Raw genomic sequence first — 57,298 nt, 5'->3', positions numbered from 1 at the left:
AACGTCTTTCTTCCATCCATGGCTTTGAAACAATGTTTTTTGTTTCATAGAAATGATAAGCATGTTCAGAAATCCCAAATTCCTCGATTCCTTTTTCTTTTGCTGTCTCCACAAATTTCGTTAGGTAATCAATTGTTAAAGTGCCTTTTTCAAGATGAGCATGGTAATCCGTCAGCATATTGGTCTCCTTTTACAAATGTTTTACCATATGTAAACACGAATTCCACTTTCAATCAAGTATTTAAGCTCCAAGTTTACCGCCGATAAAAAGCACACTTATACATAGGGTTAAAAATAACACCGCAAAAATACGATTCAGATAGTCTCTCATTTTGTCCTCCTCATGTTAAGAATCAACTTTACTATCCTATTCAAAGAATCATATTTTTGAACTCCATTTTCAAAAATTCTCTTGTATCGAATTACTGCAGATTCCATAGACGTTATTAGCGCAAAAAAAAACCGCCTTTAATAGGCGGCGTTTTTGTCGATATTGTTGTTGATCTGCTTCTCCATGATATATAAGAGCGGTTTGTATAACACGACAAAGAATACGAAATTTCCAACCGCATGGTTTAAATCAAACGGAAGACTTGCCAGGTAATATGGCCAGAACTTTTGAGTAAGAACCCCTCCCATTAATACCGACATAATGAAACCGAACAGAAAACCGCAGAAGCTTGCATATACACTCATGATCCACCAAGGAATCCTGTGACGATATTTTCCGAGGAGCCCGCTCATTACGGCAATGATTCCCCAAGCGATCATCTGACCGAACGTCCATATACCATGACCTAAAAAAAAGTTGGTAGTTAATGTGCTCAATATCGCTAGAATAACCCCTTGAACAGGTCCGAGTACAAACGATGCTAGTATGAGGATCGTAGTGTTAGGCTGAACGTTTGGTATCATCGTAAATGTGATGCGTCCTACTGTTAAGAGGGCTGCAAGCATTGCAAGTATCGTAATTCTTCTGATCGTAAGCTTACTCATACTTGTGGAAGTCAAATTCAACAGTATCACCAGGTTTCAATGTGATTTCTTTCGCACCCTTCATAGCCTCTTCACCATTAACAGAAAAGAACCATGATGTCTTATCCTGTTCATTTCCAGCAATCCCTTCAATACTGCTGATAAAGGAATCATCAAATTGTGTTTCTACCTTGAAATTTCCCTTCATAACATCCATTACATTTGTTTCTTCTGTAATGTCTACTTCCTTTTCTGCAACCTTCTCTTTGCCATTATCTTTTGTGATTTGAACGGTTATTTGTTCTTTTTTATTTTCTTCCGTTTTTGGCTGATCAGAAACTTTCTTTGTCTCTGTTGTTCCACAGCCAGCCATTAACATCATCAGTGCAATAAATACTAAAATAAGTTTTTTCATCCTAATACCTCTTTCTTGTCTAACGATCTTTTTTTACTTTTGTGTTTTGAACCAAAAAAAATCCCCTTCTACTACGAAGGAGATTGATAAATGGTATATAGGCAGAAAACAGCGGCCAATTGGCACTGCTTTAACACCCCCCTATCCTCGTAGGTCATGTCATGTACAAAACAGGCAGGTCTCCTGGCTCTTGATCATCGTCCCCTAACGCCTTCCCGTTTTCACAGTGGCAGATCAATTAGGTTTCTCACAATTACAGTGGCGGGACCGCAACGGAATTTAACCGTTTTCCCTATTATGCATGTCCAATATGGACAGCACCTGTTTAAACACTTATGAAATTTTCTTTCCCACTTCATTATAACCGACTGGAGAAAATTGTGAAATTATTTTTTCAAGTGGTCCTTGTTCCTTATGAAACAAGATTAATCGGGAAAGAATGATAATTTATTTCACCGTTCGAGGTATTAGGAAAGAGAATGTTGTACCTTCATTATTTTTACTATGAACATTAATTTGGCCACCATGAGCTTCTACAATGTTTCTGGCGATCGCAAGTCCAAGACCCGTACCTCCAGATTTTCCTCTTGTTCTTGCTTTATCACCTTTATAAAAACGTTCAAAAACAAATGGAAGATCCTCTTCTTTAATTCCTGTTCCGTTGTCTTTTACGAAAAACTTAACAGCACTATCCGTTGATTCAATGGACAGATGAACCATTCCTCCATGTGAAGTATGACGAATGGCATTATCTATTAAGTTCGTTAAGACTTGTTCGATTCGATCAGGATCGATATCCATCTCGTCTTGGTTACCGGAAATATGAAGTGTTAGCTTTATGTCTCTGTCTTTCGCAGGACCTTGGAATTTTCTTACGATACGTTCAGCGAATGGATGGATGGTTAAATGTGAATAATGGAGCTTCATATGTCCTGCTTCCAACCTGGCAAGATCGAGCAATTCATTTACAAGTCTTCCCATCCTTTTTGACTCATCTAAAATAATCCCTGCTAATTCCTTCTTCTCTTCTTCTGATTCTGCAACATCATCGACAATCGCCTCGCTGTATCCTTGAAGCATTGCTATAGGTGTTTTTAGTTCATGAGAGACATTTGCTACAAAATCTTCACGTAATTTATCCATTCTTCGCTCTTCTGTCATATCACGCAAGACCGCAACAGCACCGCGGATTACGGAATGGTCATATAAAGGGGTCATAACGATCACCCATGACCGTCCCTGCAGGTTGATTTCGGCCATCTGCTCGCTTTCTAGTGAAACCACCTGTTGAAACAGCTGCGTTACGGCAATTGGTACATTTCCCCCGACTTCATCCTTCATGCCAGATTCATAATAAAAAGCTTGTAAAAAACGGTCAGCAGGGGGATTCGTTACTAGGATATTCATCTTTCTATCAAATGTAATAACACCATCAGCCATTGAACTTAAGATACTTGTAAGCTGTTCTTTTTCCTGATTCAACGCGGTAATATTGTTTTTCAGCTGACGGCCCATCCTATTAAAGGTCATACCTAGTTCACCGATCTCGTCATGTGTTAAGATGGGTACTTTCATATCGAATTCACCTTTTGCTATAGAAGTAGCAGCTTCTCTCATTTTCCTTAAAGGAGCTGTTATTCTAGTAGATAAAAAGAAAGCAAAAATGATTGTAAGTACAATAGCTATACCCGCTGCTAGAAAGATAAGGTATTTTGTATGGTTTGTTGTTTTTGTTATATTCTCGATCGATTGGTAAACATATACGCCGCCTTTGCCGTTTTCTGTTTCGTAGGGTTCACCATAAAGAATCATTGTATGCGAAGATTCTTTATCTTTCGTGATAACAGGGAACTCGTCCCTTAAATAGATCTTTTTTTCTTTATCCACCACGGAAGATAACTTTTCGTTATCACTAAAAACTGAAACAGGTATATAAGGGGCATCGCTGAATGAATGATTGGCGATAAATGATTCCTGATTTTCGTCAATAATCATAATGGACATGGAATAGGCTTCTGCCATTTCACTTGTAATCCTGATCGCTTCTTCTTTATTTTTATCCTTCTCCATAATCAAAACAAGCCTGTCAGCCATTTTCGTTAACTGTTCTCTTGCCTGATTATCATAAAAATTCTCAAAAAACTGTGTAAGCAATATAGTCAGTACAGTCAATACGACTAATACCAACAATAAAATAGTTACTGAGAGTTTACCTACAACACTCCTCCAGATCATTCATTTCCCGCCTCAAATTTATATCCAACACCCCATACTGTTGCAATCATTGAGGCTGCATCTGGAGAGACTTTGTTTAATTTCTCACGCAGTCTTTTTACATGTGTATCGACCGTTCTTAAATCACCAAAAAATTCATAGTTCCAAACATCCTTTAATAACTGCTCACGAGCGTAAACTTTATCAGGTGTTTTAGCTAAGTAGTATAATAACTCATATTCTTTTGGAGTTAAGTTGACTTCTTTTCCACCTGCTGTAACACGATGAGCGTCATGGTCGATCGTAAGGTGCTTAAATACCACTACATTTTTTGCGACGGTTTCCGTTTGGAGGAATTTCGTTGGTGAAGATCTTCTTAAGAGTGCTTTAACTCTTAAGATCACTTCCCTTGGACTGAATGGTTTGGCGATATAATCATCCGTACCTGCTTCGAACCCTTGGATCCTATTCAGCTCTTCGCCTTTAGCAGTTAGCATAATAACTGGAGTGGCTTTCTTTTCTCTAAGCTTTTCGCACACTTCTATTCCATCCATACCCGGAAGCATCAAATCTAGCAGAATAAGATCAAAGTTAATTGACACAGCCATTTGAAGGGCTTCTTCTCCATTTTCTGCTTCATGTACTTCATAGTTTTCTCTTTCTAAATACATCGTTAATAATTTTCTAATCCGTTCCTCATCATCGACGACTAAAATTTTTGCTTCTGTATTCATTTTCAAGCCTCCACATGAATTCATTGAGAAATTTTCTTATCGTATCTGTCTTGTCTCTATCATACATGAATTTTCACTCTTGGAACAAACAGGATACACTTCTTCTTACTTATAAAAAAGTCCCTCTTATATCAAGAGAGACCTTTAAGAATGTTTTTATTATGCATAGGAGTGTAATCCTACTAAGACGAGATTAACGGCAATCAGATTAAAGGTAATGATCCAGAATCCTAACACGCAGAGCCATGCAGATTTTTCACCATGCCAACCTCTTGAAAGCCTAAAGTGGAGATATGCTGCATAGAACAAGAAAGTAATCAGTGCCCATACTTCTTTAGGATCCCAGCCCCAAAACCTTGACCAAGCCTCCTGTGCCCAGATCATCGCAAAAATCAATGCACCTAATGTAAATATTGGAAAACCTATCGCTACTGCTCGATAGCTGATTTCATCGAGAAGTTCAGATTTTATCTTCACCTTCGGCTGAAGTGCAGCTCCGATTCTTTTTCTTAAAATAACTCTTAAGAGCCCATACAAAACGGCCCCTGAGAGGAGTGACCAGATAAACGTGTTCAATTTAATGGATGCATCTACACCATTCATCCATGATGGTGTTGAAAAAACAGGACCGAAAGAATCATCCAATGGTTCTCCGTTTGCTGGTCCTGCAATTACCGGCATCTCATAAACAATTTTTTCCGGCTGGTTCTGATCGTTCATGATTTCAAAGCTTGCTTCATAACCCAACCCTTTGAAAGCTGCGGAAATTACGATGAAACCTACTACACTTACCAAAGTGTATAAAACGATCTCAATCCACATCGTTTTCTTGGATGAAATAGATTGATCCACTGTACGAATTAAATAAATTAATCCTGAAACGAATGAAATCGCAAGTATTCCTTCACCTAAAGCCGCTGTCGTAACATGGATCTTCAGCCAGTCACTTTGAAGGGCTGGAATAAGAGGTGAGATATCCTTTGGAAACATACTTGCATAAGCAATAACAAGCAGAGCCACTGGCATCGCAAAAACACCCAATCCATTCGTACGGTAAATGGCATAAAGAATAATAAATGCAAGAACCATCATCATTCCAAAGAACGTTGTAAATTCAAATAGATTACTTACTGGAGCATGTCCACTAGCAATCCAGCGTGTAATGAAATACCCTAATTGCGCTGCAAAACCAACACACGAAGTGATGAATCCAATTTTACCCCATTTTTGTGTATGAGCTGCTTTTTCATGTTTTTTATCTGAAAGTGACATTGCAAAAAACAGGGTAGCAAATAAATAAATGATGAATGCACCATATAAAAGTGTACTGCTTATTTCAGCCATCCTAAACCCCTCCTGCTCGAACGGTACATCTATTTCGGATCGGTTTCCTTCTCAACTAATGGCGTTATGCCTGTTTTGTCAACAAGGAAATCTAGATCTTTCTTCAAGCCATACCAGTTCTTATTCGTGTGAGCTGCTGCCCACACTCCATCTTGATTCTGTTTAATCCAAATTCTTCTGTAGTTCCAATATAAGCCTTGCGTAACACCGATCATAAAAATGATTCCGCCCAGAGCAATGATCCACAGCGTATGATCTTTCTTAACTGTTAATGCCGTTAAATCCTTAGTCTCAATGCCTGCAAATGACATTTTGAACTGATTCTCACCAGCTTCAATGTTCTTTTGAATACCTACGAAAGCTTTTTCGCCTTTTGGCGTTTTGGGAGAATACATTGAGAATACAAAAGCAGGGTTATCCGGCAAGTTGTTTATGGTAGATGGCTGATTTTGTTCGTTAAGAATAAAGTTCGGAAAATACTCCTCGATCTCAACTTTATAGCCATTACTTAAATCATACTTCTTCTTAGGATCATGCAGGTCAACAGTCAGTTTTCCAAACTTCTTGCCAGTTGCTTTCTCCTCTAACTCAAAACTCATCTTAGAGAATTCATTAAGCTTAAAATCAGTCTGATAAAGGGCAAATGAATCGAATTTAAGCGGTTCATTTACTCGAATTTCACCGTCTTGTACTTTGACTAATTCAGGATCCTCTCCAATCGTATGATTGGGCTTTGTTTTGTACAATGTGACATTACTTTGATAGTTTTTCGCTACTTCGCCATTTACAGAACTAAGTGCACCATTAAACTTCTTATCTTTCTTATCATACATTTCGAGAATAAATTCTTTGTTTTCTAAGTAATATTGTCCTTCATCACTCTTCGTACCTGGTATGGATGCTTTTTCACCTTCCCTGACCCACAAAATTTCATCCACATACATGCCCGGAAAGAATCTGAGCATTGCACCCAGTAAGAAAATGATTAATCCCACATGGTTTACATACGCACCCCATCTGGAAAAGCGGCCTTTCTCAGCAAACAGATTGCCATTTTCTTCTCGTACTTTATAGCGCAATGATTCAAGTGTATATTTGATCTCATCTAGTTCCGCTTCTTTACTAATCGAGAACAAGCGCTGTTTCTTCATAAATTGATCATGTCTTGTCACTCTTTGCGTTTTAAGTGCTTTATAAAGGGGTATACCTCGGTCAAGGCTGGCAATAATAAGAGAAACCCCCAACATACCAAGCAGTATGATAAACCACCATGATCCATAAAGGTTATGAAAACCTAATAAATAATAAATTAATCCTAATGTTCCGTATTCGCTTTCATAATGAGTCGCAGGATCAACATTCGGAGGGATAAACGTTTCCTGTGGAAATATTGTCCCGATAGCAGCAGCGACCAATATGAGTATAATCAACCAAACTCCAACTCTTACAGACGAAAAGAAGTTCCAAATATGATCTACAAACGTCTTATTATAAGTTTGAGATCGTCGGGCACTTCCTTCATAACGCATGCTCGATAGTACTTCAACGTCATTATCCAATGGTTTCCCACAGGCTTGGCAAAGACTTGTACCGTATGGATTGGAGTGGCCGCATTCACATGTTATTGATTGCATATTTTCACCCCGTTACGGCTTGATTTTTTCCATAAAGGAAATAATTTTCTTTTCAGAAAGTGATTCGCTTGTTCGTCCCACCACTTTTCCGTTCTTATCTATTAGAATCGTAGTTGGGATCGGCCCAATACCATATGCCTTCGTTACTTCTCTTTGTCTATCCATCGGTATTGGAAAAGTTAAACGATAACGATCTGCAAAATTGTTTACGGATACATTCGTTTCACTAACATTCACAGCTAGGATTTCTACACCTTGTTTTTTATAGGTTTCGTATTGTCTTTGCATATAGGGCATCTCCCGTTCACAAGGCTTGCACCATGTTCCCCAAAAGTTCAAGAAGACTCCCTTACCACGATAATCTTCCAGTTCAACCCGATTGCCATTAAGATCAGTAAGTACAAAATTAGGAGCGATGTCTCCCTTTTTTATGTAAGTACCACTTTCTTCAAAGATACTGTTATAGATTGTATAACCGATCGCGATAACTAATATGGCAAGCAAAGCAGAGCGAAACCAAAATCTTTTCTTCTTCAACTTCATCCGCTCCTTTTAGCCGCTTCCATTTTACTATAACTTGAAAAAAAAGCCTATCTACGGCTTTTTTTTGACGTTTGTGTGACAGCCATATTTCTTAGCTGTTTTATTTCATGTGGAGTTAATTCTCTAAATTCGCCTGGATTGAGTCCTTTGAGATCAAGAAATCCATATCTTTCACGCTTTAGCTTCATTACTGGACATCCGATCGCTTCAAGCATTCGTTTAACTTGCCGATTCTTTCCTTCATGAATCGTTAGCTCTACAATAGCTGTTCCTTTCTTCTTATCGATCGAAGTTACCTTCGCTCTAGCAGGCGCAGTCATTCCATCTTCTAGGCGGATTCCTCGTTCAAGCTGCTTAATCTTCTCTCTTGGAGGAATACCTTTCACTTTAGCGATATAGACTTTGTCCAACTTGTAACGGGGATGCATCAGTACGTTTGCAAATTCTCCGTCATTCGTCATAATAAGGACACCCGTAGTGTCATAATCCAATCTTCCAACCGGGAAAACACGCTGTTCGATGATATCTTTGAAATAATCTGCAACCGTTTTACGTCCCTTATCATCGGATACGGCTGTTATAACTCCAGAAGGTTTGTACATCAAAAAATAAACGGGCTGCTCCCGTTGGATTTGAATTTCGTTCACTTCAATCTTATCTTTTGTTCCGACTTTTGTTCCCAGTTCGGTCACTACGTTTCCGTTTACTTTCACTTTGCCTTCACGGATTAATTCCTCTGCTTTTCTTCGAGAAGTTATACCGCTCTGAGCAATCACTTTTTGCAATCGTTCCATCATTTCACCTCATGTCTCATCATACCTTCATTATTCGTAATACTCAACCACGATAAACGTAAAAAAGAGCCAAAATGGCTCTTTTTGTTCGGTTCAACTATAAAAAAGGAGTGAAATCGCTGCGATTGATGCTAAAAATCCGATTAAATCTGCTAATAGCCCGACCTTTACTGCGTATTTCATTTTTTTAATACCGACTGCTCCAAAATAGACGGTAAGTACATAAAAGGTCGTATCTGTACTTCCTTGTATCGTTGAAGCAAGTCTGCCAATAAAAGAGTCGGGTCCGTGAGTGGCGATAAGATCAGATGTCATCCCAAGTGCCCCTGTCCCAGAAATGGTTCTCATTAACCCAAGCGGAACAACTTCTGCTGGTATATGAAACAATGAAAATATGGGACGCATAGCAAGCATGATATAATCTAATGCTCCTGATGCTCTAAAAACAGATATAGCTACCAGCATCCCCACTAAAAATGGAATAATATTAATCGCGATCGAGAACCCTTCTTTTCCTCCTTCTACAAACGTTTCATAAGTCGGAACTTTTTTATAGGTTCCATAGAGCAAAATAAAACCGATTAGTAGAGGAATAAACCAAACAGAAAAGGATTGAACAAAATCCATCTATTTACCTCCCTTTTGCAGAGAGCGGTAATAATAATATCTGTCGATCAGGATAGCTCCAATTGTTGCAACCGCGGTAGCTAAAAGTGTTGGTGCGACGATATCAGTTGGAGACTGAGAGTTATAACTCATTCGTATTGCGATGATTGTAGTAGGAATTAATGTGATGCTTGATGTATTAATCGCGAGCAATGTAATCATAGAGCGGCTCGCTTCGTTCTTTCCACCATTTAAGATCTTAAGCTGCTCCATCGCTTTTATCCCCATCGGTGTAGCCGCGTTCCCAAGTCCAAGCAAGTTCGCCGCCATGTTAGATAAAATATATCCTTGTGCTGGATGATCTTTCGGAATATCCGGAAAAAGCCATTTAACAATGGGACGAAAAAGTTGTGCGAGGACTTCTAACAATCCTCCTTTTTCTGCTATTTTCATTATACCAAGCCAAAAAACTAAAATACTTATCATGCCAAAACTCAAAGTTACCGCTTCTTTAGCACTTGTAAAAATAGCTTCATTCACCTTATCCATGCTGCCATTTATAGCTGCCACCACAAATCCGACTACCATCATTCCCATCCAAATATAATTCACCATAAGCCCTTATGCTCCCTTGCAATAAAGAAAAGCTGGTCCAGCATCTCTTTAAATGTTGTCCAGATACTATCTTTGTAAGGTTTGATTAAGGCTTTTCCATCATAATAAAGCGGCAAATCTGCTATTCTTAAATCATTTAAATCTATATAATACCTACCTATTGGTTTAGGAATATCTTCTTCCTTCCATTCACCTGATTTAGGGAGTTTATATAATTGGATGGAAGAAGAGATCTGTTTCATCTCTTCTTTCATCAATGGATATGAAAAAGTGCGGTTCGCTTCTACTTTTCCTTTATAACCCTTATCTTTAATGCTGGAGACTTTACCTTCTTTAATCAGCTCCGTCATTTTAAAAGAGTGAAATCCCCACTCGAACATATTTCTATGATCAACCCAATCATCTGGATCATTTAAAGTAACGGCGATAAGCTCCATTCCATCCTTCTCGGCTGTCGAGACCAACGTTCTTTTTGCACGTTTTGTATAGCCTGTCTTTCCGCCAGTAGAATTCTCATACAGCTTTAACATTTTATTTTTGTTACGCCACACTCTGTCCCACTTTTCCCCTGTTTGCTCGGAACGGTATACCTTTGTTGCCGAAATATCTTTGAAGGTCTCATTGTTCATGGCATATCTAGTCAGAAGTGCCATGTCATAAGCAGTCGAATAATGATCTTCATGTGTATCTAATCCATGGGGGTTTCTAAAGCGAGTATGTTTCATCCCTATTTCTTCAGCTTTCTGGTTCATTAGATAGGCGAAACCATCTAAACTTCCACCCACATGTTCTGCGATGGCAACAGCCGAATCATTACCTGAACGCAGCATCAAACCGTACACCAAATCAGTTAAGGGGATCTTCTCACCAGGTTTTAAATAGAGAGAAGATCCCTCTGTTTTCGCAGCATGTTCGGTTATAGTCACAGTATCCTGCATTTTTCCAGATTCAATTGCAAGGATCGCTGTCATTATTTTGGTTATACTTGCGATTCTCATAGGACGGTGTTCATTCCGGCCAAATAAGACCCTTCCCGATGATTGTTCCATCAGTACAGCTGCCTTGGCTGATACTCCAGGTTCAGCTTTTGCTTCTTGCGGGAAAACTGCAAGGATAAGCGAGCATATTACGAGGTAAATAAGAGGTGAAATGATATATTTCATTCAAAATCCCGCCCTTTAGGTGTTTTGTAAAAGTTTATGCAAACCGGGACAGGTTATGAATGGGATTTACTTCCGCTAAATTATTGACTAGGAAAAAAACGCTGCTTTTGACCGTGTCTATTTTCGTAATCCGTAAGCTCCATTAGTGCTTTTTCTTCTGTTGGTATTCGTACCCGAAGCATCAAAATGTTTAAGACCGTAAATATTATTGCGGAAACAAAAGCCCCAAAAATGAGAGGGATGACTAAAAGTTCTAAAGAAACAACTAAGTAATTAGGGTGTCTTATAAAACGATAAGGTCCTTTAGCTACAACTTCAGCACCGGGAAGCAGGACAATCTTTGTATTCCAATAAATGCCTAATGAGGTGATCGCCCAAATACGGACAACTTGGGCTATCAAAAACAAGACAAATGGAACTAACCACCATGAAGGAGGAGTTGAACCAAAAAACATGACTTCCAAAAATAAAAAGACGAAGAAAGAGACATGCATCATGACCATCCATTTATAATGGCTGCTCCCTGCCTCAACTGCTCCCATGGATAAAAGCGTTTCTTCGTTCTTTTTAGCTATTTTCACTTCAGTAAGTCTCTGAATGATTAAAAAGATCCAAAATACGAGAAACCAATTCACCGTTGTTTCCTCCATTCAACCAGCAAGAGCTCTGATGAGAAGCCAGGACCGAGTGCTGCCATAATGCCTAAATCGCCTTTACTTTGTTCGATCTCCAAAAACTGCTTTAATACATAAAAGACAGTTGCAGAAGACATATTACCGTTTGATTTTAGAACATCCCGTGAAATATCTGTTTTAGAAAGAGGCAAGCCAAGAGCATCAACATATGCCTGAAGAACTTTCTTACCTCCTGGATGTGCGATAAAATTTTTAATCTGCTCGCCTGTAAGTTGATTTCGATTTAAGAATTCATCAACGTTTGGTTTTAGCCACGTCCGGATGACGTTAGGGATATCACGTGAAAATACAACATAAAGACCAGTATCTTTTATCTCCCATCCCATCACATCTTCTGAATGAGGTTTTAACGTGGACATTGTATCTAAAATATAAGGCTGTAGTTCTTCGGTTCGTAAAGTGTCTGATTCATCTCCACATATGAGCGCACAAGCAACGCCATCAGCAAATAAAGAAGTCCCTACAAGATTACTTTTCGATAAATCCTCATGCTGAAACGTCAGACTGCATAATTCAACACTTAATACGAGCACGTTAGCTTTCGGATATGCCTTACAGTAGTCAAAAGCTCTTGAAAAGCCGGATGCACCACCTGCACATCCTAATCCCCAAATCGGTATTCGTTTCGTATGTGAGGAAAACGGAAGCATATTCATGATTCTAGCTTCGATACTTGGTGTTGATAATCCAGAACTTGAGATATAAAAGATGGCATCAATTTCTTCATACGGAACGATAGGATTATCTGTCGGCCCTAAACATTTTTGAATGCATTCTGCTCCGAGATTGGTAGCAAAGTCTATGTATAAATCATTCTTTTCCTGAAAAGTTCTCTTCTGCTTAAACCATTCAATGGGCATTACAAAATATCTAGATGAAATCTCCCCATTCTGAAAAACTTTTAATAATCGTTCAATATCTGAAAAAGCATCTTGAAATAAATTCCTTGCAAATTCCATGGTTTCTGTTTGCGATAGTTTGTGCGGTGGATTAACGGTTTCAACTGCTGCTATTCTGGGCAAAAGATTTCTCTCCTTTGACTCGTTATACTTATTTTTTAATTTACCCTTAACCCGCCATTTAAAACAAAACCCAAACGCAAATAAAAAACAGCCATGATTGGCTGCTGAATTTTAATTCAAAGAGTTTAGAGAATTGGTTATTGTCTTTTCGTCAGGATTCATAAAAAGACGCTTAAACTCTTCATAATCATTCAAATAAACTCGTTTTCTTTTCAAATATGAATCATGTTTACTGAGTGCTGCTAATGCTGCTAATTCACGGATTTTATATTTTTGAAGAAGCGGCTTCCAAAAATCGTGCTCTTTTAACTCATCTTCAAGTTTTTCTTCAAAATAACGAACATAAAGGAGATGAAAAGTATGTTTTACACCTTTTATTTCATACGTTGCTTCTGAGCGGTTAAAAAAATCCTCTGATGTATTCGGCTTCTCTTTTTCTAATTCAATTCCATCAATATGATGAATCAGCAAAACAGGTACCCCCTTATTTAGTTATCTTCAAAAGACATAGATTCTTGAAACTTTGAAAAGAATAAATCTGCCTCCTGTTCCACACTTTCCTCTTGAATATTTTCAGGGAGAGGAGGCAATTCTTTGATTGACTGCAGGCCGAAATGATCCAAAAACGCTTTGGTCGTTCCGTACAAGATCGCTCTTCCGGTTCCCTCAGCTCTTCCGACTTCCTTAACTAGCCCTTTTGCAGACAAAGTTTGAAGAGGCTTTTCTGTTTTCACCCCTCTAACTTCTTCGATCTCTGATCTGGTAATCGGTTGCTTATAAGCTATAATCGCTAAAGTCTCAAGAGCCGCTTGTGATAGAGTGGAATGACTAGGGGTTTCGACAAGACGCTCATAATAAACAGCATGATCTGGTTTCGTCACGAACTGAAGAGAACCTGCGTATTCTACGATCGTCATCCCTCTGTCGGATGAAAGATAGCTCTCTTTCAATTCATTAATAATCTCATCGGTCTCCTTGGTTTCTTTCTCGAGCACTTGTGCAATTTGTTTGCGGTCGATCCCTTCATCACCGCTGACAAAGAGTAAACCTTCAATCACTGCTTTTATTTCATTTCGTTCCAAATCCTTTTACTCCTCCATCATGGTAATATATATTTCACTAAAATGGTCTTGCTGCTCACAGTTAATACTTTTCACTTTCATCAATTCCAAAATCGCCAGAAATGTAACAACTACATGTTCTTTTGAACCTTTTTCAAATAGATCTGTAAAACGCCTTTTACCACCAACTGATTGGAGTGACTGTTTGATCTGATCCATCCTTGTCTCAATGGGTATTTCTTGGCGTTCAATCGTGGTCTGTTTTGGTGCACGAGTCACTTTTTCCTGAAAGATTTTCTGCATAGCCTGCAGCATGTCATAGAGCGTTACGTTTGTAACCTGCTGAGCAGTCTCTTCTTTTTCAAACTGACTTAAATCCATCGGTTCTCTCGTATAAACTAAGCTTCTTGCAGCTTCTCTTTCCTTTAGTTCATCAGCTGCATACTTATATTTCCTGTACTCGATCAATCTTCTTACCAATTCATCTCTTGGATCTTCTTCAACGCCCAACTCCATCTGCTGATCGAAAAAATCATCTTCATGTTTTGGTAACAGCATCTTGCTTTTTATCGCAAGCAATGTTGCAGCCATGACTAAATATTCACTGGCAACATCCAGCTTAAGCTCTTTCATCGTGTGTATATATTGCATGTATTGCTCTGTAATGATGGCTACAGGAATATCATAAATATCTACTTCGTAGGTTTGAATTAAATGAAGCAGCAAATCAAGCGGACCTTCAAATCCATCAAGCTTCACACTATATTGCATAACATTTCCCCAGTTTTAAACGTTTTTTGTATTATAAAATTATATCATATTTTCACGCTTCAGAAGTTTGATTTTTATTGATGAACAGCCTGTGATAAACTAAAGCGTAAAAACGCAAAAGGGGATGAGCACAAGTTGGATTATCCGGAAGCATGGATAGACTATTTAATTTATTTTCATGTTGATCAAGACTTTTTTGAATGTCATGAAGTACTCGAGGAGCATTGGAAGAACGAAGGTATGAAGGGAAACCTTTGGCCTGGCCTCATCCAGATCGCTGTCGCACTCTACCATCAAAGACGCGGAAATATGAACGGTGCAAAAAGAATGATAACAAGCGGTATCCAAAAGCTTTATACTGAAAAAAAAGCCTTACTAAATTTAGGAATCGAACTCGATCCATTTTTTCATATCATTGAGGAACGGAAACTTGATATACAACAACAAAAAGAGTTTCAACCCATCTCACTTCCAATAACATCAGAATTATTAGAAGTATGTCTCTTAAAGACAGCAAAAACGGAAGAAGACTGGGGCAACCATGGCAATCCAGACGAGAACATCATCCACAAACATAGACTAAGAGACAGAACTTCTGTCATCGAAGAAAGAGAAAAGCAAAAGCTTCATAAAAAACGATTCACTTAACATAGAGCGGAAGGTTGCCAACTCTTCGAAAATGACAAATCACATTTTCATCGTACGATGATTCGCTGCCACAGCCTTCCTTGTCCTACGGGACGAGCGGTCAGGGGGAGACTCCTAATGGAACGAAGTGGCAGGAGGCTCACCGCACGCCCCGTGGAAAACGAACAACCTGGAGCGGAAAGTAACACTTTCAAAAACGACATTGAATACGAAAAAAGAGCCCCGGTTTCCCGGGGCTCTTCCTTTTACTCTTCCCAAACTTTAACTTCTTTCATTACATCGCCTTGTTTAATGCGTAAAACTGTGTCCATTCCTTCAGTAACTTGTCCGAAAACAGTGTGTACGCCATCTAAATGCGGTTGAGGCTCATGTACGATAAAGAACTGGCTTCCACCTGTATCACGGCCAGCGTGAGCCATAGATAGAGAACCTGCTACATGTTTGTGAGGATTTCCTTCTGTTTCACAAGGAATGGAGTAACCAGGGCCACCAGCGCCTGTTCCAGTCGGATCTCCACCTTGTGCTACGAAACCAGGGATTACACGATGGAAAGTAACACCATTATAAAATCCTTCGTTCGCAAGTTTCTCGAAGTTTTCTACTGTACCAGGTGCGTCCTCTTGATATAGATCAAATAAAATCTTTTCACCATTTTCAAATTCGATTGAACCTTTTTTCATTTAAAATAGGCCTCCTTAAGTCTCATTCACCTACCATTGTACGGTGAAATGACAGCCCCGTAAACTAATTTAAACAAAAACCTTCGATTTAAGCGGCATATCTTGTCTGATTAAATCTGCATACGTTTCACGTTTAACAACAAGCTGATCCTCCCCATTTTCTGCAAAAACAACTGCAGGCCGCTGAATTCGGTTATAATTATTAGCCATACTGTAGCCATAGGCTCCCGTACAAGATACAGCTAGATAATCTTGATCCGTTACTTCTGGCAGTTCCAGATCCCAAATGAGCATATCTCCACTCTCACAGCACTTCCCTGCAATGGAAACGGTTTGTGAAGGCTTTTCGTTCATATTATTCGCTACATAAGCGTCATATTTAGCCTGATACAGGGCTGGGCGTATGTTATCTGTCATACCTCCATCTACTGATACATAATGCCTTACTCCTTCAATCTCTTTTTGGGAGCCGATTGAGTAAATGGTTGTGCCAGCATCTCCAACGAGTGATCTTCCTGGTTCGATCCAAAGTTCTGGCATTGATTTCCCATCGAAATCAGCCATTTTGCGTTGTACTTCATCGATCATGGCCAAAACATACTGCTCTGGTTCAAGCGGTGTGTCTTCAGAAGTGTATTGGATCCCAAAACCACCACCTAGATTTACAACGCTAGGAAAATAGTTAAATCTTTCTTCCCAAATCTTAAAGTGACTAAAAAGCTTATCGATCGCTAAAGTGAAACCTTCTGTTTCAAAGATCTGAGAGCCGATATGACAGTGAATACCAAGGACCTCAAAATATTCAGATCCCAGGACTTCATCTAAAGCTTTATCTGCTTGCCCGCTCCCTAAATCAAAGCCGAATTTCGAATCTTCCTGGCCAGTTATGATGTAATCATGTGTATGAGCTTCAATACCAGGAGTCAGACGCAATAAAACTTTCACTGTTTTATTTAATTTTCTGCAAAGCGTCTTTAACAGGTTAATTTCATAAAAATTATCTACTACAATGCACCCTACTCCTGCCGTAAGTGCGAATTCTAATTCTTCAGGGCATTTGTTATTGCCATGGAAATGGATACGTTCTGCCGGAAATTCTGCCTGGAGGGCTGTATAAAGTTCTCCGCCTGAAACTACATCCAAACTTAAACCTTCTTGATCCATAAGCTGAATGATTGCAATGGAAGAAAACGCCTTGCTGGCATATGCTACCTGATACCCAACACCTTTTTCTTCAAATGCTTTCTTGAATCCTCTTGCTCTTGTTCGTATTAATTCAACATCATATAGATATAGCGGTGTGCCATATTTTTTTGCTAGCTCGACGGTATCTGTTCCGCCTATCCACAGATGATTGTTTTTTCCGATTTTAGCTGTACCGTGTAAGTTCACAATTAATCCCCTCTCCATGATATGGAGCATTCAATCCCGACAATTAAAAAGACAGCCGCAATTAAGGCAGGCTGTCATGACCGTGCCCTCATGTCGGAATAGCTCTCCACTACTGTTGTAGTGACAGTCCGCTGCTTATTCAACAACGGCCCAGCATAAAAAGAAATGGAAATCTTTTTACACTTCGGCAAATTGACCTTTCGACATATTTCATCGCTTTCCATGAACTCCATATGCTACTTATTCGTTTTGCGCCTCTACCTCATATGAGGCATATATTGAATTAGTTATGAATTTTAGCACAATTTACTTTAATTCACAAGAGACAGTTTAATTAGTCGGCTGTTTTCTTGGATTTTGCGGATGAACAATACTTGGCCGCACTTTGGAAGATGGTACCGAGATTCGAACAACAATCTGAAAAAACGCTTTAGGATTAAAAGGTAAGAACGGCCAGAGATAAGGTGTGTTTAAATTTTTTATATTACTCATATAAATGATGATCAAAGTTACGCCGATCATGAATCCAGGAACATTGAAGAGCACTACGAGAAAGATCAAAAGAAGTCTCAGAACTTTATTGGCCACACTCAATTCATAACTAGGTGTTGAGTACGATCCAATTGCTGCAATCGCTACATATAAAATAACCTCTGGGACAAAAAGACCTACATCAATAGCGATCTGTCCGATCAATACAGCAGCGATCAACCCCATGGCAGTGGAGAGTGCACTTGGGGTATGGATAGCCGCTAGTCTAAGTATATCGATACCGATTTCAGCCAGTATGATCTGCAGAAATAATGGAATGTTCGTTGTTTTGTTTGGTCCTATGAAATCAATAAACGGTGGAAGTAGTTCTTTATTTAGTGAAAAAAGCAGCCACATCGGCACGATGAAAATAGATGCTAGTATACCCATGAATCTAATCCATCGTAAAAATGCACCGACAAAAGGAGTTTGTCTGTATTCCTCTGCATGCTGAACGTGATGGAAGAGGGTAGTTGGCGTAATAATAACACTCGGGGAAGTATCTGTGATTATGAGGACGTGTCCTTCCATCAAATGCTGTGCAGCCACATCAGGACGTTCTGTATAACGCACAAGCGGGAACGGATTCCAGCCTTGTCTCACAATAAATTCTTCTATGGTTTTGTCCGCCATAGGTATCCCGTCAATCTGAATCTTTCCTAATTCATTTCGAATTAGGTCGACTAACCCGGGATCTGCTACATCTTGAATATAGGAAAGGCAGATATCCGTTTTCGAACGTTCCCCGACTTGAAGGATCTCATGCCTGAGCCTTTCATCCCTTATTCTTCTTCTAGTAAGAGCAGTGTTAATAATAATGTTTTCTGTATATCCGTCTCGCGAACCTCTTACAACTTTTTCAATATCTGGCTCTTCAGGAGATCTTCCTGGATAACTTCTCACGTCAACGATGAATGCTTCTTCTTCACCATCAACGAAAATTGCAATAAGACCAGATAGCATCCGGTCAACCGCTTCATCTAATGATTTTGTAAGTTCGACCTGTTGATGAGCAAGATGATTATGTACAAGATCTTTTACTTTTCCAGGAGAACGGTGACCATGGTCCATGTCCATAAGCTCACGATACAGCATAATTATAAATTCACTGTCACAAAGACCCGTACAGTAATAAAGCTGAAGTTCTTTTTTTAATACAAATATTTTCCTTACTCCTACATCAAAACTTACCCCGATACCAAGGCGGTCTTTTAGGAACTTTTCATTAACTTCTATGTTTTTACTTATCGGTGCTTTGTTCTTTGTGTCTGCCAAGAGATTCGCTCCTTTCTAGAATAAGATTGATTGCTTTTAAGGTAATGGGTGCCCCCTTCTCAACAGAGTCGTACCCTGCCATTTTCCCGATATCGCCGATCCCTATAACAAGGGGAAGATTTAACTCATCTAATATATAAACGGTGTCTCCGTTGATCCTCCCTGTTTCTAAATCAGGTAATCCGCTTTTATCAATGCCATATTCAGTTAGTTCGCCATATCTGTCTATCGAACAATGAACCTTTGTCCATTCCGCAAAATGTGTTTTAGAAGCAACAGCAACCGCCCCAATGACTTCAAAATCCTCTTGTTTATGAATGATCCTCATCGCCTGTTCACCGGGGCCTTCACCTTTAAAACCACAGTCATCAAACATAACTAATACTGGATCATGAGGGGTGTTACGGATCATTTCAACAAGTTCTTCACCGGTTTTTTTGGTTGGATTTCCCCAGGACTGTGAAATACATCGTCCGCCAATAATCTTGGCAACATGTTCAACAACCCGGAGCGCGTAGAGATCCCCATCCGTTATGAAAATAATCCGTTTCTTCACCCTCAATCACCCCTTTGGTTCGAAGATCACTGCAACTAAAAATCCGAAAAGTATCGCAGAAGATATCCCTGCAGAAGTTAACTCAAAAATCCCCATGGCTATACCGATGAATCCATGATCATCAGCTGCCGCCATTGCTCCGTGCAGCAAGGAGTGTCCAAAGCTGGTAATAGGAACAGTGGCCCCTGCACCTGCAAATCTAATAAGGTTATCATATATGCCGAACGCATCTAAAAAAGCTCCAATAACAACAAATGAAGTAGTTACGTGAGCAGGTGTCAGCTTGAAAATATCCATCAATAATTGACCCACTACACAGATTGCCCCTCCAACAAGAAAAGCCCAAACATATTCCATCTTACATACCTCCTTCAGCGCGCTCTAAAACTACGGCATGAGCGATAGTTGGAATGGTTTCTTTTTGCTGGACCATCACAGGACTTAACAATGCTCCTGTAGCACACATCATTACCTTTTTTAAGTTCCCTTTTCGCATCTCATCCAAGATATAGCCATAAGTGACAACAGCTGAACATGCACAACCGCTTCCTCCTGCAAATACTTCTTGATCAGGGCGATAGATCATTAAACCACAGTCACGGTGATTATTTGAAATGTCAAAACCTTGTTCTTTAAGAAGCATTTTTACGATCGGAGCTCCGACACCAGACAGGTCTCCTGTAGCGATTAAATCGTATTCATCAGGAGATACATTCATCTCATTAAAATGTGCAGCAATGGTGTCAGCTGCTGCTGGAGCCATAGCTGATCCCATATCAAAAGGATCTGTAATACCTAAATCCACAACCTTTCCAACAGTGGCTGAAGTAATTTTAATATCCGATACCTCTTTACTTACTAACGCTGCCCCTGCACCACTTACTGTAAATGTAGCTGTATCTGGTTTCTGTCCACCATATTCAGTCGGATATCTAAATTGTCTCTCAGCGGTTGCGTTATGTGAACTGACTGCAGCTATAACCCGGTTAGCATAGCCCCCATCTACTAACGCAGCTCCTAAAGCAAGGGATTCCATTGATGTCGAACAAGCTCCAAACACTCCTAAGTACGGGATACCATTTCCTCTGGCTGTATAGTTCGCGGACACAATCTGATTCAAAAGATCTCCTGCAAGCAAAAAGTTAATATCTTCTGGATTTAGATTTGATTTCTTTAAGCAAAAATCAATGGCATCTTCCATCAGCTGTCTTTCAGCAAGCTCCCAATTTTTTTGACCGCAATGCAGATTGTTGTAGGTCTTATCAAAATAACTACCAAGCGGACCTTCACTCTCCATAGGACCAACCGCAGTACCCGTTGAATTCAAGTAAATGTTGTTAGCAAATTTCCATGTTTGTCTGCCTAATAAATTCATAAGCTCACTCCTCACATCACGTGCTGAAATATATATCTGACCATTCCAAAAATGTAAGCAGCTACCGCTCCAAAAACAATGACAGCTCCGGCTAATTTAAAGAGATTTGTTGCGACTCCTAATACTAACCCTTCGCTTTTATGTTCCAAAGCAGCACTCGTTACAGCGTTGGCGAATCCGGTTACTGGTACAATCGATCCCGCTCCGGCAAACTGACCGATCTTATCATAAACACCGATTCCTGTGAGCAAGGCGGCAATTAAGATCAACGTTGCTACCGTTGGATTACCTGCTGTCTCCTCAGAAAAGTTAAAGAATGTCATATAAAAATGTTGTATTCCTTGGCCGATCAAACAGATTAAACCACCGATGATGAACGCTTTTAAACAATTAATGATATAAGGTGGTTTAGGCTGTATCGGTTTAATTTTTTCAGCATACGCTTGTTGTTCTTCTTTAGTTGCCATATTGTTCACTCCGTTTCTTAATGATTGATATAATAGATCCAATGAAACAAGGATCCGACGATCTTTCCGAAGACGATGGCCATTAAGATAATGATGATCTTCTCACCATAGCCAACTCGTTTTGCTAAGATCGGCAAAACATTTAATACCTCTGTTAATGCTGCAGCAAGCATCCCTACAAAAATCCCAGCCAATAAACCAATCGGTGCAAGAAAAATCGGAGAAAATGAGAATGAGGTATTTCTCAAGTTCATCCATCCCCCTAAAACAGCCCCTAGTATAATGCTCATCTCATAACTTCTTATGAATCGATACGTTTTTGAGAGCTGCATGAGCCTTGGAACAATTCCCAAGACTGTGATTAATGCAACAAGACCAGAACCTACCGTTATTCCTCCGCCAAATCCAACAAAAGCGATAATCAGGACTTTAATTACCATTGATTTTCTTCTCTGTTTCCTTATTTTCATGAACGATGACATATTGATCGAGGTCTTGCTGGTAATTAAACATCTCTACTTCTAGCGGACTTGGTTCTTCATTAAGTCTCTTTCGAAACAAGTGGTTAAAAAATAGGATCATTCCAAGCCCCAGACCAAATGAATAAGGTACCTGTAACAGGAGCGGCTGTTCTTTATAATGCCCTGTAATCATGTAATAAATTTTCTGATGAACGAGCTGCATACTGACATCTTCATGGAAATTCATGATGGCAAGAGCTGAACCGGTAAAAAGAAGAAGCCATACGAGCACAAAATAGACTGGAGCTAATGACTTTTGTTTCATCTGAATTTCTAAGATCGATTGTGCAGGTCCGATCGTCTGAACATCTAGGCCCAGTTTCTTCTTTTGAATCGTGCCTATAACCTTCATTACATCGATCACGACCAAGTGTTTATCTTCTGGGGTAACCTCATGGATTATGAACTTTTTAATCTGCTTTTCGTTTTCGTCTGTTGCGACGATTTGCGCGACATCTCCAATCGTTACTTTCTGATGCTGAAGGACTTGAACGCGTTGCCGCATACGAAGGTATATGACTTTATCCAACTTGCTTCGCCTCTTTTCATCAGCACATTTGTGTTTAGTATGCGATTTAGATTTCTAATCATGCTTAACAAGATAAAACATCCAATAACTACCAAAACACAAAAAACCAGATAAGACGTTTAAGTCTCCATCTGGTTTTTCATAAATGACAATATCTTCTTTTCTAGCCTTGATACTTGTACTTGTGAGATCGCAAGCCTTTCTGCTACTTCTGATTGAGTCTGGTCTTTAAAATAACGCAGGTATACGATTAAGCGCTCCCGCTCATCTAATTTGTCCATGATATCTTTTAAAGCAATTTTATCAAACCATTTATTTTCACTATGATCTGAAATTTGATCTAATAAGGTAATCGGGTCACCATCATTCTCGTAAACAGTCTCATGTATCGATTGAGGAGCCCTTACCGCATCCTGCGCCATGATGACATCTTCTACCGCTACCTCTAAATATTGCGCAACTTCATTAATGGTCGGTGTACGTCCAAGAGATTTAGATAACTCGTCCTTCGCTTTTCGGACTTTGTTGCCAGTCTCTTTAAGTGAGCGGCTAACTTTTACAGTGCCGTCATCACGTATAAAACGTTGGATCTCACCTATAATCATAGGAACCGCATAGGTCGAAAACCTTACATCATATGATAGATCAAATTTATCCACTGATTTTAACAAACCAATACTGCCGATTTGGAAAAGGTCATCTGCTTCATAACCTCTGTTTAAAAAGCGCTGAACCACTGACCAGACAAGCCGCATGTTTTTTTCAACGATTGTATCACGGGCTTGCTGATCTCCCTCCTGACTTCGCTTAATTAATAACTTTATCTCTTCATCCTTAAGAAACGGTTCGCTTTTGCTGCCTTTCACCTCGACATCCATAGGCATACTCCCTTAATTACACATAGCTTTATTTTTGGTTAAGTATTTTGTCAAATGAATCGTAGTTCCGTAAGAGGGTTCTGAGATGACTTCTACTTCGTCCATAAAATTCTCCATGATTGTAAAGCCCATTCCTGAGCGTTCGAGCTCTGGCTTAGAAGTATATAAAGGCTGTTTAGCTTGATCTAGATCAGGTATCCCCATACCTTCATCCCGAATCGTTAAGTGAATCGTATCCTCTTCAATGGCTGCTTCGATATAAACCATTCCTGTTGCTTTATTTTCATAGCCATGAATAATTGCATTTGTAACAGCCTCGGATACCACTGTTTTGATTTCAGTTAATTCGTCCACTGTCGGATCTACTTGTGCAATGAACGCTGCAACTGTAACCCTTGCAAAAGATTCATTCTGACTTAATGCTGAAAACTGAATCTTCATTTCATTTCTCATATTAAGCCACCCCCAAAGCCTGCAGTGCAAGCTCTTCATCTTCTTCCAGCCTTATGATTTTAAATAAGCCTGACATTTCAAAAAGTCTTTTTACAGCAGGGGAAATTGCACATACCACCATTTCTCCATTCAGATTCTTTATCTGTTTATAACGGCCTAAGATAACACCGAGGCCCGAACTATCCATAAAACTTAATCCTTCTAAATTAAGAACAATGTGATTTACCGTATGCTTTTTTAAATAATCTTCAACTTGTGTTCTAAGTTCATCTGCTGTATGGTGATCTAGTTCTCCGTCTAAACGGATACACAATACAGTATGTTTAAGTTCCAGATTGACAGCTAATCCCACGCTATCCTCTCCTTCTTTTTTGGATAACCGTGATTTCTATAAAAATAGACGAATTCCTTCACTGATGACAAAACTAGTGGGAATTCGCCTATAAATGTCAAGAATAACAAGGATTTATGAGGATTTTGACATTTGTCCTGCTGTACGTTTAAACAATTTCCACCAAGATGCTTTCTTTATCGTTTCAGAAGCCAATACAGGGCTTTCTGTAATGAGCTCTTTTCCGTTCCAAATCTTGAGAGAACCAATCTGCTGGCCCTTTTTAACTGGCATTTTTAGATCTTTATCAACAGTGACCTCCGTTTTTATCTTTTTAGCAGTCTCTCCTTTTTTCAATAGAAGGGATATATTCTCAGAAGTCACAACAGGAAGTTTAGGTTTATCTGATTTTTGTACTTTTACTTCTTTCACGATTTCATGACGATCAAATAATTTTTTCGTAGAAAATTGAGTAAAAGCATAATCAAGCATGGAGGTAATCTGAGCGTTTCTTTCTTTAGGTGTCGGTGCCCCCATTACAACAGCTATAACACGCATTCCATTTTTATTCGCTGTAGCTGTTAAACAATACTTCGCCTCATTCGTAAATCCTGTTTTTAACCCATCCACACCAGGATAGAACTTAACAAGACGGTTTGTATTTACTAGCCAGAACTTCTTGTCTGTATCTTCACGTAAATAATCCTCATATAGTCCAGTAAATTTAGTAACCTCTTCATGTTTAAGGAGCTCTTTCCCCATAATCGCCATGTCATGTGCAGATGTATAATGTCCTGCTGCTGGAAGACCTGTAGCATTCTTAAAGAAAGTGTCCTTTAATCCTAACTTTTTTGCTTTATCGTTCATCATACTGACAAATGAATCCGCAGATCCGGCAATATGTTCGGCCATAGCTACCGACGCATCGTTAGCACTTCCGATCGCAATTCCTTTTACCATATCTTCAACTCTCATCTGTTCTCCAGGCTCTAGGAATATTTGCGATCCGCCCATGCTTGCCGCGTACTCACTTACACGAATCTTATCGTCCCAGTTGATCTTTCCTTTATCGATGGCTTCCATTATTAAAATTAAAGTCATAATTTTAGTCATACTAGCTGGCGGAAGCTTCTCATGGCTGTTCTTTTCATATAATACGGTTCCACTGTCTTGTTCCATTAAAATAGCAGAATGACTTTTTTCTGCTAACTTTGCTTTTTCTTTTTCTGCAGCATCCACTTTTGGAACGGAAAATGACGCTAACAAACACAAACTTAATACACCTGATATCAAGGCTTTCATACTTTTCCCTCCATTCATATAGCTTTATTTTTTCCATAATTTTTCACTTTATACCGTATTTGCCAACTGTTATAGAGAAGAAAATTTGAATGTTTGGAAGTGTATGAAAAGCTATTTTTAATAATATGAACGGCAGGAGGCTCAACGCAAGCCCCATGGAAAGCGAGCACCTGGAGCGAAAATCAACCCCTTGCTAAAACAACCAAAATAAAAAAGAGGCTTGAACTTATTGATTTTCACAAATAAGCCAGCCTCTTTTTCTATTATTTTTTAATTTCCTTATAAATTAAAGGTGGTGCATCTACATTATTTTTCGAAATCGTATAAGCACTGCGGATTCTATTTTTAACATCTTCAACATTTTCAGTGTTGCTGTAGATAGTTACAAGAGAATCGCCCTTAGATACTTGATCTCCTACTTTTTTGTTCAACATCAATCCTACTGCTAGATCAATTACCGATTCTTTCGTAGCTCTACCAGCACCTAATATCATCGCTGCTGTTCCAATTTCATCGGCAATGATTTCAGACACATAGCCATCTTTATCTGCTGTTAACTCAAAAGTATAGGAAGGCTGAGGAAGGTTTTCAGGATGATCAACAACTGAATCATCTCCTCCTTGAGCTTTTAAGAATACTTTTAATGTTTCAAGGGCTTTTCCAGAAGAGATTGCTTCTTTTAACATTTCTCTTGCTTCTTCTAGTGAGCTTGCTTTGTTAGCCAGGTAGACCATATGAGAACCTAATGTTAAACAAAGCTCTTCAAGGTCTTTAGGGCCTTTCCCATTTAGTGTATCAATCGCTTCTTTAATTTCAAGTGCGTTACCGATTGCATAGCCAAGCGGTTGACTCATGTCAGAAATAACAGCCATTGTATTTCTGCCTACTGCATTTCCAATCTGAACCATGGCATTTGCAAGCTCTTCTGCTTCTTCAGGTGTTTTCATAAACGCACCTGCACCTGTTTTAACATCAAGTACAATCGCATCCGCTCCTGCTGCAATCTTCTTACTCATGATTGAGCTCGCAATTAGCGGAATTGAATTTACAGTTGCTGTTACATCTCGTAAACCATATAGCTTTTTATCCGCTGGTGTTAGGTTACCACTTTGTCCGATAACAGCCAGTTTATTTTTATTTACTAATTCGATAAACTGCTCATTATCAATCTCTACGTGGAAGCCAGGAACCGCTTCGAGCTTATCGATCGTTCCACCAGTATGACCTAGCCCACGGCCTGACATCTTCGCTACTGGAACATCAAGAGCTGCAACGAGTGGCGCTAGTACCAATGTCGTTGTATCGCCAACACCGCCAGTTGAATGTTTATCTACTTTAATACCTTCGATTGCAGAAAGGTCAATCTGGTCCCCAGACTCTACCATTGCCATCGTGAAGTTGGCACGTTCTTCCGTTGTCATATCTTTAAAATAGACCGCCATCGCAAATGCTGACATTTGATAATCAGGAATCTCGCCTTTTGTATAGTTCTGAATAATAAAGTCGATTTCAGCTTTTGTTAGTTCTTTACCATCACGTTTTTTTTGAATTAAATCAACCATTCTCATGTAAATACACCACTTTCTTATACGATAACATCAAAAATCAAAAATGAATCGTTATCCCCGTTTTATGAAATTTGTTTTGTTAAGATATCTTAAATCTCTTTTACCATTCCTTTAACTAATGAAAGGAAATTAGCTTTTACTAACTCTGTTGTTTCCATTACTTCATCGTGTGTAAGTGGCTGATCTAAAATTCCAGCAGCCATATTTGAGATACATGAGATTCCAAGCACCTTCATTCCTGAATGACGCGCGATGATTACTTCAGGTACCGTAGACATTCCCACAGCATCAGCGCCCATTACACGAAGCATTCTCACCTCAGCTGGTGTTTCATAGGAAGGACCCGTATTCCCTACATAAACTCCTTCCTTTAATTGGATGCCAAGTTCTTTCGATACTTTTCGAGCAACGTCCTGTAAAGAAGGCGTGTAAGCTTCACTCATATCAGGAAAACGAACACCGAATGAAGAGTCGTTTGCCCCAATCAGCGGATTATCTCCCATATTATTGATATGATCTGTAATCAGCATTAAGTCACCGGCTTCAAAATCTTTGTTTACTCCACCTGCAGCATTCGTAACGACGATTGTTTCTACACCAATCAGTTTCATTACACGTACTGGAAACGTAACTTTTTCCATTGAATAGCCTTCATAGTAATGAAAACGTCCCTGCATGGCTACAACTTGTTTTCCTGCAAGCTCACCAATCACAAGCTGACCTGCATGTCCTTCAACTGTTGAAACTGGAAACTCAGGAATCTCTGAGTAAGGAATCACTACAGGATTTTCGATTTCCTCTGCAAGAATGCCTAGACCAGAACCTAGGATTAGTCCAATTTTTGGTGAAGCATTTAATTTGGATTGAATAAAATTCGCTGATGTTTGTAATTTAGTTGACATATTTTTTCCCCCTTTAAAGCTGACTCAAAAAGCTCTTGCCGATCTGTGGCTTTTTTACATGATAGTTTTCTGCGATTGTTGCACCGATGTCTGCGAAAGTATTGCTTACATCTAGTTGTTTTCCTTTTTCAATCCCTTTGTGATAGACCAATACAGGCACATATTCACGCGTATGATCCGTTCCGTGGTGAACAGGATCGTTTCCATGGTCCGCTGTGATAATGAGCAAATCATCATCTTTCAAATTATCCAGGACTTCTGGAAGCCGAAGGTCGAATTCCTGAATTGCTTCACCATATCCCTTAGGATCTCTTCTATGACCAAAGAGTGCATCAAAGTCTACTAAGTTTAAGAAATTAAGACCTTTGAAATCTTCTTTCATCGATTCAACCAGCTTATCCATGCCATCCATATTTGATTTCGTACGGATTGCTTTTGTTACGCCTTCACCGTCAAAGATATCACTGATCTTACCTAAAGCGATGCTGTCATATCCACTGTCTTGGAGTTCGTTCATTACTGTTCTTCCGAAAGGTTTTAAAGCATAATCATGACGGTTTGCTGTTCTTTCAAAAGCACCTGGTTTCCCTACAAACGGACGAGCAATGATCCGACCAAGCATATACTTTCCTTCACGTGTCATCTCTCTTGCTGTTTCACAAATTTCATATAGCTCATCAATGCGTACAACATCTTCGTGAGCTGCAATCTGCAGAACTGAATCAGCGGATGTATACACGATCAGTTTGCCAGTGTTCATATGCTCTTCTCCAAGCTCGGAAATGATTTCTGTTCCAGAAGCTGCTTTGTTTCCAAGAATGCCTCTTCCCCACTTTTCAGTCAGCTGGTCGATCAATTCATCCGGGAAACCCTCAGGAAATGTTTGAAAAGGTTCTTTAATATGAAGACCCATGATCTCCCAGTGTCCCGTCATTGTATCTTTTCCGTTCGAAAGCTCCGGAAGCTTTGCAAAATGTGCAAGCGGGTTTTCTGCTTGTTTAATACCTTTTATTGTTGGATCGATATTTCCAAGGCCCAGCTTTTCTAAGTTAGGAGCCTGAAGTCCATTCATATGCTCTGCGATGTGACCAAGGGTATGAGCCCCTTTATCGCCAAACTTGTCAGCATCCGGTGCTTCTCCGATTCCGACAGAATCCATAACGATTAAAAATGTGCGTTTAAAGCGTGATTGTTCCATACTTTCCTCCTGAAAATTCTTGCTTACATTTTATTTACTATTTCCTTTTAAGGCACCTAGCAAACAAACACTTCATGATGTCAGAAGTCTGACAACTAAAAACAAAAAAGATGCTCATGCCCTTGGATGAAAGGCGGAGTAAACATCTTTTAATCTTGTTTTGGTAACATGTGTATAAATCTGAGTTGTTGAAATGTCAGCATGTCCGAGCATTTCTTGTACGGCACGCAGGTCTGCACCATTCTCTAATAGGTGTGTTGCGAAAGAATGACGAAGAGTGTGCGGTGTTAAATCCTTTTCTATTCTAGCCTTTTTCGCTAACTGTTTCAATATTTTCCAAAAACCTTGTCTAGATAATCGGTTGCCATGATGGTTCAAAAAAAGAGCTTCTGTTTTCCTACCTTTTAACATTTCTGATCGTCCATTATTCACATAAAACTCGATAGCGGATTGAGCCATTTTTCCGAGTGGAATGATTCTCTCTTTGCTGCCTTTACCCATACAGCGTATGAACCCCATATTCAAGTGGACATCACTGATGTTTAATTGAACCAGTTCCGATACCCGAATACCTGTAGCGTATAAAAGCTCTAGCATGGCTTTATCTCTTTGTGAGAATGGGTCGTTCGAAGATGGCGTCTCCAGTAAAGCCTCAACTTCTTGAGGAGACAGCACCTTTGGTAGTTTTCTTTCTGTTTTTGGTGTCTCAATATGTACAGAAGGATCTTGAAGCGTGACCTTCTCTCTGAATAAGAACTGATGAAATGAACGGATAGACGCAATATTGCGTGCTAACGTTGTGGAAGCCTTACCATTTTCTTTTAAAAATAATAGATATCCTATTATATTATTACGTTCGATCTGATTAACTGTCTTTATTGCTTCAACGTTTTCTAAAAAAAGAACATACTGAGTTAAATCTCTTCTATAAGAGTCTATTGTATTTTTTGAAAGGGCTCGTTCAACAATAAGATATTGAAGAAAATCCTGAACATGATCGTTCACTATACCCCTCCTTATTCACCCGTCTGATAGAAATAAAAAAGCCGCTTTAATATATTCGAATCTTTTTCCGTACTTAAATTGAAAACTTTGACCGCTTTCCCTTTAGGTTCGTCATATTTATGATAATTTTCGTATTCTTGGTTTATCCAAAGCAAGCCAAAATAGAAAACCAGCGTGCACAAAGAAAAAGCTAAAAAGACTTTGGCTGTATTCCATACGACTTTTAACCAGGAAACCATAGTGTCACCCCTGTCCCTCTAATAGTACAGGTTATGCCCACATGCTCCCTAATTATACGTAAAAGTTAAAACTACACTTCATACGTTACCTGATTCCTAAACTTTTGTAAATATTTCTTTTATTAGAAATGTCAGGAATCATGATAAAAAGGAAGCGTTACTCACCGCTTCCTTTATCTTCATTCCCATCATCTGAATGGCATCTGTGACATATTCCATGAAATGTCAGCCTATGATCTTTAATTTTAAAATTCCAGCCTTCTTCAACAACCTTTTCCACATCTCCAAGGAGGTCTTCTTGTATTTCATCAACCGCTCCGCACTCAATACACACTAAATGGTGATGAAAGTGATCGGCACCTTCTGTTCTAAGATCATAACGGGATACACCGTCACCAAAGTTTATTTTATCTACTACTTTAAGTTCTGTTAAAAGTTCCAGTGTACGGTAGACTGTCGCGAGGCCAATTTCTGGCGCTTTCTCTTTGACAAGTAAATAAACGTCTTCCGCACTTAAATGATCTTCTTCATTTTCGAGGAGGACTCTCACGGTCGCCTCACGCTGTGGAGTCAGCTTATAACTTTGTGAATGCAGCTGTTTCTTGATACGGTCGATTCTGCTTTCCATACCCGTTTCCTCCTTATGTATACACAACATAATTATAAGCATGGAAAAAAAAGTTGTCAATTTAAAGTCATTTTAAATAACGATTTAAACTTATTATTAAAAAAGAATCATTATCCTATTCTATATGGACCACTTTATAACCTGTTCCATAAGGGCTGGCGTAAAAAAGGCTTCTAATGTTGATGCCAAAACGACCATAATGCCTACTCCTGCTACAAGCAGGGAATAACGTAACAACTGCGGCAAAAAAGGTGCATGATGCCTTTTGAACGTCAGCTGACGGATCATTTTAATAGAAAAAGAGATTGCAGCCACCGAAACGATAATAAATGCAGGGATTAAAAGAACATTTTGAGGCAGCACAGATACAAATGATAATAAAAAACCGTACCATCCCATCTGATTAACAAGGAATCCTACCGTGAAACCGATAACGACACCTTTTAAAAATAACATGATCAAAATAACAGGCAACCCGATAACTGATAAACCCAGAAGCCACATAAGTCCCATATACTTTAAATAATGGCCAAAGCTCTGAAAGAACATATCCGACTTACTCGTAAAGCCTCCTTCAGACGCTTGGATAAAAAAACGTGATAAATACGTATAAAGATCTTGCTTTTGATTAAGACTTAAGGAATTTACGATGATTGCTCCAAAAATAACGCCCATTAAAAATAAAACGCCAACAAACGCATACAGCGTTTTATTTTCCTGTAAGTGCTGATGCATATAGTAACGAAGATTATCCATGTTGCCTGCCTCCTCTACCAAAACTCTTAATTCTATTCTATGAATCACTAGAGGAGGTATGTCTCTTTTTTATGAAAGGATTTAAAGGTAGGCGATTGTATACTCCATTTTTCGTAAGTAGTTGTTTTCCGCTTCAGGCGCTCGCTTTCCATGTGGCGTGCGGTGAGCCTTCTGCCGCTATGCGCCATTAGGAGTCTCGCGCCTTACACTCCAAACAACTTGCATTAGAAGAAAAATATAAATACAGTCTAAACACTTTTCAAGACCTGCAAGCATTGCATTTCAAAAACTCTATTAATTAATAGGTTTGTCTGTTACGATCTTTCCGTACGTTCCGCCTCCGCCTATTTGGATGGAAATTTCTCCAGAGCGGGCTGAAAGGATGTATGCAGCTATAGAAGGTTTTACGATTTTTTGTAGCTGATCTGCCGGGGCAGCGTGAATAATATCCATATCCGTACCGAACGCTTCCCGTAATTTTAAGAGTGTTTTTGGACCAATGCCTGGTATGAATTCTAGTGGAATCTGATGTATATATGGCGGACGGTCGATTGAAATTTGTTCTGAATTCCCTTTTAGCTCTTGGATTCTATCATGAACGCCTTTAATAAACTTTTTGCCTCCGCAGTTCAGACAAGTGCTGATGTTTTTATAATTAAAAGGATGGGAACATTCTTCACAGACAGAGTTATAATACTTACCCAGATAAGGATTCAACCCGTAGTTAGCAATAATACCCCTGCCTTCTTTTCCTTCTAATGCCCTTTTAAATTCCTTGAAGGTCGGTTGAGCTAGTTGTATCATTTGATACTCACGTGCTATTTTTTCTAAAGAATGGGCATCTGAGTTCGATAGGAAGGGATAGGATGCTAGTTCATCTAGCCATGATGCCATTTCAGTGTTTGAGCTTAATCCTAGTTCAACAGCATCTATTAAATTCGGATCAAGAACTTCATTAATAGAAGATTTAACTCCTTTTCCATACAAGCTTTTAAATGGTGTAAAAATGTGAGCAGGAATAAATAATCCGCCTAACTGACGAACGACGTTTTGAAGCTCTTTTGCATCCCCATATATCCGCTGCGAGCTCAAATTAATATTTTTCATCCGAGCACTCAGCCAGGAACTTAATGCCTCCATTTTGTTTAAATTCGGCATATACGCTAAGACATGTAGTGGACCTTGACAGTTATCATCATTGATCTCAATTTCTGTTCCGGGAATGAGGGTGAGGCCGTCTACTTCTAATCCACCTTCTTCATATTCAATCAACTGGCCTGTTTCCTTCATTTCTTTCAATTCCTCTAAAACTTCCGGTGCATGACAATCTATAATTCCGATGATATCCATGCCTTTTTTATTTTTTGCTTCATATAAAATATTCGATAGTGTTAATGTACGCGAACCTGTAATCTTTACTGGCCTTCCTGTTCGAGACGCACCGATATGAATATGCATATCGGCAAAAAATGGACGAAGGTTATCTGCTTGTTGCATGGGCAAGCTCCATATACATCACACCATAGGCAGTTTTTGCATCATGAATTCTTTCGTCTCTTACCAATTGTTTCGCTTCATCAACACTAACTTCCATAACATTTAAAAATTCATCTTCATCTGTCATCTGGTCACCTATTTTTATTAACGAGTCTGTGAAAAATAAATGAATCAACTCATCAGCAAATCCTGGTGAAGTATAAAAAGAACCGATCGACTCCATCTTTTCACAACTGTATCCTGTCTCTTCAAGCAGTTCCCTTTTCGCACACTCAAGCGGGTTTTCTCCCTTTTCTAATTTACCTGCCGGAATCTCAATGATAGTCTTTTCGAGAGGTTTGCGAAATTGTTCCACCATGAGAATGTTCCCTTCATCTGTAACGGCAAGCACTGCTACTGCACCTGGATGCTTAACAATTTCACGTTTGCCGACCTTTTTGTTAGGCAACTCCACTTCTTCTACATATAAATCTATAATCTTTCCATTATATATCTGTTCTTTCGATATCGTTTTTTCTGTTAAATTTCCCATTTTTACACACTCCACTGGTCTATTTATTTCTTTTCCTACATAAAGTCTATCATACTTTGGAATACTTCCATTACGAACTGGTAAAAGGAGGATAAGAATGAAGATCTATTTGCAGCCAAAAGGAATTACTTTAGTAGGGAAAGCTTGGCAGATCAACTATATGCTAAAAAATTATATGCGCCAGCATGAACTTGTTCAGGACTGGATTGATGCGACAGCACCTAAAAAGTAACTTCCCAAAGATCGGGAAGTTATTATTTTTTTCTTCGATTGAAACAGAAAGAAAGCACCTTCAAGAAAAAAATGATACGTTTAATACACAATGATTCAGGTAAAATACTTTTTGGAGGTGGTAAAAGATGATGAATAAAAGACAGATAGGAAAATCTGATCTTTATGCAAGTGAACTTGGATTCGGCTGTATGTCCCTTTCCCCTGGCCTTGGAAAGGAAAACGAGAGCATTGTGAAGACAGCACTTGAGCATGGTATCAATTACTTTGACACTGCCGACTTATATCAGTTCGGCTGGAATGAAGAATTAATAGGAAAGCTTTTAAAGGATGTTAGACAAGATATCATCCTTGCAACGAAAGGCGGTAACGAGTGGACAGAATCGCAGGACAGCTGGAATTGGAACCCGTCTAAGAAGTACATAAAATCCGCTTTTAAAGAAAGCCTTCGCCGTTTGAAGACCGATTATATCGATCTTTATCAATTGCATGGCGGAACGATTGAGGATCCGATGGATGAGACGATCGAAGCTTTTGATGAACTAGTCTCTGAAGGATTGGTTCGATATTACGGAATATCATCCATCCGTCCGAACACGATCTCCTATTATGCAGAGCACTCAAACATTCAAAGCGTGATGATGCAGTACAGTCTGCTTGACAGAAGGCCCGAAGAACTATTCCCTTACTTAGAAAAAAAAGGCATTAGTGTTATAGCAAGAGGTCCTGTCGCAAAAGGCTGGCTTAGTGAGAAGGCGTTTGAAAAGAATCCAGAGGACAAGTTCTTATCTTATTCTGGATTAGATATTCAATCAAAGTTAGAAAGAGTTAAGAAGCTCATCCCTCAAGACGAAAAACTTACACAGACCGCTTTAAAATTTATTCTGAGCCACTCAGTTATCTCAACTGCAGTAGCTGGAGCGAGTTCGGTCGAACAGCTTTTAGAAAATATACATACGTTCCGATCTCCTGAGATGACTGAGGACGTAAGAAAAGAACTTGAGGATTTATTTCCAGCTGAGTTTTATGAATCTCATCGGGTACAAAATAGATAAGTGGATACAAAAAAAGAAGGCTGACGTTAGTCAGCCTTCTTTTTTTGATCAATCGATTGAATGGAGGTTATGTTTTACGGTACGTGTTTTTTTTTCTGTTACACGTTCGCTCAAGATGACCCATTCTTCGCTCAAAATACTCGAGTATCGCTCAAAATCAACGAGCTGGGCTCAAAACATTTGATCTTCGCTCAGAATGGTCAGTTTTTCGCTCAATCTTGCTATATTTTGATCTTATTTAGGACTAAAAAACCGTTTGATTCATCAAAACGTTCTTTTTTCTCTTATTTGACTTGAAAAAGGGACTATCACTCAAAAGTTACATACTTTTGAGTTAGCCCCCTATCCCCTATTTCTATCTACGACAATTTCAATATCATAGCGATTCCTTGACCGCCGCCAATACAGAGACTCGCAACGCCATAACGTTCATTTCTTTTCTTCATTTCATAAGCAAGGGTTAATAAGAGTCTTGCACCGCTTGCTCCTACTGGATGCCCTAAAGCGATGGCTCCTCCGTTTACGTTTGTACGGTTGCGGTCAAGCTTCAGCTCTTTTTCTACAGCTAGATATTGAGAACTGAATGCCTCGTTGATTTCAAACAATCCAATATCATCTATAGACAAATCTGCCCTTTGTAAAGCCGTCTTGATTGCAGGAACAGGTCCAATTCCCATGACATTAGGATCTACACCTGTTACAGCCCAAGAAACAATCTCTGCAAGCGGCTTTAATTTCTTTTCATGTACATCGTTCTCATGAGCAAGTATTAAAGAAACAGCTCCGTCATTAATAGAAGAAGAGTTTCCTGCAGTCACCGTTCCATCTTTTTGGAAGGAAGGACGCAACTGCCCGAGCTTTGAAGATGAAGTTTGTGGTTTAATTCCTTCATCCTCCATAAATAGGTCACCATTTTTTAATGTTACTGGCACGATTTCATCTTTGAACCGACAGCTTCCATGTGCTTCGGCAGCTCTATGATGACTTTGGACAGCATATTCATCTTGTTCTTCTCTAGATATGTTATACTGTTTTGCTAAGTTTTCTGCAGTTATTCCCATTCCGCATCCGATATACTCATCACTTAGGGTTTGCAGAAGCATATCTTCAAATGAGATCGCACCAAACTTTTGATTATGGAAGCGGTGTGTAAAGGAAGCATGTGGAGACTGAGACATGTTTTCAATCCCACCGCATAAAGCTACGCCCCCTTCCTGGTCTCGAAGGTTCTGCATGGCAGAGACAACAGATTGCAGCCCAGATCCGCATAGCCGATTGACAAGCATAGCAGGAACACTTGCTGGAACACCAGCCTTTAACGCTGTATGACGTGCTACATAGGCTGCATTTTTACTTGAGTGAATAACATTTCCGTATACCACATCAGTAACATCCGAAGGACTAAGGTTAGCACGCTTCATCGCCTCAACAGCCGTTGTTTCTCCTAACTGTGTGGGAGAAACATCTGTTAAAGACTTACCAAAGGAACCAAATGCCGTTCTAGCACCATCAATTAAATAGATCGTCATATCAAATTTGCTCCTCTTTAAAAGATTAAGAACCCTGCAGAAATGATGATTCCGCTTACCAAAAGAGCGATTAAACAAAAGCCCATGATATCTTTTGCTTTTAAACCTGCGATCGCCAGTGCAGGAAGGGCCCAGAATGGCTGGATTAAGTTCGTCCAAGCATCTCCCCATGCAACAGCCATAGCCGCCTTGGCATGTGATACACCAAGTGCATCTGCCGCATCAAGGACCACATGTGCTTGAACTGCCCATTGTCCTCCGCCTGATGGAACGAAAATGTTTACGATACCAGCACTCAAAAACGTAAACAAAGGAAGTGTATATTCATTTGAGATCGCAACAAACCATTCAGACATCTCCGTTACGAGGCCCGAGCCGACCATCATACCCATGATCCCCGCGTAAAAAGGAAACTGTATGATGATTCCGCTTGCTCCTTTAACTGCATCTGCAACACTATTAATATAGTTTCTTGGTGTTTTATGAAGGAGTATACCTAAAAATAAGAAGAGGAAATTAACAAAATTGATATTTAAATTGAAGCCGTTCGTTACAAAGAAGTAAACCATGTATGCAATTCCTAACAATCCAATGATCATCGAAAGCCATACGCTGTTTTCTAGCTTGTCAGCTGGTGTATCTGCCTCTACTAGAGCTGCAGCTTCAACACGATCTTCCAAAACAGAAGGATCGATTTGATAAGCCTGGTCTTTATTCATCATAAGTCTGTTTGTAATCGGTAGTATAAAAAATATTGCAATTACAATAAACACATTAAAAGGGGCGAATAATGTTTCACTTGTTGGAATGATACCCATGGTTTCTTCCATAAAGTGCCCGGGTGTAGCAATCGTAAGCGGGATCGATCCAGATAAACCTGCATGCCATACAACGAACCCACTGTATGCACTAGCAATAAGCAGTCGGTAATCAACTTGTTTTACCTGGCGTGCAAGCTCTTTAGAAAAAATAGCACCTATTACTAAGCCGAAACCCCAATTGATCCAGCTTGCTAATAAAGCTACAAGTGTAACGCTTATAATCGCCTGTCCTGGTGTGCTCGCGAATGAAGCTAGTTTTCTTAACATCTTTTTAAAAAATGGTGAACTCGCCATAACATATCCGGTAACTAGAATAAGCACCATCTGCATGGAGAATTCAAGAAGCTTCCAAAACCCGTCTCCCCAGAAAGAAACCATTTTTACCGGAGACTGACCGGTAATGATCAGTCCCAGTAAAAATACAACTCCTGTCAGTAAGACAACAAATATAAAAGGGTCGGGTAAGTACCTCTGCATCAATTTATTTGAAGCACGGGTCAATACCTGTAACATGGAATACCCTCCTATTAATAAGCGTTTAGTTTAATATCATCTGCGACTGTAAGTTTTGCTTCTGTTGAATTTAATACATCATCAACGGAATATCCTTCTGCAACCTCTTTTAAAACAAGGCCATTCTCGGATACATCCATTACAGCTCGGTCAGTAATGATTCTTTCAACTACCCCTTTTCCTGTTAAAGGGAGCTTGCAGCTTTTTAAAATCTTGCTTTCTCCTGCTTTGTTTACATGTTCCATGATGACGATTATTTTTTTCGCCCCGTGAACAAGGTCCATCGCTCCGCCCATTCCTTTGATCATCTTTCCAGGAATCATCCAGTTGGCTAGGTCCCCATTCTCTGAAACTTCCATTCCGCCTAATATCGCAATATCAATATGACCGCCGCGAATCATAGCAAAGGACTCAGAGCTATCAAAATAAGAAGCACCCTTAATAGCCGTAACTGTCTCTTTACCGGCATTGATCAGGTCTGGATCAACTTCACTTTCAAGTGGATACGGCCCGATACCGAGGAGCCCGTTCTCCGATTGAAGTACAACCTGTTTATTATCTGAAATAAAGTTAGCTACCATGGTCGGCATTCCGATTCCTAAGTTCACATAAAATCCATTTTCAATCTCTCTTTCTGCTCGTTTTGCAATTCTTTCTCTAATATTCATTACGGTTCCCTCCCCTAACCTTGTTTTACCGTTAATCGTTCAATACGTTTCTCTTGTGTACCTACGATTAACTTTTGTACATATACTCCCGGTGTATGTATGCAATCGGGATCAAGATCTCCGATTTCTACGAGTGCTTCTACCTCTGCAATCGTGACTTTACCTGCAGCGGCAATCATCGGGTTAAAATTGCGAGCGGTCTTGTTATAGATTAGATTTCCAGCTTTGTCTCCTTTTGCAGCACGAACTAGACTGAAATCTGCAACGATTCCCTCTTCAAGCAAGTATTCTTTACCGTTAAACGTACGTGTCTCTTTTCCTTCTGCGATTGGTGTCCCCACTCCAGCCGGTGTATAGAATGCCGGAATCCCAGCACCGCCTGCACGAATTCTTTCAGCAAGCGTCCCCTGCGGGATGAGTTCTACTTCTATCTCACCTGATAACACTTGTCTTTCAAACTCTTTATTCTCACCAACGTATGAGCCTACCATTTTCTTAATCTGCTTATTTTTAAGGAGCAGACCTAACCCCCAGTCATCTACTCCACAGTTGTTTGAGATAACTGTTAGATCCTTTGTTCCTTTTTCTACTAGAGCAAGAATTAAATTTTCAGGAATACCTACTAACCCAAAACCACCAACCAAAAGCGTTGATCCATCTTTAATGTCCGCTACAGCTTCTAGAGCTGAATCTAATATTGGTTTCATGACTATCTCTCCCTTTTTATTTCTTACAAGTGGTTTGATCTCTTCAATCGTTCAAAACTTTTAATTTTCTTCATTCTCAAAAATAGAGGCTACTCCCTGCCCTCCACCGATACAGAGTGTTGCTAAACCGCTTTTAGACTTTCTTCTCTTCATCTCATGAAGCAAGGTAACAACAATTCTCGCTCCACTTGCTCCGATTGGATGGCCGAGGGCAATCGCTCCGCCATTCACGTTTAGTTTCTCTTTATCAAAACCAAGATCTTTGCCTACAGCAAGTGACTGACTCGCAAAAGCTTCGTTTGCCTCAACAAGATCAATATCATTCATATTCATGTTTGTTTTCTTCAGTACTTTTTGCACAGCTTCTACCGGCCCGATGCCCATTATTTCTGGGGCTACACCTGCACTAGCGTTCGCTTTCACAACGGCAAGCGGTTTTAACCCGAGTTCTTCTGCCTTTTTCCTGCTCATTACGACAAGTGCAGCTGCACCATCATTAATGCCGGAAGCGTTCCCTGCTGTTACCATTCCGTCTTTCTTAAAAGCAGGTCTTAATTTCGCCAGCTTCTCTGCCGTAGATCCTGCTTTCGGATATTCATCCTTATCTATGACCAATGGATCTCCTTTTCTTTGAGGGATCTCCACTGCTGTTATTTCATCATCAAACTTCCCTTGTTCCTGCGCTTCAGCACATTTCCTTTGGCTTTCAGCGGCAAATTCATCAAGTTCCTCACGAGAAAGCGAATGCGTTTCACATAGGTTTTCAGCTGTAATACCCATGTGGTAGTCACCGAACGCGCACCATAAACCGTCATGAATCATAGAGTCGACCATAGGAGCATTACCCATACGCAGTCCATCTCTAGCTCCCGGCAACAAATAAGGAGCCTGACTCATATTTTCCATACCTCCGCAGACAATAACGTCTGCTTCATCCAGCCAAATGGCCTGACAAGCGAGGTGAAGCGCTTTCAATCCTGACCCGCATACTTTGTTGATCGTCATACTCGATACACCGATTGGTAATCCTGCTTTAATCGCTGCTTGACGAGCAGGATTTTGTCCCAATCCCGCTTGCAGAACATTGCCCATAATGACTTCATCTACTGCATCATGCGGTATACCTGCTTTTTTTAAAGAGTCTTTGATTGCAATTGCTCCTAATTCTGTCGCTGCAACGGATTTTAAACTTCCCATGAAACTTCCGATCGGTGTTCTGACAGCGCTTACAACGACTGCTTCTCTCTCTCTTGAAACCATGTGTAGTATCCTCCTCTTTAATACGAAAAAATTTCTGAAAATTCCTTTATATCATAACATAACCTTTCAAAAGTGTTGCAACCTGAGATTTTTTACAGTTAAAATAAGAAAAAGAAAACGGTTTCAAGGAGGAATTTATTAAAAGATGGAACTACCCGAGAGAGTCACTCTGATCGAAGTCGGCCCGCGGGACGGACTTCAGAACGAAAAAAACTTTATAACTACTAAAGATAAAATTCATTTCATATCCCTTTTAAAAAATGCTGGTTTTCAAGAGATGGAGCTCACCTCTTTTGTTTCACCGAAGTGGGTCCCTCAGATGCAGGATGCTGGGACAATTATTGAAGACTGTATGGATGACTTACGTAATTTTGTTTTAGCTCCAAATAAAAAAGGAATCGATTTGGCAGTCGACGCCGGAGTGAAACACATTGCTGTTTTTGTTGGTGTCAGTGATACTTTTAACCAAAAAAATATCAATAAGACGACTGATGAAAGCATGAACGAATTAAGACCACAGATTGATGACCTGAAACGAAAAGGGTATTTTGTAAGAGCTTGTATCTCTACAAGCTTTTATTGTCCGTTTGAAGGAAAAATAGATGAGTATGCTGTTTTAAAGATATGCCAGGATTTTGAGGAAATGGGTGTTGATGAACTCAGCGTGGCAGATACGATTGGAATGGCCAATCCCATTGAAAGTTTTGAACTGTTTTCTTTACTAAAGCACCACCTGCGCTCTACTACCCTATTAACCGGACATTTTCACGATACTCGCGGTATGGCCCTTGCAAATATCTTTGCGAGTATGCAAGCGGGTATAGATCGATTTGATACATCAGCTGGAGGACTTGGAGGCTGTCCTTTTGCTCCAGGAGCTTCAGGAAACGTTGCTTCCGAAGATGTCGTCTACATGCTGTCCCAAATGGAAATCTCTACGGGTATACAGCTTGATAAACTCTTAGAAGCCTCTGCATTTATTTCACTGCTCCTTTCAAAACCCGTATCAAGCAAACAATTCGGTCTACAGCAAAATGCCGTTCAGAAATAATCACTAAAAAGAAAAACACGGGCTTATTAGCTGCCCGTGTTTTGCTCGGTTTTATCGTAATATTTCATTGCAGGGTTTAAGATTTCTCCAGGACTCTTTAAAGAAAAATGATTACCGGCCGGTGCATCGATCGTCATTTTTTCGTCAAAGAAAACCTCCGTGTTGTAATCTAAATAAAGATCTGGTCCGTTGGTATAGATTTGTGTATCATTATCTTCCGGTTGATCAATCAGCCAGAGTGCTGAAACACCACTTACTATACATCCGCAACCTTCTGTATCATGCTTCAATTTTAGAAATCCCTTTTTACCCTTTATTTTGTTTTGCAGCCTTTCCAACGCTGCATCAGTAAACTCGATTTTCATAAATTAAGACTCACCTTTCTTTTTTAAAACATCTATCGCCCAATCACACCAGGACAGCCAGCTCTCCATGTAACGGATCCCAAGTTCACTTGTTAAATATTCTCCAAGTTCTTTTTCCTTATAAGTACCATTGGGAAAATGTTCATCTGGTCATCAAGAGTCCCCTCTAGTGGTGTTCCTTGCTTTTTCAAGAAAGGCAATCGCCTGTCCTACCGGGATAAAATGAAACATAGAGACTCTTAAGAGCAGAGCGTCCTTCAGTTTAGGAACGTTTACAGACTTGTTCAGCATCCATTCGAGCAGGAGTTCAAAGCCTTTGTCGGTTATCTTATATATTTTTTTATCTGGATAATCCGTTTGTTGAATAATTTTTGATTCCACCAGCTTTTCTTCTTCCATCTTAAGAAGTTCACGGTAAATCTGGGTATGATGGGCTGTGCAAGTATGGATAATTGTTTCTTTAAATTACTGTTTAAGCTCATAACCTGTCGCTTCATTCTTTGCTAATAAACCTAACAGCGCGTAACGTAACGCCATTTGTTATCCTTCTTTCTCATGAATTGAATTGTAACATACATTTCATATAATAAACTTGATATAAAACTGATACATTTATTATATTATATTTATACATATGTGACATATTAATCTAAACGTGGGAGAGGAACCTATGAACTGGCTAACAAAGTTTAGTTTGAAGAACCCGGTAGCAATATTTATCTTTTCGTTTTTATTAATCGTGAGCGGTGTTCTTTCGTTCACAAATTTAAAAGTTGATCTGCTTCCTAATGTAGAGTTTCCTCAGTTAACGATCCAGACGGTATACCCTGGAGCTTCGCCTGAGGATGTAAATAAGCAAGTTACGGACAAGCTTGAAACGCAGTTAAAACAAGTTGAAGATGTTAAGTCTGTAAAAAGCTCTTCACTTGAGAGTGTTTCGATCATCAGTATGGATTTTCCTTTTTCCGCAAACATGGATGAGATTGAAGAACAAGTAAATTCCATTGTTTCCGAAACGGTTCTTCCAGACTCTGTTGAGACAGATGTAAGCCGCTTTTCATTCGGTACCATTCCGATCTATAACATCTCCTTGTTCCCAGAAAAGGAAGGCGAAGATATTCAAGCCTTTGTTAACAGCGAACTCGTACCTGAACTAAAGAAAATTCAGGGTATTAATAACGTATCTGTCGGCGGTGTAAAAGAGACCTTCGTCTCCATCACACTCAATCGTGAAAAAGCAAACCAAGCTGGTGTTACTCTTAACGCTGTCAAAGACGCCATTGATAGCCGAAACCTCTCATTCCCAGCAGGAACCGTGACAGACGATTCTAGTACAGTCCCCGTCCGTGTAGAAGAAGCGGTGGATACGATTACAGAATTAAAGGAAATTACGATATCTGGCGCAGCAAGAGCTCCATCAGCACCCCCAGGTGGCTCACAAGCACCTAAAGAAGGCGGCGGACCCCCTGCTGCCGGAGGTGAAGGAGCACCTATGCAAGCTCAAACACCTGCAGCACCAATGAAACTTGGAGATTTTGCTGAGATCAAAGAGACAGAAGATGTAAATGAGATTACACGCTACAACCAAAAATCTTCTCTTTCTATGGCAGTTACTAAAAAACAAGATGCCAATACGGTTGAAGTAGCAGAAAAAGTTATTGAAGTTCTGAATAAAGAAAAATATGACGATAAGTTAAATTATGCAATAGGTTTCGGACAGGCAGAGGGCATTAAAGATTCTGTAAATACGTTAGTTAAAGAAGGACTTTTCGGTGCCATTTTTGCGTCACTTGCTGTGCTTATCTTCTTAAGAAACTTCCGTGCAACCATTATTGCAATTATATCTATTCCGCTTTCCTTGCTAGTATCAGCCGTTTTTCTAGACCGTCTTGATATTACACTTAACATTATGACACTTGGCGGAATGGCAGTTGCTGTCGGACGTGTAGTAGATGATAGTATCGTAGTTATCGAAAATATATTTAGACGAATCAGGAAAGCCGATGGTGCATATGACCGTGATGCATTAATTATTGATTCTACGCGTGAAATTTTAAAAGCGATCGTGTCCTCGACCATTACAACCGTAGTCGTTTTCTTACCGCTCGGACTCGTCGGCGGTATAACGGGAGAATTTTTCCTTCCATTTGCTTTAACCGTTGTTTTCGCTTTGTTGGCGTCATTAATCGTAGCCGTTACAATCGTTCCTATTCTTGCAAAATATGCATTTAAAAAGGTAAAACCAGAAAAAAATGATGGTCCTTTGCAGCGTGGCTATGAAAAATTGATTAGAGCTTCACTGAACCATAAGATCATCGTTCTCGTTACATCCTTTGTCTTACTCGGCGGTTCATTCTTCCTTGCAACCAAACTCGGCATGGTGTTCCTTCCAAACGAAGAGCAGAAAACATTAACCGTCAATGTAGAACTTCCAGCAAGTACGAATGTTTCTAAAACGAATGAAATTTCACTCGAAGTAGAGGAATATTTAGCGGGACGGGATACAATCAAAGATGTTACAGCAGGTGTCGGTTCTCGTGATTTCCAAACTGGCCTAAAACGTCAGAACGTAGCCAACTATTTTATTAATCTTAAAAAAGAAGCAAATCTTGAAAAAGAATTGAAAGAATTAGAAGCTGGAATAAAAGAGATTACAGATGAAAAAGCAAAAGGAACCAAACTTAGCGTTCAAGAAGTTTCAAGTGGAGGACCGCCTTCTAATAATGAAGTGAACATCGATCTTTATTCAAATAATCTAGACGACCTTCAAAAGGCAGCAGCTGAAGTTGAAGAATATATGAAGACCCTTGATTCTATCAAATACGTATCAAATAATTTTAGGGACACACAGAAGCAATGGGCTGTTGATATCGATACAGAAAAAGCAGCTGATAAAGGTGTCTCAGGATTCGCTGTTCTTGGTGCAGTCTCTGATGTTACGAAGCCAGTTGAAGTCGGGGAATTGACTCTTGATGGTGATGAAAAGAACGTAAGAGTTGAGTATGATGAAGAAGTAAAATCTCTGGATGAAATTAAAAACCTTACCGTCTTTGGATCATCTGGCCCTGTAAAGATTTCTGATGTTGCAGAGGTATCTGAAAAAGAAACGGTAACTGCTATCCAAAAACTTGATGGTAAAGTCTATGCGCAAGTCTCTGCACAAGTAAAAGGAGACAATGTTCAAAAAGTTACACAAGATGTTATTAAAGGTGTAGAAGATAATGTTGATCTGCCATCCTCTGTATCAACTGAGGGTGGGGGCGGAAGCGAAGAAACAATGGATACGTTTAAAGATCTCGGTCTGGCCATGCTGGTTGCGATCGGCCTCGTATACTTGACGATGCTGATTACATTTGGCCGTGCACGTATACCGTTTATTATCCTTTCTTCTCTATTATTTGTTCCTATCGGGGCAATCGGTGGATTGTTCTTAATCAATGAACCACTATCTGTAAGTGCGATGATCGGAATATTGATGCTGATCGGTATCGTAACAACAAACGCGATCGTATTAGTAGATCGTATTGGACAAAACAGAGAAATCAAGGGCATGCCAGTGCGCGAAGCACTTCTGGAAGCAGGAAAAACACGTCTAAGACCAATCTTAATGACGGCATTTGCTACCATTGCAGCCCTTATACCGCTCGCATTGACTACTTCTTCTGGAACTTTGATTTCAAAAGGACTGGCGATTGTCGTTATCGGAGGACTCACTACTTCCACTCTGCTAACATTAATCATTGTCCCAGTGCTTTACGAATTGTTCTTTAGAAGACAGGCCAAACGTGAAAAAGAAAAAACTTCTGCATAAAGAGAAAAGAGTATCGTCTCCCTTAAAAGGAGATGGTACTCTTTTTTAGCAAAGTTCCAAGGATAAAAATTAAACTTTTAGTCAAAAAGTCTTAGGTTCATATAAAGTTTAGGACTATATACCCTGTTTCGCCTTTTGAAATAGTGGGAAATATATCAGCAATCAACAACCACAGGAGGGCTATAAACATGAAACAGATTTGTTCAAAAAAAGTTAAAGTTACAGCAAAATATACCGTAGAAAAAGCTCTTGAAATTATGCAAACCGCTAAATCTATTAATAGTCAGCTTTTTTTGTCTAAAAACGGCCATACCGTTCACGCATCAGGACTTTCCCAGCTCGTGTCATTTTTCCTTACTTTAAAAGAAGGCGATTCTTTTCTGTATATCGTTGAAGGAGCAGATGCTGAATCAGCTATGAATACCATCACTAAAGACACAGCATATTAATCCATTCAATTTATAATCCAACTCTTGTCTTCATCCTCTTTTTAAAAACCAATGGTAATCCTACAATCACAAAAAGCAAGGTTGTTCCGATCCAGATGACTTCCTTGCTTTGAGCTGTCATAGAAGTCCCCAGATAGGTATAAGCGATCGTTCCCGGAATTATTCCAATTGCTGTCGCAATCGCATAATCTTTAAATTTCACTTTCGTAATCGCCGTTAGATAGCTTACAAGATCAAAGTTCAATATAGGAAGCAGCCTCAGCAGCAATACATAACGAAACCCTTCTCTCTCAATATTGCTGCGTATTTTATTATACCTTTCATTTTTCCATTGCTTATATTTCTTAAATTGTCCAAACCGATTAACCGCATAATAAGTGATCAGCCCACCTCCTAGCGACCCGAGATACGTATACAAACAACCCCAGTAAAAACCAAAAGAAAGGCCACTTGTTATGGCGAATATCGAGGACGGAAATAAAACTAAAGGCCTGAAGGTATAGAGCAAGATAAAAAGGAACGGTGCCAATAACCCCCATTGCATGATCCAATTTCTAAATTCTTGAGGACTAAACCCTTTATAGTTTCGTTGCAGCCACACGATCAATAAGACTAAAATAACCCCACTAAAGATGATGAGCATCCATTTTTTAGTGATTTTCATAATTCCTCCATAAAAAATCTCATTTAATAAGCATTTTTCCTTCTTCTGCACATATCCATACATATGTGTGATTGGCAAAGGAGGTTTTATTATGATTGTAAAAGCAACTGCACCCATTTTTGCAGACCGGGCTGCAAAACTTGTGGAACTTACAGGCAGTTTTCAAGAAAAGGTTTATATCAAAAAAGGAGACCGTACAGCTGATGGAAAGAGTTTCTTAGGTATTATTGCACTCTCTATCTATCCAGATGAACCGATTGAAATCATCTGTGATCCTCCAAGTACTCACCTGAAAGAGAAGATTCTCTCTTCAGGGCTTTTTGCTTCTTATAACGCGTAAGACTTTTATTCATTAATCCTTTCACTTCCCTATTTTGTTGAATACTTTCTTTCACAAACAAAAAAGCCGGAAATTATCCGGCTTAAATTTCTTTTAATTGCTTGTCTATCTGATTTATCCTTTGTTCTATAGTCCCTTTTGCATCATTAAGCATTGATTTATAGATTCCAAGAATCATATTGCTGTAATTTGTACCCGGAACTGCCCACTTTCCATTTAATTGATTCCATGTCTTTGCACTACCTCTTTGAACGAGATTGAACCTCGGATCAACCAAAGGGTATTCTTTCGGTAAAGCCTCTGTGGAGCTATATGCATAGAGATGTTGGATATGAGCCAACACACCTACTTCTGGTGTTTTAAACGTTGCTGCTTCTTCTTTTCCAGTTGCACCGATTCCTGCAAAATTATTTTGAGAAGCTTTTACACTTCCCTGAAAACGAAAATATCCCGTTTCATGAACAGCTTGTGCATATGCAACATCTCCTCTGATGCCGTATACTTGCCCAATCTGAACATATAGTGCAGCTAATCGCGGTGCATTCGGATTTATTTTACTAACAAATCTCTCTAGTTCATCAGCTAAAAGCAATGTTGGTCCTTGTATGGTTAGACCTGATGGAGGTATTGGCTTAGGTGGTTCAGGAACAGATCCTCCTTCAGCTTTTACCATGACATAGGCATCCTTAATCCCTAAAGCGCGTATTTTCACAATGTGAGTTTCAGCATTTTCTCTTTTTTGAAAAGCACCTGCTTGTACTCTGTAATATTTTTTGTTGTTTATTACTACTTCATCAATAAACGCTGAAATCTTCTTGTCTGCTAAGAACTGAACTCTTGCCTCCGCATTTTTCCTTTGTTCAAAGGCTCCAGCTATCGCGATAAAAAGATTCTTCGGTTCCTGCTGTTTTTGTTTTAATGACAGACCCTCAGCAACCCCTGTTGCAATTGCAGCAGACACTTCATTTTGAAAATCTGTTCTGTTTAATAGAGCAAGGTTCGCGACGTTATCGATAAACAATACTTCTAAAAGTACCGCTGGCATCTTTGTTTCTCTTAGAACATGAAAATTCGCCTGCTTCTTTCCTCTGTCTCTAGCTCCGTATTTTCTCATCACTTCTGCTGTCCGAGCATGTATGGTGTTTTGCATCTTTTTGGTTTCAGCTCCAACGTTCGGATATACATAGCTTTCGAAACCTTCACCGCCGCCGCTGTTTTGATGAATCGATAGAAAGAAATCTGCCTTTTGGTTGTTAGCAAAATCTGTTCTTTCTTTTAACGAAACCGTTGTATCTGAGCTGCGGGTCATCAATACCTTCACTTCATAGTTGTTCTGCAGATATGCTTGAATTTTTTTGGCGATTGCTAGATTATATGTCTTTTCAAAACTACCCTGATTTACCGCGCCAGGATCGTTCCCTCCATGACCCGGATCAATAATAACGACCTTCAAAGTGTCACCTTCTTTTAAATCCATTTAAAACGCTATAATTGCGCTTACTTCTATTAAAAATGAAAAAAAGGTATACTAAAAGAGCCATATGACTATTTTCATTAAAAATGGATGTTTGACTAAGGTGGGTACTGAATGGAAGCTGCTTTATTTGGAAGTGTTCTATCTGCATTAGCAACCGGATTAGGCGCATTACCTGTTCTTTTCTGGTCTGAGGTGACACACCGGTTCCGTGATATACTGCTCGCACTTACAGCAGGTATTATGGTCGCTGCCTCAACGTTTAGTTTAATACCTCAAGCACTCGAACTATCAAACTTAATAGTGCTTACAATCGGTATCACTCTTGGTACATTGACACTTTTGATCTTAGAAAGATTCGTCCCGCATGTAGACTTAGATCATACGAGAATCCTAAAAGGTATTGATGCGAAAGCAACGTTAGTTATCGCTGCTATTACACTTCATAACCTTCCTGAAGGACTATCGGTAGGTGTAAGCTACGCAAGTGAAAATACAGGGCTTGGAGGATTGATCGCATTTGCGATCGGTTTACAGAATGCTCCTGAAGGACTGCTGGTTGCACTCTTTTTAATTCATCAAAAAATGAATAGGCTTAAAGCATTTTTCATCGCTACATTAACGGGAGCTGTTGAGATCGTTACGGCTATGATCGGCTATGTTTTAACGTCCTACGTTGAAAACCTGGTGCCTTATGGTCTGTCTTTTGCTGCTGGGGCAATGTTGTTTATTGTTTATAAAGAGCTGATTCCGGAAAGCCATGGTGACGGGCATGCTCGCTCAGCAACATTATCATTCATAGCAGGGCTTTTAATCATGATTTATTTAATACAGATTTTTGGCGGCTAATGCATGGAAGCTGACTCAGAATTTTGAGTCAGCTTCTTTCAATAGGTGTATTCGATATCCACGATGTCAATTATTTTTAGAAAGTGCGTCACATTCACTCTATCCATCACGCGCAGCTCTTTTTTTATTTCGTCCACATAATGAACATGGCCGATGAGCTCAGCTATCTTTCCTTTTTGATAATACTTGAATCTTAATTCCCGGTTCTCCTCCATCGCGACACAAATGATTTCATTAAATTCTTCATATCTTTGTTCATCAAGCTCTGGTTTTCTGTCATAATCTAAACCACTCTGATGTTCTCTTAACATTTTTACGTGTTCGGGAAGCATCATAGCCGTCCATTTTATTGTTCCTCTGTCACGAATCACCTTTTCTCACTCCTTATGCTTTATGTCCACCTAATAGACGGCTTCTGTACAGAGCTGTTCCTCCTTTTGTATAAGAAACAGCCCGCAAGAGAGAATTCGAACCATATTTTTGCCTGATCTCGTCCATGACATAGCCGATTTTTCTTTTTTTCGGATGATCTAAAGAAAAGAGAGTGAGCTGTGTTTCTGTATCCTCGCAAACGTTTGATAAAGCAATCGATATTTTCCGTACCGTCTGCCCCTGATAAAAAGTGTGAAACAATTCCAGGCACACTTGATAAAGCTCCATCGTAATATTAGATGGCTGGTCGATCGTCTTAGAGCGATGAAAACCTCCGCCCCCTTCATCTTTGCTGTACCCTATTCCAAAGCTAATCGTCCTTCCAGCTTTCCCTGCTCCTCTTGCTCGTCTTGCCACCTCTTCACACATCTCTAAAATGACATGTTTGATCTCGGTAATATCTGTATAGTCTCTGAGCAGGATTTGGCTTTTTCCATAGCTGATCTGTCCCTGCATGATTGGAGCACCGATTTCGGATAAGTCGATTCCCCACGCATGGTAATAAAGCTGATTTCCCATGATCCCAAATTTTTTCTCTAAAAGTTCGAGCGGGTAATGAGCTAGATCCCCCACCGTCATAATCCCCATCCTGTTTAAGGTACGCTCGACTCTTGACCCGATTCCCCACATTTTGCTTAAGGGAGATAAAGGCCAAAGCTTCGCTTCAACATCCTCATACCCCCACTGGGCAACCCCTTTCTTCTTCGCCTCAAGATCTAAGCAAAGCTTTGACATCAGCATGTTCGGTCCAATTCCGATCGCACACGGCAATCCGAACTCCTTCCAGATATCCCGGCGGATTTTTTCAGCTAATTCCTGAGGACTTCCCCATAATCTTTCTGTTCCGTCTACTTGTAGAAAACTTTCATCTACACTGTATGTGTGAAGGGATTCAGGCGGGACATAACGGTGCAGCAACTTTGTAATCTCCATTGATCTCTCAAGAAAAAAGGACATTTGCGCGTTTACTACAATGATGTCTTTATTTTTAGGAATTTCGAACAAACGATTTCCCGTGCGGATGCCGAAATCTGCTTTTAATCGCGGAGAGGCAGCAAGAACAACACTGCCCTGCCGCTCCGTATCTCCTACAACCGCTAAATAACATGTGAGCGGGTTCAAACCTAAGCGAACAGCGGCACAGCTTGCGTAAAAGCTTTTCATATCCATACACAAGATGGTGCGCTCTGGCATATCTTTATAGTTCATTTGTCACAAGCCCCCTATCAAAATACGAACATCCGTTCTTTATATGTATACCCATTTTAACCGAATATATGTTCTTATCACAATGGTAATTTTTTCAGCTTTTTTTGCAGATTGACGATTTGGGCTTCTAAGTCTAGGATTTATAAGGGAAGGCAGGTGCTAAAATGGATCGTTCATTGCTTCGGAAAATGATTTTAGGAGCATTAAAAGATTATTTATGGGAGGAAGAAGATTCTATACTGACCGAGCAAGAATGGAGTCGGCTGGAAATGAAAATAATGAGGAAGATCAAAGAGGAAGATCAAGAAGAAGCGACTTACGCTATCATTCATGATGTGGTTTATGACTACTTTACAAATAAATAACAGGCTCTGCTTATTGTATACAGAACCTGTTGTTTTTTAGTTTACATAATGAAATTATAGTGACCTATTTTTGCCGGAATGATTTTCCCCCGAGTTTTTCCACTAATCTAGGCATCACTTGATAAGCCGTACTGCCAATATTCATCCACCAAGGGAGATTAATCTCCCTTACTGGACGCTCAATAGCCTCTATGATTTTTTGTGAAACATGAGAAGGTTGAAGCATAAACTTTTGAATATTTTTTACATAATTACCCGATTTGTCAGCAAGCGTGAAAAAATCGGTAGCAATCGGACCTGGGTTGACTGTTGTAATGTGAACCCCTTTATGGGCTACTTCAAGGCGCAGCCCGTTAGAGAAGCCAAGAACCGCATGTTTTGTTGCTGCATACACACTTGATTTTGGTGTTGAAATCTTTCCAGCCTGCGAGGCAATATTGATGATGTGCCCGCTCCCTCTTTCGAGCATATGGGGCAAGACGGCTCGAGTACAGGCCATCAAACCTAGCACGTTGGTAGAGAACATTCCCTCAATATTGGCCCAAGGTGCTTCAACAAACTCTTCAAAGACTCCAAACCCAGCATTATTCACTAAAATATGTACGTTCTTTTGATCCATTAATACTTGTTTGAACACTTGCTCAACACTGTCAGGATTTGAAACATCCAATGTATAGAAAGGTGCTTTTATTCCAGTTTCGTTAAAGATTGTTTCCTGAACTACTTTTAACTGGTCTTCCCTTCTTGCGAACAGTACTGGCAATGCCCCCTTCTTTGCAGCATCTAGCGCTATGTGTGCTCCAAGCCCGCCTGAGGCTCCTGTAATTGCAACGACTTTATTTGTTAAGGTACTCATTGAACTGCTCCTGTCTTTCTAAAATAAATGAACCCTTCTTCTACCGCTTTTACAACTCTTCCCTCTTCTTGAAGAAGATCCAGATGGCCTGAAACCTCAGAAACGACTAAACCAAGCTGCTTTTCATAAAGCTTTGGAAAAAGACGGGTACACATGTCAAATACGGTTAACGGCTCATCGGTTAGCATCTTTTCAATCGTATTGGCACGTTCGTTCTGATCCTTCAGCCTTTTGCGTATCAAATCATGTGCATGTTCAAAAGGATCACCATGTCCAGGATACACCGTTTTAAGGTTTAATGTTAATAGATTTTGAAGAGTCTGTCGGTATTGGAGCAGCGTTTTTGGCCGTTCTTTTTCATGTAATGCCGGTGGCTCTAATAATGCATTCGATGAGATATGCGGCAGCAGAACATCTCCGCCAATAAGAATCCCTTCCCTCTCATTGTAAAGGGACAGATGGTCAGGAGCATGTCCCGGCGTTTGTAAAAAAACAAACCCCTCATGTCCCCGCACATTTTCTCCTGGCAGCGGTGTTAGATCTGGCATAAAAGGAGTAAGAAATTCCCGGTATTTTTTCAGTTTCAATAATTCTAATCTTCCTAATGAATCTGGTACACCAAAAGAACGATAAAGATCCATATAGAATGAATCCGTCCAATTCAAAAAAGCACTGTCGCCGCTGACATAAGGAACAGCTTCTTGAAGCATCAGTGTATCGACACCTGCCTCTTGAATTTCTTTTGAAAGACCAGCATGATCAGGATGATAATGGGTACAGATGTATTGATCGAGATCTTTTATGGAGAGTCTGTTTTCTTTTAAAGAAGATTGCAGAACTTCTCTCGCTTCCGCTGTTCTTGGACCAGAATCGATCAAAGTAACTGCATCACCGATAAGGAGGCAGCAATTGACTGGACCGACATCAAATGGTGTAGGCAAGGTTACTGGAATAATAGTTGCAGCTTTCGTCATCATTTCCTCCAAATAATTACTTGTTGACATATCTATAGAAATCATAGCATAATGTTTTTTAAAATATAAAAGATTTGGATAATATAATTTGCGTTGAAAGGGATTAGTAAGTATTCTCCCCCGATAAGAGAGTGGAATCCAAAGGCTGAAAGATTTCACCGGAAAAGGATATACTGAACCTGCCCTTAGAGCATCTGGAGAAATCTGGCGCAGTCCTGCGATACAGGCATTTTGAGCGGGCAAGAACTCTTGCCAATAAAGGTGGTACCACGGATAACTCCCATCCGTCCTTTAAACAGGACATGGGGGTTTTTTTTATATCCAAAAAATTAAGGGAGGGATCTGTCGTGAAAAAAGAAAAAATCACATTTATTGGTGCAGGCGCTATGGCAGAAGCCATCATGGAAGGGTTAATTAAAACAAATAAATGGCATGCAAGTCTTATCACGATTAAAAACCGCAGTAATTCTGACAGGCTGATGGAGCTTCAGACAAAGTACGGTGTAATCCCTGCTCCCACCCTAAAGGATGCCGTATCCAATGCTGAAATAATCATCTTGGCAGTCAAGCCTAAGGACGCTTCCGAAGCTGTTAAAAGCATTGAACCTTTTATTCAAAAAAATCAGCTCATTATTTCGGTAATGGCAGGAGTTTCTACAGAAACCATCACAGAATGGGTGAATAAGGATAATCCTGTACTGCGAGCGATGCCTAATACATCAGCTTCGATCGGATACTCTGCAACCGCTCTTTCTAAAGGGTTATTTGCTGCAGATACTCATGTACAAAAAGCAGTTGAACTTTTTGAAACGATCGGAACTGTTACACTTGTACCAGAAGAGAAACTGCATATCGTAACCGGACTTTCCGGCAGCGGTCCGGCATATATCTATTATGTTGCAGAAGCCATGCAAAAAGCGGCCGAAGAATTAAATCTGTCCCATGAAGAAGCTAAAACGTTAATTTCCCAAACACTTCTCGGCGCTTCACTCATGCTGAAGAATACATCAGAATCTCCAATAGAACTCCGCAAAAAAGTAACAAGTCCCGGGGGTACAACGGAAGCGGGAATAGGAAAGCTGGATCAATATCAGGTACATGATGCTTTCTTAGCATGTATCAAGAAAGCAGTAAGACGTTCTGAAGAATTGGGTAACATGAAATAATTGTAACGATCATTGCTGTAAAACTTTTCGACATTATCTTCATTTTGGACTAAATTTCGACTTCGTATAAAACAAATCAAATATTTTCTTTAGATAGCCGTTTCTGTTTGTTGTTACAGCCAGTCTTCCCTATTATTTTGTATCGACTGGCTCCTGCATGCAGGAGATGCTTATTACCAGGAAGAAGATACGAGAATGCTAGCTAGGCAAGGGAAATCAATTAAGAAGAAGTTTACAGTCCTATCCGTTCCTTCTTTTATTTTGTTCAAAATTCCTGATTTTCCGCGAAAATTGCCGATTAGAAAAAATTGACAAGCCCACTCACTGGCTCTTATCATTTAAGAAGGAGCTAGATTTAGGGAGGGATTTATGTGATAGAAACGGAAATTTCCCAAAGATACCTTGAATTGCGGATTCAGTTTGAAAAGTTTATGAAACGATCTCTGACAGAAAAAGAACTGATTTTTATCCGGTGGCTTACGGAGAAAGGTGCCAACGTGGAAGAACATAATAGAGAAGAACCAAAAAAACGGTTAAAACGCCGAAGATAAACATTCCCCTTCCTGTGACAGGAGGGGTTATTTTATTTCCTTTGCCAATTAATTTCACCTATACTAGCTATAACGAAAATAAAAGTCGAGGGAAGGAGCGTCATACAATGACTTATATCTACGCCCATAGAGGCTCTTGCAAAGATTGTCCAGAGAACACGATGGCAGCATTTAAAAAAGCCTTTGAAGATGGTGCTGATGGCATCGAACTCGATGTGCAGCTCTCAAAAGACGGGATTCCCGTTATTATTCATGATGAAAAACTTGACCGTACGACAAATACAAAAGGCAATGTTGCTAGTTTTACATATGAAGAGCTTACTAACGTTGATGCAGGCAGCTGGTTTTCAAAGAAGTTCAGCAAAGAGCATGTACCCTCACTGCAAATGTTCTTAGAATGGATCGCCCCTCTGCCTATGCTTCTTAATATCGAGTTGAAAAATAATGTAATAGAATACAACGGTCTCGAAGAAAAGACACTAGAACTTTTATATCAATATGGAATGGAGAAACGGACGGTTATTTCTTCGTTTAATCATTACAGCCTGGTAAAAATCAGGAAAATGAATCCGTATATTGAAACGGCACCGCTTTATTCTTCAGGGATATTTGAACCGTGGGAGTATGTAAAAGCTGTATGTTCACAATCCGCACATCCCAACTATAAGTCCTTACACCCATACATTCTGGAAGGATTTAAAAGAAATCATATACAGATACGCCCTTATACGGTAAATAGCCAAAAATGGATGTCCTACTTGTTTGAATGGGACATCGAAGCGATTATAACAGACCATCCGATAACCGCAAGAAAGGTACGGAATGGAGACGGACCACCTCCAAAAGGCAGATTTCTTCAAAAATGGTGGTGATTCGTTTTACAATGAGTAATATGAAAGTTTCTTTTTAGCAGAAAAAGGAGATGTTTATTATCCAACCATTATTATTCGAACCTTATACGATCAAGGGCGTCACGTTAAAAAATCGTATCGTTATGTCGCCTATGTGCATGTATTCTTGTTACGAACAAGACGGTATAGTCACACCATGGCATATGACTCATTATACGTCTAGAGCCGTTGGACAGGCTGGTCTGATCATGACTGAAGCAGCAGCTGTAAGTCCTCAAGGGAGAATCAGTGCAGAGGACCTCGGGATCTGGGATGACAATCAGATTGAAGGATTGTCTGCACTTGTAAAATCCATTCATGAAAATGGATCAAAAGCAGCCATTCAAATCGCGCATGCTGGCCGTAAAGCGATGATCGAGGGACCTATTATCGCTCCTTCACCTATTGCGTTTTCCGATAAGATGAATACGCCAGAGGAAATGACTTTAGAACAGATCGAAGAGACTGTGAATCAATTTAGATCCGCTGCAAAAAGAGCGAAGACTGCAGGCTTTGATATTATTGAGATCCACGGAGCTCATGGATATTTAATTAATGAATTCCTTTCTCCGTTATCGAATAGAAGAACCGATTCTTATGGCGGGAATCAGCAAAAAAGATATCGTTTCCTGCAAGAGATTATCGCGGCGATAAGACTTGAATGGGATGGACCGTTATTTGTAAGAATTTCTGCGAATGATTATCATCCTGAAGGAAACACTCCAGAAGATTATATTACGTACGCTTCTTGGATGAAAGAAGATGGAATCGATTTAATCGACTGCAGCTCAGGCGCAGTTGTTCCCGCCAAAATCAATGTATATCCTGGCTACCAAGTACCTTTTGCCGATAAAATTAGGAACTCTGCGAATATTGCTACGGCGGCTGTTGGATTAATTACTACAGGACGCCAAGCTGAAGAGATCCTGCAAAACCAGAGAGCCGACTTAGTCTTTATCGGTCGTGAGTTTTTACGTGATCCATATTGGCCAAGGGCAGCAGCAGAAGACATCGGATTCGACATCCAGGGTCCAAAACAGTACGAGCGCGCCTGGTAAAGTATAAAAAAACTGGCACTCACACCGTTTTATCTGTGAACTGTATCCCGAATAATGGACACTTATAAAAAGTCCGGTATTCGGGATTTTTTGTGTTCTTAAACAAGAAAACCGTTATAATCAAACCAAACAGGGAGAACGGGGAATCCACAGTGAGTAAA

General features: G+C 39.7%; 65 protein-coding genes, 1 pseudogene, 2 riboswitches and 1 other annotated feature (1 of these 69 cut by a window edge). Of the genes and pseudogenes, 13 read left to right on the top strand and 53 right to left on the bottom strand.

What is annotated here, in order from left to right:
• The 17 genes from M3206_RS15500 to M3206_RS15420 form a co-directional block, all read right to left on the bottom strand.
• Positions 1–178, bottom strand: partial view of a histidinol-phosphatase gene (locus M3206_RS15500; protein WP_251313440.1) — the start only. It extends 635 nt beyond the left edge of the window; 178 of the gene's 813 nt are visible here — the first part of the coding sequence; it begins with the start codon at positions 176–178; the stop codon falls past the left edge of the window.
• Between the two features lie 290 nt (positions 179–468).
• Positions 469–1,017 carry an ECF transporter S component gene (locus tag M3206_RS15495; protein WP_251313439.1) on the bottom strand — a complete coding sequence of 183 codons (549 nt, stop codon included), beginning with the start codon at positions 1,015–1,017 and terminating at the stop codon, positions 469–471.
• A complete protein-coding gene (locus tag M3206_RS15490; protein WP_251313438.1) occupies positions 989–1,390 on the bottom strand; it encodes a DUF4430 domain-containing protein in 402 nt (133 codons plus the stop codon). Before M3206_RS15490 ends, M3206_RS15495 begins: the two co-directional genes overlap by 29 nt.
• 156 nt (positions 1,391–1,546) lie before the next feature.
• Positions 1,547–1,730: riboswitch (cobalamin riboswitch) on the bottom strand.
• Between the two features lie 107 nt (positions 1,731–1,837).
• On the bottom strand, positions 1,838–3,625 hold the full coding sequence (locus tag M3206_RS15485) for an ATP-binding protein (protein WP_251313437.1): 1,788 nt from the start codon (positions 3,623–3,625) through the stop codon (positions 1,838–1,840).
• Positions 3,622–4,338, bottom strand: coding sequence for a response regulator transcription factor (locus M3206_RS15480; RefSeq protein ID WP_066290571.1), 717 nt, complete (start codon positions 4,336–4,338; stop codon positions 3,622–3,624). Before M3206_RS15480 ends, M3206_RS15485 begins: the two co-directional genes overlap by 4 nt.
• A gap of 159 nt (positions 4,339–4,497) precedes the next feature.
• On the bottom strand, positions 4,498–5,682 hold the full coding sequence (gene ccsB / locus M3206_RS15475) for a c-type cytochrome biogenesis protein CcsB (RefSeq protein ID WP_251313436.1): 1,185 nt from the start codon (positions 5,680–5,682) through the stop codon (positions 4,498–4,500).
• A 29-nt stretch (positions 5,683–5,711) separates the two neighbouring features.
• Positions 5,712–7,316: a cytochrome c biogenesis protein ResB gene (gene resB / locus M3206_RS15470; protein WP_251313435.1), complete on the bottom strand. Its 1,605-nt coding sequence runs from the start codon at positions 7,314–7,316 to the stop codon at positions 5,712–5,714.
• 12 nt (positions 7,317–7,328) lie between these two features.
• Positions 7,329–7,859: a thiol-disulfide oxidoreductase ResA gene (gene resA, locus M3206_RS15465; RefSeq protein WP_251313434.1), complete on the bottom strand. Its 531-nt coding sequence runs from the start codon at positions 7,857–7,859 to the stop codon at positions 7,329–7,331.
• A gap of 47 nt (positions 7,860–7,906) precedes the next feature.
• Entirely contained in the window at positions 7,907–8,653 is a 747-nt protein-coding gene (locus M3206_RS15460) for a pseudouridine synthase (protein WP_251313433.1), read from the bottom strand.
• 93 nt (positions 8,654–8,746) lie between these two features.
• Positions 8,747–9,280, bottom strand: a complete 534-nt coding sequence (locus M3206_RS15455) for a spore maturation protein (RefSeq protein ID WP_251313432.1) — start codon at positions 9,278–9,280, stop codon at positions 8,747–8,749.
• The gene (locus tag M3206_RS15450; RefSeq protein WP_251313431.1) at positions 9,281–9,874 is read right to left on the bottom strand and encodes a nucleoside recognition domain-containing protein; all 594 of its coding nucleotides are present in this window, start codon (positions 9,872–9,874) and stop codon (positions 9,281–9,283) included.
• The gene (locus M3206_RS15445) at positions 9,868–11,037 is read right to left on the bottom strand and encodes a D-alanyl-D-alanine carboxypeptidase family protein (RefSeq protein ID WP_251313430.1); all 1,170 of its coding nucleotides are present in this window, start codon (positions 11,035–11,037) and stop codon (positions 9,868–9,870) included. The genes M3206_RS15450 and M3206_RS15445 overlap by 7 nt, the downstream gene beginning before the upstream one ends.
• A gap of 80 nt (positions 11,038–11,117) precedes the next feature.
• A complete protein-coding gene (locus M3206_RS15440; protein ID WP_251313429.1) occupies positions 11,118–11,672 on the bottom strand; it encodes an isoprenylcysteine carboxyl methyltransferase family protein in 555 nt (184 codons plus the stop codon).
• Positions 11,669–12,754, bottom strand: a complete 1,086-nt coding sequence (locus M3206_RS15435; protein ID WP_251313428.1) for a type III polyketide synthase — start codon at positions 12,752–12,754, stop codon at positions 11,669–11,671. The genes M3206_RS15440 and M3206_RS15435 overlap by 4 nt, the downstream gene beginning before the upstream one ends.
• 111 nt (positions 12,755–12,865) lie before the next feature.
• Entirely contained in the window at positions 12,866–13,225 is a 360-nt protein-coding gene (locus M3206_RS15430) for a hypothetical protein (protein ID WP_251313427.1), read from the bottom strand.
• Between the two features lie 17 nt (positions 13,226–13,242).
• Positions 13,243–13,836 carry an SMC-Scp complex subunit ScpB gene (scpB, locus tag M3206_RS15425; RefSeq protein ID WP_251313426.1) on the bottom strand — a complete coding sequence of 198 codons (594 nt, stop codon included), beginning with the start codon at positions 13,834–13,836 and terminating at the stop codon, positions 13,243–13,245.
• A 6-nt stretch (positions 13,837–13,842) separates the two neighbouring features.
• Positions 13,843–14,586, bottom strand: a complete 744-nt coding sequence (locus M3206_RS15420; RefSeq protein WP_251313425.1) for a segregation/condensation protein A — start codon at positions 14,584–14,586, stop codon at positions 13,843–13,845.
• Between the two features lie 135 nt (positions 14,587–14,721).
• Here M3206_RS15420 and M3206_RS15415 point away from each other — a divergent pair, with 135 nt between their 5' ends.
• Entirely contained in the window at positions 14,722–15,234 is a 513-nt protein-coding gene (locus M3206_RS15415; protein WP_251313424.1) for a DUF309 domain-containing protein, read from the top strand.
• 245 nt (positions 15,235–15,479) lie between these two features.
• Here M3206_RS15415 and M3206_RS15410 read toward each other — a convergent pair whose 3' ends face one another.
• The 22 genes from M3206_RS15410 to M3206_RS15305 all read right to left on the bottom strand — a co-directional run bounded on the left by M3206_RS15410 (position 15,480) and on the right by M3206_RS15305 (position 33,849).
• On the bottom strand, positions 15,480–15,914 hold the full coding sequence (locus M3206_RS15410; RefSeq protein ID WP_251313423.1) for a peptidylprolyl isomerase: 435 nt from the start codon (positions 15,912–15,914) through the stop codon (positions 15,480–15,482).
• A gap of 69 nt (positions 15,915–15,983) precedes the next feature.
• Positions 15,984–17,306, bottom strand: a complete 1,323-nt coding sequence (gene lysA / locus M3206_RS15405; RefSeq protein WP_251313422.1) for a diaminopimelate decarboxylase — start codon at positions 17,304–17,306, stop codon at positions 15,984–15,986.
• A gap of 91 nt (positions 17,307–17,397) precedes the next feature.
• Positions 17,398–17,574: riboswitch (Lysine riboswitch) on the bottom strand.
• Positions 17,575–17,636: 62 nt separating this feature from the next.
• Positions 17,637–19,112: a spore germination protein gene (locus tag M3206_RS15400; protein WP_251313421.1), complete on the bottom strand. Its 1,476-nt coding sequence runs from the start codon at positions 19,110–19,112 to the stop codon at positions 17,637–17,639.
• On the bottom strand, positions 19,078–19,674 hold the full coding sequence (locus tag M3206_RS15395) for a stage V sporulation protein AE (RefSeq protein ID WP_251313420.1): 597 nt from the start codon (positions 19,672–19,674) through the stop codon (positions 19,078–19,080). The genes M3206_RS15400 and M3206_RS15395 overlap by 35 nt, the downstream gene beginning before the upstream one ends.
• Complete coding sequence (gene spoVAE / locus M3206_RS15390; protein ID WP_251313419.1) at positions 19,675–20,025, bottom strand: stage V sporulation protein AE; 351 nt, start codon at positions 20,023–20,025, stop codon at positions 19,675–19,677.
• Between the two features lies 1 nt (position 20,026).
• The gene (gene spoVAD, locus M3206_RS15385; RefSeq protein ID WP_251313418.1) at positions 20,027–21,043 is read right to left on the bottom strand and encodes a stage V sporulation protein AD; all 1,017 of its coding nucleotides are present in this window, start codon (positions 21,041–21,043) and stop codon (positions 20,027–20,029) included.
• A gap of 11 nt (positions 21,044–21,054) precedes the next feature.
• Positions 21,055–21,510 carry a stage V sporulation protein AC gene (spoVAC, locus tag M3206_RS15380; protein WP_251313417.1) on the bottom strand — a complete coding sequence of 152 codons (456 nt, stop codon included), beginning with the start codon at positions 21,508–21,510 and terminating at the stop codon, positions 21,055–21,057.
• A gap of 17 nt (positions 21,511–21,527) precedes the next feature.
• Positions 21,528–21,950, bottom strand: coding sequence for a stage V sporulation protein AB (locus M3206_RS15375; RefSeq protein WP_251313416.1), 423 nt, complete (start codon positions 21,948–21,950; stop codon positions 21,528–21,530).
• Positions 21,940–22,560 carry a stage V sporulation protein AA gene (locus M3206_RS15370; RefSeq protein ID WP_251313415.1) on the bottom strand — a complete coding sequence of 207 codons (621 nt, stop codon included), beginning with the start codon at positions 22,558–22,560 and terminating at the stop codon, positions 21,940–21,942. Before M3206_RS15370 ends, M3206_RS15375 begins: the two co-directional genes overlap by 11 nt.
• Before the next feature lie 119 nt (positions 22,561–22,679).
• Complete coding sequence (gene sigF / locus M3206_RS15365; RefSeq protein WP_251313414.1) at positions 22,680–23,438, bottom strand: RNA polymerase sporulation sigma factor SigF; 759 nt, start codon at positions 23,436–23,438, stop codon at positions 22,680–22,682.
• A gap of 12 nt (positions 23,439–23,450) precedes the next feature.
• Positions 23,451–23,891 carry an anti-sigma F factor gene (gene spoIIAB / locus M3206_RS15360; protein ID WP_251313413.1) on the bottom strand — a complete coding sequence of 147 codons (441 nt, stop codon included), beginning with the start codon at positions 23,889–23,891 and terminating at the stop codon, positions 23,451–23,453.
• A gap of 1 nt (position 23,892) precedes the next feature.
• Positions 23,893–24,243 (bottom strand): anti-sigma F factor antagonist, encoded by a 351-nt coding sequence (spoIIAA, locus tag M3206_RS15355; RefSeq protein ID WP_251313412.1) that lies wholly within the window; start codon positions 24,241–24,243, stop codon positions 23,893–23,895.
• Between the two features lie 114 nt (positions 24,244–24,357).
• Positions 24,358–25,524 (bottom strand): D-alanyl-D-alanine carboxypeptidase family protein, encoded by a 1,167-nt coding sequence (locus tag M3206_RS15350; RefSeq protein WP_251313411.1) that lies wholly within the window; start codon positions 25,522–25,524, stop codon positions 24,358–24,360.
• A gap of 263 nt (positions 25,525–25,787) precedes the next feature.
• Positions 25,788–27,092 (bottom strand): pyrimidine-nucleoside phosphorylase, encoded by a 1,305-nt coding sequence (locus M3206_RS15345; protein WP_251313410.1) that lies wholly within the window; start codon positions 27,090–27,092, stop codon positions 25,788–25,790.
• An 89-nt stretch (positions 27,093–27,181) separates the two neighbouring features.
• On the bottom strand, positions 27,182–27,994 hold the full coding sequence (locus tag M3206_RS15340) for a purine-nucleoside phosphorylase (RefSeq protein WP_251313409.1): 813 nt from the start codon (positions 27,992–27,994) through the stop codon (positions 27,182–27,184).
• Positions 27,995–28,007: 13 nt separating this feature from the next.
• Positions 28,008–29,192, bottom strand: coding sequence for a phosphopentomutase (deoB, locus tag M3206_RS15335; RefSeq protein ID WP_251313408.1), 1,185 nt, complete (start codon positions 29,190–29,192; stop codon positions 28,008–28,010).
• Between the two features lie 114 nt (positions 29,193–29,306).
• Positions 29,307–30,197, bottom strand: coding sequence for a site-specific tyrosine recombinase XerD (gene xerD, locus M3206_RS15330; protein WP_251313407.1), 891 nt, complete (start codon positions 30,195–30,197; stop codon positions 29,307–29,309).
• A gap of 11 nt (positions 30,198–30,208) precedes the next feature.
• Positions 30,209–30,436, bottom strand: a complete 228-nt coding sequence (locus M3206_RS15325) for a YqzK family protein (RefSeq protein ID WP_251313406.1) — start codon at positions 30,434–30,436, stop codon at positions 30,209–30,211.
• A gap of 157 nt (positions 30,437–30,593) precedes the next feature.
• Positions 30,594–31,064, bottom strand: a complete 471-nt coding sequence (locus tag M3206_RS15320; protein ID WP_251313405.1) for a Fur family transcriptional regulator — start codon at positions 31,062–31,064, stop codon at positions 30,594–30,596.
• A gap of 120 nt (positions 31,065–31,184) precedes the next feature.
• Positions 31,185–31,820, bottom strand: coding sequence for a stage II sporulation protein M (spoIIM, locus tag M3206_RS15315; protein WP_251313404.1), 636 nt, complete (start codon positions 31,818–31,820; stop codon positions 31,185–31,187).
• A gap of 294 nt (positions 31,821–32,114) precedes the next feature.
• Positions 32,115–33,317 carry an endonuclease Q family protein gene (locus tag M3206_RS15310; RefSeq protein WP_251313403.1) on the bottom strand — a complete coding sequence of 401 codons (1,203 nt, stop codon included), beginning with the start codon at positions 33,315–33,317 and terminating at the stop codon, positions 32,115–32,117.
• On the bottom strand, positions 33,301–33,849 hold the full coding sequence (locus M3206_RS15305) for an NUDIX hydrolase (protein WP_251313402.1): 549 nt from the start codon (positions 33,847–33,849) through the stop codon (positions 33,301–33,303). Before M3206_RS15305 ends, M3206_RS15310 begins: the two co-directional genes overlap by 17 nt.
• Positions 33,850–33,946: 97 nt before the next feature.
• On the opposite strand from M3206_RS15305, the gene mciZ reads away from it, so the two are divergent.
• A complete protein-coding gene (mciZ, locus tag M3206_RS15300) occupies positions 33,947–34,081 on the top strand; it encodes a Z-ring formation inhibitor MciZ (RefSeq protein ID WP_251313401.1) in 135 nt (44 codons plus the stop codon).
• 130 nt (positions 34,082–34,211) lie between these two features.
• Complete coding sequence (locus M3206_RS15295) at positions 34,212–35,135, top strand: aldo/keto reductase (protein WP_251313400.1); 924 nt, start codon at positions 34,212–34,214, stop codon at positions 35,133–35,135.
• Positions 35,136–35,494: 359 nt separating this feature from the next.
• Here the strand turns inward: M3206_RS15295 and M3206_RS15290 are convergent, their stop codons facing one another.
• From M3206_RS15290 to M3206_RS15270, 5 genes are read right to left on the bottom strand one after another with little or no spacing between them, the layout of a single operon-like run.
• Positions 35,495–36,664 carry a thiolase family protein gene (locus M3206_RS15290; RefSeq protein WP_251313399.1) on the bottom strand — a complete coding sequence of 390 codons (1,170 nt, stop codon included), beginning with the start codon at positions 36,662–36,664 and terminating at the stop codon, positions 35,495–35,497.
• Positions 36,665–36,681: 17 nt separating this feature from the next.
• Positions 36,682–37,998 carry a short-chain fatty acid transporter gene (locus M3206_RS15285; protein WP_251313398.1) on the bottom strand — a complete coding sequence of 439 codons (1,317 nt, stop codon included), beginning with the start codon at positions 37,996–37,998 and terminating at the stop codon, positions 36,682–36,684.
• A 14-nt stretch (positions 37,999–38,012) separates the two neighbouring features.
• Entirely contained in the window at positions 38,013–38,666 is a 654-nt protein-coding gene (locus M3206_RS15280) for a CoA transferase subunit B (RefSeq protein WP_251313397.1), read from the bottom strand.
• Positions 38,667–38,680: 14 nt separating this feature from the next.
• Complete coding sequence (locus tag M3206_RS15275) at positions 38,681–39,373, bottom strand: CoA transferase subunit A (protein WP_251313396.1); 693 nt, start codon at positions 39,371–39,373, stop codon at positions 38,681–38,683.
• Between the two features lie 60 nt (positions 39,374–39,433).
• The gene (locus tag M3206_RS15270) at positions 39,434–40,633 is read right to left on the bottom strand and encodes an acetyl-CoA C-acetyltransferase (protein WP_251313395.1); all 1,200 of its coding nucleotides are present in this window, start codon (positions 40,631–40,633) and stop codon (positions 39,434–39,436) included.
• A gap of 145 nt (positions 40,634–40,778) precedes the next feature.
• On the opposite strand from M3206_RS15270, the gene M3206_RS15265 reads away from it, so the two are divergent.
• Positions 40,779–41,684, top strand: a complete 906-nt coding sequence (locus M3206_RS15265) for a hydroxymethylglutaryl-CoA lyase (RefSeq protein ID WP_251313394.1) — start codon at positions 40,779–40,781, stop codon at positions 41,682–41,684.
• A 26-nt stretch (positions 41,685–41,710) separates the two neighbouring features.
• Here the strand turns inward: M3206_RS15265 and M3206_RS15260 are convergent, their stop codons facing one another.
• From M3206_RS15260 to M3206_RS15250, 3 genes and pseudogenes are all read right to left on the bottom strand, one after another.
• Positions 41,711–42,049: an iron-sulfur cluster biosynthesis family protein gene (locus M3206_RS15260; RefSeq protein ID WP_251313393.1), complete on the bottom strand. Its 339-nt coding sequence runs from the start codon at positions 42,047–42,049 to the stop codon at positions 41,711–41,713.
• 3 nt (positions 42,050–42,052) lie between these two features.
• Positions 42,053–42,172, bottom strand: a pseudogene (locus M3206_RS15255) (PadR family transcriptional regulator); the annotation flags it as partial.
• 30 nt (positions 42,173–42,202) lie between these two features.
• A complete protein-coding gene (locus M3206_RS15250; RefSeq protein ID WP_349774021.1) occupies positions 42,203–42,499 on the bottom strand; it encodes a PadR family transcriptional regulator in 297 nt (98 codons plus the stop codon).
• Positions 42,500–42,719: 220 nt separating this feature from the next.
• Between M3206_RS15250 and M3206_RS15245 the strand changes: the two genes are divergently transcribed.
• Both M3206_RS15245 and M3206_RS15240 read left to right on the top strand, forming a co-directional pair.
• The gene (locus tag M3206_RS15245) at positions 42,720–45,860 is read left to right on the top strand and encodes an efflux RND transporter permease subunit (protein WP_251313391.1); all 3,141 of its coding nucleotides are present in this window, start codon (positions 42,720–42,722) and stop codon (positions 45,858–45,860) included.
• A 188-nt stretch (positions 45,861–46,048) separates the two neighbouring features.
• Positions 46,049–46,309: an HPr family phosphocarrier protein gene (locus tag M3206_RS15240; RefSeq protein ID WP_251313390.1), complete on the top strand. Its 261-nt coding sequence runs from the start codon at positions 46,049–46,051 to the stop codon at positions 46,307–46,309.
• 10 nt (positions 46,310–46,319) lie between these two features.
• Here M3206_RS15240 and M3206_RS15235 read toward each other — a convergent pair whose 3' ends face one another.
• Complete coding sequence (locus tag M3206_RS15235) at positions 46,320–46,973, bottom strand: TVP38/TMEM64 family protein (protein WP_251313389.1); 654 nt, start codon at positions 46,971–46,973, stop codon at positions 46,320–46,322.
• Positions 46,974–47,064: 91 nt separating this feature from the next.
• Here M3206_RS15235 and M3206_RS15230 point away from each other — a divergent pair, with 91 nt between their 5' ends.
• The gene (locus M3206_RS15230) at positions 47,065–47,313 is read left to right on the top strand and encodes an HPr family phosphocarrier protein (protein ID WP_251313388.1); all 249 of its coding nucleotides are present in this window, start codon (positions 47,065–47,067) and stop codon (positions 47,311–47,313) included.
• Positions 47,314–47,395: 82 nt separating this feature from the next.
• Here M3206_RS15230 and M3206_RS15225 read toward each other — a convergent pair whose 3' ends face one another.
• Positions 47,396–48,766: an N-acetylmuramoyl-L-alanine amidase gene (locus M3206_RS15225; RefSeq protein WP_251313387.1), complete on the bottom strand. Its 1,371-nt coding sequence runs from the start codon at positions 48,764–48,766 to the stop codon at positions 47,396–47,398.
• Between the two features lie 135 nt (positions 48,767–48,901).
• On the opposite strand from M3206_RS15225, the gene M3206_RS15220 reads away from it, so the two are divergent.
• The gene (locus M3206_RS15220; protein WP_251313386.1) at positions 48,902–49,636 is read left to right on the top strand and encodes a ZIP family metal transporter; all 735 of its coding nucleotides are present in this window, start codon (positions 48,902–48,904) and stop codon (positions 49,634–49,636) included.
• Between the two features lie 38 nt (positions 49,637–49,674).
• On the opposite strand, the gene M3206_RS15215 is transcribed toward M3206_RS15220, so the two are convergent.
• Positions 49,675–50,007, bottom strand: a complete 333-nt coding sequence (locus M3206_RS15215; RefSeq protein WP_251313385.1) for a YolD-like family protein — start codon at positions 50,005–50,007, stop codon at positions 49,675–49,677.
• A gap of 13 nt (positions 50,008–50,020) precedes the next feature.
• Positions 50,021–51,277, bottom strand: a complete 1,257-nt coding sequence (locus M3206_RS15210; protein WP_251313384.1) for a DNA polymerase thumb domain-containing protein — start codon at positions 51,275–51,277, stop codon at positions 50,021–50,023.
• 164 nt (positions 51,278–51,441) lie between these two features.
• Between M3206_RS15210 and M3206_RS15205 the strand changes: the two genes are divergently transcribed.
• A complete protein-coding gene (locus M3206_RS15205; RefSeq protein ID WP_251313383.1) occupies positions 51,442–51,642 on the top strand; it encodes a YqzH family protein in 201 nt (66 codons plus the stop codon).
• Positions 51,643–51,706: 64 nt separating this feature from the next.
• Here the strand turns inward: M3206_RS15205 and M3206_RS15200 are convergent, their stop codons facing one another.
• Entirely contained in the window at positions 51,707–52,498 is a 792-nt protein-coding gene (locus M3206_RS15200) for an SDR family NAD(P)-dependent oxidoreductase (protein ID WP_251313382.1), read from the bottom strand.
• Positions 52,495–53,472: an MBL fold metallo-hydrolase gene (locus tag M3206_RS15195; RefSeq protein WP_251313381.1), complete on the bottom strand. Its 978-nt coding sequence runs from the start codon at positions 53,470–53,472 to the stop codon at positions 52,495–52,497. Before M3206_RS15195 ends, M3206_RS15200 begins: the two co-directional genes overlap by 4 nt.
• Before the next feature lie 84 nt (positions 53,473–53,556).
• Positions 53,557–53,767 (top strand) — a binding site (T-box leader).
• 91 nt (positions 53,768–53,858) lie between these two features.
• Between M3206_RS15195 and proC the strand changes: the two genes are divergently transcribed.
• From proC to namA, 4 genes are all read left to right on the top strand, one after another.
• On the top strand, positions 53,859–54,638 hold the full coding sequence (proC, locus tag M3206_RS15190; protein ID WP_251313443.1) for a pyrroline-5-carboxylate reductase: 780 nt from the start codon (positions 53,859–53,861) through the stop codon (positions 54,636–54,638).
• 371 nt (positions 54,639–55,009) lie between these two features.
• Entirely contained in the window at positions 55,010–55,189 is a 180-nt protein-coding gene (locus M3206_RS15185) for a hypothetical protein (protein WP_251313380.1), read from the top strand.
• Between the two features lie 107 nt (positions 55,190–55,296).
• Positions 55,297–56,061: a glycerophosphodiester phosphodiesterase gene (locus M3206_RS15180; RefSeq protein ID WP_251313379.1), complete on the top strand. Its 765-nt coding sequence runs from the start codon at positions 55,297–55,299 to the stop codon at positions 56,059–56,061.
• Positions 56,062–56,120: 59 nt separating this feature from the next.
• Positions 56,121–57,137 carry an NADPH dehydrogenase NamA gene (gene namA / locus M3206_RS15175; RefSeq protein WP_251313442.1) on the top strand — a complete coding sequence of 339 codons (1,017 nt, stop codon included), beginning with the start codon at positions 56,121–56,123 and terminating at the stop codon, positions 57,135–57,137.
• Positions 57,138–57,298 lie beyond the last annotated feature (161 nt).

The sequence above is a fragment of the Fictibacillus phosphorivorans genome (genome assembly GCF_023715845.1).
Lineage (GTDB): Bacteria > Bacillota > Bacilli > Bacillales > Fictibacillaceae > Fictibacillus > Fictibacillus phosphorivorans_D.
Note: the sequence above shows the minus strand (reverse complement) of the source record. Positions and strands in the feature narration are given on the sequence as shown.

Excerpts from the sequence above, each read along its gene's own strand:
- M3206_RS15325 (WP_251313406.1), bottom strand. The coding sequence starts at position 30,436 with ATGGTTTCCTGGTTAAAAGTCGTATGGAATACAGCCAAAGTCTTTTTA.
- spoVAE (WP_251313419.1), bottom strand. The coding sequence starts at position 20,025 with ATGGAATATGTTTGGGCTTTTCTTGTTGGAGGGGCAATCTGTGTAGTG.
- M3206_RS15410 (WP_251313423.1), bottom strand. The coding sequence starts at position 15,914 with ATGAAAAAAGGTTCAATCGAATTTGAAAATGGTGAAAAGATTTTATTT.
- spoIIM (WP_251313404.1), bottom strand. The coding sequence starts at position 31,820 with ATGGATAATCTTCGTTACTATATGCATCAGCACTTACAGGAAAATAAA.
- M3206_RS15180 (WP_251313379.1), top strand. The coding sequence starts at position 55,297 with ATGACTTATATCTACGCCCATAGAGGCTCTTGCAAAGATTGTCCAGAG.
- M3206_RS15230 (WP_251313388.1), top strand. The coding sequence starts at position 47,065 with ATGATTGTAAAAGCAACTGCACCCATTTTTGCAGACCGGGCTGCAAAA.
- M3206_RS15290 (WP_251313399.1), bottom strand. The coding sequence starts at position 36,664 with ATGACGATCTATTTAATTGATGGTGCTAGAACGGCATTTGGTTCCTTT.
- M3206_RS15445 (WP_251313430.1), bottom strand. The coding sequence starts at position 11,037 with ATGAAATATATCATTTCACCTCTTATTTACCTCGTAATATGCTCGCTT.
- proC (WP_251313443.1), top strand. The coding sequence starts at position 53,859 with ATGGCAGAAGCCATCATGGAAGGGTTAATTAAAACAAATAAATGGCAT.
- M3206_RS15375 (WP_251313416.1), bottom strand. The coding sequence starts at position 21,950 with ATGGTAATTAAAGTCCTGATTATCGCTTTTGTTGGATTTGGCGGAGGA.
- M3206_RS15240 (WP_251313390.1), top strand. The coding sequence starts at position 46,049 with ATGAAACAGATTTGTTCAAAAAAAGTTAAAGTTACAGCAAAATATACC.
- sigF (WP_251313414.1), bottom strand. The coding sequence starts at position 23,438 with ATGGATGTCGAGGTGAAAGGCAGCAAAAGCGAACCGTTTCTTAAGGAT.
- M3206_RS15275 (WP_251313396.1), bottom strand. The coding sequence starts at position 39,373 with ATGAAACCAATATTAGATTCAGCTCTAGAAGCTGTAGCGGACATTAAA.
- M3206_RS15480 (WP_066290571.1), bottom strand. The coding sequence starts at position 4,338 with ATGAATACAGAAGCAAAAATTTTAGTCGTCGATGATGAGGAACGGATT.
- M3206_RS15310 (WP_251313403.1), bottom strand. The coding sequence starts at position 33,317 with ATGCAACAAGCAGATAACCTTCGTCCATTTTTTGCCGATATGCATATT.
- M3206_RS15460 (WP_251313433.1), bottom strand. The coding sequence starts at position 8,653 with ATGGAACGATTGCAAAAAGTGATTGCTCAGAGCGGTATAACTTCTCGA.
- M3206_RS15245 (WP_251313391.1), top strand. The coding sequence starts at position 42,720 with ATGAACTGGCTAACAAAGTTTAGTTTGAAGAACCCGGTAGCAATATTT.
- M3206_RS15320 (WP_251313405.1), bottom strand. The coding sequence starts at position 31,064 with ATGGAAAGCAGAATCGACCGTATCAAGAAACAGCTGCATTCACAAAGT.
- M3206_RS15270 (WP_251313395.1), bottom strand. The coding sequence starts at position 40,633 with ATGGTTTCAAGAGAGAGAGAAGCAGTCGTTGTAAGCGCTGTCAGAACA.
- M3206_RS15260 (WP_251313393.1), bottom strand. The coding sequence starts at position 42,049 with ATGAAAATCGAGTTTACTGATGCAGCGTTGGAAAGGCTGCAAAACAAA.
- M3206_RS15455 (WP_251313432.1), bottom strand. The coding sequence starts at position 9,280 with ATGGATTTTGTTCAATCCTTTTCTGTTTGGTTTATTCCTCTACTAATC.
- M3206_RS15295 (WP_251313400.1), top strand. The coding sequence starts at position 34,212 with ATGAATAAAAGACAGATAGGAAAATCTGATCTTTATGCAAGTGAACTT.
- spoVAD (WP_251313418.1), bottom strand. The coding sequence starts at position 21,043 with ATGAATTTATTAGGCAGACAAACATGGAAATTTGCTAACAACATTTAC.
- ccsB (WP_251313436.1), bottom strand. The coding sequence starts at position 5,682 with ATGGCTGAAATAAGCAGTACACTTTTATATGGTGCATTCATCATTTAT.
- M3206_RS15345 (WP_251313410.1), bottom strand. The coding sequence starts at position 27,092 with ATGAGAATGGTTGATTTAATTCAAAAAAAACGTGATGGTAAAGAACTA.
- M3206_RS15340 (WP_251313409.1), bottom strand. The coding sequence starts at position 27,994 with ATGTCAACTAAATTACAAACATCAGCGAATTTTATTCAATCCAAATTA.
- M3206_RS15205 (WP_251313383.1), top strand. The coding sequence starts at position 51,442 with ATGGATCGTTCATTGCTTCGGAAAATGATTTTAGGAGCATTAAAAGAT.
- resB (WP_251313435.1), bottom strand. The coding sequence starts at position 7,316 with ATGCAATCAATAACATGTGAATGCGGCCACTCCAATCCATACGGTACA.
- M3206_RS15220 (WP_251313386.1), top strand. The coding sequence starts at position 48,902 with ATGGAAGCTGCTTTATTTGGAAGTGTTCTATCTGCATTAGCAACCGGA.
- M3206_RS15280 (WP_251313397.1), bottom strand. The coding sequence starts at position 38,666 with ATGAATATTAGAGAAAGAATTGCAAAACGAGCAGAAAGAGAGATTGAA.
- M3206_RS15490 (WP_251313438.1), bottom strand. The coding sequence starts at position 1,390 with ATGAAAAAACTTATTTTAGTATTTATTGCACTGATGATGTTAATGGCT.
- M3206_RS15210 (WP_251313384.1), bottom strand. The coding sequence starts at position 51,277 with ATGAACTATAAAGATATGCCAGAGCGCACCATCTTGTGTATGGATATG.
- M3206_RS15420 (WP_251313425.1), bottom strand. The coding sequence starts at position 14,586 with ATGCAATATAGTGTGAAGCTTGATGGATTTGAAGGTCCGCTTGATTTG.
- resA (WP_251313434.1), bottom strand. The coding sequence starts at position 7,859 with ATGAAGTTGAAGAAGAAAAGATTTTGGTTTCGCTCTGCTTTGCTTGCC.
- M3206_RS15350 (WP_251313411.1), bottom strand. The coding sequence starts at position 25,524 with ATGAAAGCCTTGATATCAGGTGTATTAAGTTTGTGTTTGTTAGCGTCA.
- spoVAC (WP_251313417.1), bottom strand. The coding sequence starts at position 21,510 with ATGGCAACTAAAGAAGAACAACAAGCGTATGCTGAAAAAATTAAACCG.
- M3206_RS15200 (WP_251313382.1), bottom strand. The coding sequence starts at position 52,498 with ATGAGTACCTTAACAAATAAAGTCGTTGCAATTACAGGAGCCTCAGGC.
- M3206_RS15195 (WP_251313381.1), bottom strand. The coding sequence starts at position 53,472 with ATGACGAAAGCTGCAACTATTATTCCAGTAACCTTGCCTACACCATTT.
- mciZ (WP_251313401.1), top strand. The coding sequence starts at position 33,947 with ATGAAGATCTATTTGCAGCCAAAAGGAATTACTTTAGTAGGGAAAGCT.
- M3206_RS15450 (WP_251313431.1), bottom strand. The coding sequence starts at position 9,874 with ATGGTGAATTATATTTGGATGGGAATGATGGTAGTCGGATTTGTGGTG.
- spoIIAB (WP_251313413.1), bottom strand. The coding sequence starts at position 23,891 with ATGAGAAATGAAATGAAGATTCAGTTTTCAGCATTAAGTCAGAATGAA.
- M3206_RS15235 (WP_251313389.1), bottom strand. The coding sequence starts at position 46,973 with ATGAAAATCACTAAAAAATGGATGCTCATCATCTTTAGTGGGGTTATT.
- M3206_RS15265 (WP_251313394.1), top strand. The coding sequence starts at position 40,779 with ATGGAACTACCCGAGAGAGTCACTCTGATCGAAGTCGGCCCGCGGGAC.
- M3206_RS15285 (WP_251313398.1), bottom strand. The coding sequence starts at position 37,998 with ATGTTACAGGTATTGACCCGTGCTTCAAATAAATTGATGCAGAGGTAC.
- M3206_RS15305 (WP_251313402.1), bottom strand. The coding sequence starts at position 33,849 with ATGGGAAATTTAACAGAAAAAACGATATCGAAAGAACAGATATATAAT.
- deoB (WP_251313408.1), bottom strand. The coding sequence starts at position 29,192 with ATGGAACAATCACGCTTTAAACGCACATTTTTAATCGTTATGGATTCT.
- M3206_RS15485 (WP_251313437.1), bottom strand. The coding sequence starts at position 3,625 with ATGATCTGGAGGAGTGTTGTAGGTAAACTCTCAGTAACTATTTTATTG.